This is a genomic window from Corynebacterium sp. EPI-003-04-2554_SCH2473622 (assembly GCF_001665955.1).
Lineage (GTDB): Bacteria > Actinomycetota > Actinomycetes > Mycobacteriales > Mycobacteriaceae > Corynebacterium > Corynebacterium pseudodiphtheriticum.
This window is the reverse complement of sequence record NZ_LZMN01000035.1, coordinates 115,343-163,788: the sequence shown is the minus strand read 5'-3', so window position 1 is coordinate 163,788 and position 48,446 is coordinate 115,343. Positions and strand designations below refer to the sequence as shown.

46 protein-coding genes and 2 pseudogenes are annotated in these 48,446 nt (G+C 52.6%); 6 read left to right on the top strand and 42 right to left on the bottom strand.

Annotated elements, in window-relative coordinates; all coding sequences use genetic code 11:
• The 3 genes and pseudogenes from A5774_RS03395 to pgl all read left to right on the top strand — a co-directional run.
• A pseudogene (locus A5774_RS03395) lies at positions 1-676 on the top strand (glucose-6-phosphate dehydrogenase); the annotation flags it as partial.
• Positions 677-718: 42 nt separating this feature from the next.
• The gene (locus A5774_RS03390; RefSeq protein WP_064833329.1) at positions 719-1,666 is read left to right on the top strand and encodes a glucose-6-phosphate dehydrogenase assembly protein OpcA; all 948 of its coding nucleotides are present in this window, start codon (positions 719-721) and stop codon (positions 1,664-1,666) included.
• A 4-nt stretch (positions 1,667-1,670) separates the two neighbouring features.
• Entirely contained in the window at positions 1,671-2,393 is a 723-nt protein-coding gene (pgl, locus tag A5774_RS03385) for a 6-phosphogluconolactonase (protein ID WP_064833328.1), read from the top strand.
• A 158-nt stretch (positions 2,394-2,551) separates the two neighbouring features.
• Here pgl and secG read toward each other — a convergent pair whose 3' ends face one another.
• From secG to pyrR, 30 genes are all read right to left on the bottom strand, one after another.
• A complete protein-coding gene (secG, locus tag A5774_RS03380; protein WP_021353958.1) occupies positions 2,552-2,788 on the bottom strand; it encodes a preprotein translocase subunit SecG in 237 nt (78 codons plus the stop codon).
• Between the two features lie 199 nt (positions 2,789-2,987).
• Complete coding sequence (gene tpiA, locus A5774_RS03375) at positions 2,988-3,767, bottom strand: triose-phosphate isomerase (protein WP_021353959.1); 780 nt, start codon at positions 3,765-3,767, stop codon at positions 2,988-2,990.
• Positions 3,768-3,809: 42 nt separating this feature from the next.
• Positions 3,810-5,024 (bottom strand): phosphoglycerate kinase, encoded by a 1,215-nt coding sequence (gene pgk / locus A5774_RS03370; RefSeq protein ID WP_027017941.1) that lies wholly within the window; start codon positions 5,022-5,024, stop codon positions 3,810-3,812.
• Positions 5,025-5,088: 64 nt separating this feature from the next.
• On the bottom strand, positions 5,089-6,135 hold the full coding sequence (gap, locus tag A5774_RS03365; RefSeq protein ID WP_064833325.1) for a type I glyceraldehyde-3-phosphate dehydrogenase: 1,047 nt from the start codon (positions 6,133-6,135) through the stop codon (positions 5,089-5,091).
• A gap of 39 nt (positions 6,136-6,174) precedes the next feature.
• Entirely contained in the window at positions 6,175-7,197 is a 1,023-nt protein-coding gene (gene whiA / locus A5774_RS03360; RefSeq protein WP_064833323.1) for a DNA-binding protein WhiA, read from the bottom strand.
• A gap of 4 nt (positions 7,198-7,201) precedes the next feature.
• Positions 7,202-8,317: a uridine diphosphate-N-acetylglucosamine-binding protein YvcK gene (gene yvcK, locus A5774_RS03355; protein ID WP_023019435.1), complete on the bottom strand. Its 1,116-nt coding sequence runs from the start codon at positions 8,315-8,317 to the stop codon at positions 7,202-7,204.
• A gap of 108 nt (positions 8,318-8,425) precedes the next feature.
• Positions 8,426-9,310, bottom strand: coding sequence for an RNase adapter RapZ (gene rapZ / locus A5774_RS03350; RefSeq protein ID WP_021353964.1), 885 nt, complete (start codon positions 9,308-9,310; stop codon positions 8,426-8,428).
• Between the two features lie 33 nt (positions 9,311-9,343).
• Entirely contained in the window at positions 9,344-11,377 is a 2,034-nt protein-coding gene (gene uvrC, locus A5774_RS03345; protein ID WP_064833321.1) for an excinuclease ABC subunit UvrC, read from the bottom strand.
• Between the two features lie 17 nt (positions 11,378-11,394).
• On the bottom strand, positions 11,395-11,955 hold the full coding sequence (locus A5774_RS03340) for a PH domain-containing protein (protein WP_064833319.1): 561 nt from the start codon (positions 11,953-11,955) through the stop codon (positions 11,395-11,397).
• On the bottom strand, positions 11,952-12,464 hold the full coding sequence (gene ribH, locus A5774_RS03335; protein ID WP_023019433.1) for a 6,7-dimethyl-8-ribityllumazine synthase: 513 nt from the start codon (positions 12,462-12,464) through the stop codon (positions 11,952-11,954). The genes A5774_RS03340 and ribH overlap by 4 nt, the downstream gene beginning before the upstream one ends.
• Positions 12,465-12,514: 50 nt before the next feature.
• On the bottom strand, positions 12,515-13,792 hold the full coding sequence (locus A5774_RS03330) for a bifunctional 3,4-dihydroxy-2-butanone-4-phosphate synthase/GTP cyclohydrolase II (protein WP_023019432.1): 1,278 nt from the start codon (positions 13,790-13,792) through the stop codon (positions 12,515-12,517).
• 11 nt (positions 13,793-13,803) lie between these two features.
• Entirely contained in the window at positions 13,804-14,544 is a 741-nt protein-coding gene (locus A5774_RS03325; protein WP_064833317.1) for a riboflavin synthase, read from the bottom strand.
• Positions 14,545-14,568: 24 nt separating this feature from the next.
• On the bottom strand, positions 14,569-15,639 hold the full coding sequence (ribD, locus tag A5774_RS03320) for a bifunctional diaminohydroxyphosphoribosylaminopyrimidine deaminase/5-amino-6-(5-phosphoribosylamino)uracil reductase RibD (RefSeq protein WP_064833315.1): 1,071 nt from the start codon (positions 15,637-15,639) through the stop codon (positions 14,569-14,571).
• On the bottom strand, positions 15,640-16,389 hold the full coding sequence (rpe, locus tag A5774_RS03315; protein ID WP_081820590.1) for a ribulose-phosphate 3-epimerase: 750 nt from the start codon (positions 16,387-16,389) through the stop codon (positions 15,640-15,642).
• Positions 16,390-16,434: 45 nt separating this feature from the next.
• On the bottom strand, positions 16,435-18,027 hold the full coding sequence (locus A5774_RS03310) for an RsmB/NOP family class I SAM-dependent RNA methyltransferase (protein WP_064833313.1): 1,593 nt from the start codon (positions 18,025-18,027) through the stop codon (positions 16,435-16,437).
• Complete coding sequence (gene fmt, locus A5774_RS03305) at positions 18,024-18,983, bottom strand: methionyl-tRNA formyltransferase (protein ID WP_064833312.1); 960 nt, start codon at positions 18,981-18,983, stop codon at positions 18,024-18,026. Before fmt ends, A5774_RS03310 begins: the two co-directional genes overlap by 4 nt.
• Before the next feature lie 54 nt (positions 18,984-19,037).
• The gene (locus tag A5774_RS03300) at positions 19,038-21,113 is read right to left on the bottom strand and encodes a primosomal protein N' (protein WP_064833311.1); all 2,076 of its coding nucleotides are present in this window, start codon (positions 21,111-21,113) and stop codon (positions 19,038-19,040) included.
• Between the two features lie 17 nt (positions 21,114-21,130).
• Positions 21,131-22,366, bottom strand: a complete 1,236-nt coding sequence (gene metK, locus A5774_RS03295; protein ID WP_064833309.1) for a methionine adenosyltransferase — start codon at positions 22,364-22,366, stop codon at positions 21,131-21,133.
• Between the two features lie 138 nt (positions 22,367-22,504).
• Positions 22,505-23,755, bottom strand: a complete 1,251-nt coding sequence (gene coaBC / locus A5774_RS03290; RefSeq protein ID WP_064833307.1) for a bifunctional phosphopantothenoylcysteine decarboxylase/phosphopantothenate--cysteine ligase CoaBC — start codon at positions 23,753-23,755, stop codon at positions 22,505-22,507.
• Between the two features lie 26 nt (positions 23,756-23,781).
• Complete coding sequence (locus tag A5774_RS03285; protein WP_021353979.1) at positions 23,782-25,401, bottom strand: sodium:solute symporter; 1,620 nt, start codon at positions 25,399-25,401, stop codon at positions 23,782-23,784.
• Positions 25,401-25,538, bottom strand: a complete 138-nt coding sequence (locus A5774_RS11185; protein ID WP_021353980.1) for a hypothetical protein — start codon at positions 25,536-25,538, stop codon at positions 25,401-25,403. Before A5774_RS11185 ends, A5774_RS03285 begins: the two co-directional genes overlap by 1 nt.
• A gap of 291 nt (positions 25,539-25,829) precedes the next feature.
• The gene (gene rpoZ, locus A5774_RS03280; protein ID WP_023019425.1) at positions 25,830-26,111 is read right to left on the bottom strand and encodes a DNA-directed RNA polymerase subunit omega; all 282 of its coding nucleotides are present in this window, start codon (positions 26,109-26,111) and stop codon (positions 25,830-25,832) included.
• Between the two features lie 66 nt (positions 26,112-26,177).
• Positions 26,178-26,747, bottom strand: coding sequence for a guanylate kinase (gene gmk, locus A5774_RS03275; RefSeq protein ID WP_021352520.1), 570 nt, complete (start codon positions 26,745-26,747; stop codon positions 26,178-26,180).
• A gap of 5 nt (positions 26,748-26,752) precedes the next feature.
• Positions 26,753-27,076 (bottom strand): integration host factor, actinobacterial type, encoded by a 324-nt coding sequence (gene mihF, locus A5774_RS03270; protein WP_021352521.1) that lies wholly within the window; start codon positions 27,074-27,076, stop codon positions 26,753-26,755.
• Between the two features lie 296 nt (positions 27,077-27,372).
• Positions 27,373-28,212 carry an orotidine-5'-phosphate decarboxylase gene (gene pyrF, locus A5774_RS03265; RefSeq protein WP_021352522.1) on the bottom strand — a complete coding sequence of 280 codons (840 nt, stop codon included), beginning with the start codon at positions 28,210-28,212 and terminating at the stop codon, positions 27,373-27,375.
• A complete protein-coding gene (gene carB / locus A5774_RS03260) occupies positions 28,202-31,537 on the bottom strand; it encodes a carbamoyl-phosphate synthase large subunit (protein WP_064833305.1) in 3,336 nt (1,111 codons plus the stop codon). The genes pyrF and carB overlap by 11 nt, the downstream gene beginning before the upstream one ends.
• 2 nt (positions 31,538-31,539) lie before the next feature.
• Positions 31,540-32,748: a glutamine-hydrolyzing carbamoyl-phosphate synthase small subunit gene (carA, locus tag A5774_RS03255; RefSeq protein ID WP_064833304.1), complete on the bottom strand. Its 1,209-nt coding sequence runs from the start codon at positions 32,746-32,748 to the stop codon at positions 31,540-31,542.
• Between the two features lie 66 nt (positions 32,749-32,814).
• On the bottom strand, positions 32,815-34,206 hold the full coding sequence (locus A5774_RS03250; protein ID WP_051137387.1) for a dihydroorotase: 1,392 nt from the start codon (positions 34,204-34,206) through the stop codon (positions 32,815-32,817).
• A gap of 80 nt (positions 34,207-34,286) precedes the next feature.
• Positions 34,287-35,222 (bottom strand): aspartate carbamoyltransferase catalytic subunit, encoded by a 936-nt coding sequence (locus A5774_RS03245; RefSeq protein WP_021352527.1) that lies wholly within the window; start codon positions 35,220-35,222, stop codon positions 34,287-34,289.
• The gene (pyrR, locus tag A5774_RS03240; RefSeq protein ID WP_023019421.1) at positions 35,222-35,857 is read right to left on the bottom strand and encodes a bifunctional pyr operon transcriptional regulator/uracil phosphoribosyltransferase PyrR; all 636 of its coding nucleotides are present in this window, start codon (positions 35,855-35,857) and stop codon (positions 35,222-35,224) included. The genes A5774_RS03245 and pyrR overlap by 1 nt, the downstream gene beginning before the upstream one ends.
• A gap of 641 nt (positions 35,858-36,498) precedes the next feature.
• On the opposite strand from pyrR, the pseudogene A5774_RS11905 reads away from it, so the two are divergent.
• The 3 genes and pseudogenes from A5774_RS11905 to A5774_RS03225 all read left to right on the top strand — a co-directional run.
• Positions 36,499-37,350: pseudogene (locus A5774_RS11905) on the top strand (TIGR01777 family oxidoreductase); the annotation flags it as partial.
• A gap of 172 nt (positions 37,351-37,522) precedes the next feature.
• Positions 37,523-38,041 (top strand): YbjN domain-containing protein, encoded by a 519-nt coding sequence (locus A5774_RS03230; RefSeq protein ID WP_023019419.1) that lies wholly within the window; start codon positions 37,523-37,525, stop codon positions 38,039-38,041.
• Positions 38,042-38,057: 16 nt separating this feature from the next.
• Positions 38,058-38,510, top strand: coding sequence for a YbjN domain-containing protein (locus tag A5774_RS03225; RefSeq protein ID WP_021352532.1), 453 nt, complete (start codon positions 38,058-38,060; stop codon positions 38,508-38,510).
• 2 nt (positions 38,511-38,512) lie between these two features.
• On the opposite strand, the gene A5774_RS03220 is transcribed toward A5774_RS03225, so the two are convergent.
• The 12 genes from A5774_RS03220 to ruvX form a co-directional block, all read right to left on the bottom strand.
• The gene (locus A5774_RS03220; protein ID WP_064833300.1) at positions 38,513-39,400 is read right to left on the bottom strand and encodes a PPK2 family polyphosphate kinase; all 888 of its coding nucleotides are present in this window, start codon (positions 39,398-39,400) and stop codon (positions 38,513-38,515) included.
• Between the two features lie 6 nt (positions 39,401-39,406).
• Entirely contained in the window at positions 39,407-39,955 is a 549-nt protein-coding gene (nusB, locus tag A5774_RS03215) for a transcription antitermination factor NusB (RefSeq protein ID WP_023019417.1), read from the bottom strand.
• Positions 39,956-39,965: 10 nt separating this feature from the next.
• Positions 39,966-40,529 carry an elongation factor P gene (gene efp / locus A5774_RS03210; protein WP_021352535.1) on the bottom strand — a complete coding sequence of 188 codons (564 nt, stop codon included), beginning with the start codon at positions 40,527-40,529 and terminating at the stop codon, positions 39,966-39,968.
• Between the two features lie 114 nt (positions 40,530-40,643).
• Positions 40,644-41,735 carry an aminopeptidase P family protein gene (locus tag A5774_RS03205; protein ID WP_021352536.1) on the bottom strand — a complete coding sequence of 364 codons (1,092 nt, stop codon included), beginning with the start codon at positions 41,733-41,735 and terminating at the stop codon, positions 40,644-40,646.
• 109 nt (positions 41,736-41,844) lie between these two features.
• A complete protein-coding gene (gene aroQ, locus A5774_RS03200) occupies positions 41,845-42,300 on the bottom strand; it encodes a type II 3-dehydroquinate dehydratase (protein ID WP_064833298.1) in 456 nt (151 codons plus the stop codon).
• 32 nt (positions 42,301-42,332) lie between these two features.
• Positions 42,333-43,448, bottom strand: a complete 1,116-nt coding sequence (gene aroB, locus A5774_RS03195) for a 3-dehydroquinate synthase (RefSeq protein ID WP_064833348.1) — start codon at positions 43,446-43,448, stop codon at positions 42,333-42,335.
• Between the two features lie 35 nt (positions 43,449-43,483).
• Entirely contained in the window at positions 43,484-44,017 is a 534-nt protein-coding gene (locus A5774_RS03190; protein ID WP_021352539.1) for a shikimate kinase, read from the bottom strand.
• Positions 44,014-45,273, bottom strand: a complete 1,260-nt coding sequence (gene aroC / locus A5774_RS03185) for a chorismate synthase (protein ID WP_064833346.1) — start codon at positions 45,271-45,273, stop codon at positions 44,014-44,016. The genes A5774_RS03190 and aroC overlap by 4 nt, the downstream gene beginning before the upstream one ends.
• Positions 45,274-45,281: 8 nt before the next feature.
• A complete protein-coding gene (locus tag A5774_RS03180) occupies positions 45,282-45,740 on the bottom strand; it encodes an A24 family peptidase (protein ID WP_064833296.1) in 459 nt (152 codons plus the stop codon).
• 50 nt (positions 45,741-45,790) lie between these two features.
• Entirely contained in the window at positions 45,791-46,636 is an 846-nt protein-coding gene (locus A5774_RS03175) for a shikimate dehydrogenase (RefSeq protein ID WP_023019412.1), read from the bottom strand.
• Positions 46,629-47,825, bottom strand: coding sequence for an endolytic transglycosylase MltG (mltG, locus tag A5774_RS03170; protein WP_023019411.1), 1,197 nt, complete (start codon positions 47,823-47,825; stop codon positions 46,629-46,631). Before mltG ends, A5774_RS03175 begins: the two co-directional genes overlap by 8 nt.
• Positions 47,826-47,840: 15 nt before the next feature.
• The gene (gene ruvX, locus A5774_RS03165) at positions 47,841-48,371 is read right to left on the bottom strand and encodes a Holliday junction resolvase RuvX (protein ID WP_021352544.1); all 531 of its coding nucleotides are present in this window, start codon (positions 48,369-48,371) and stop codon (positions 47,841-47,843) included.
• Positions 48,372-48,446 lie beyond the last annotated feature (75 nt).

The following is a 48,446-nucleotide window of genomic DNA, read 5'->3' as shown; positions in this document are numbered from 1 at the left end:
GCGCGCGGAAAAGGTCAAGATTTTGCAAGCTACCTCGCTAGCTACGCCACTCGAGCACAGCACAGCCCGGGGACAATATTCTGCAGGTTGGCAGGGCTCGCAAAAGGTACAAGGTTTGCGAGAAGAAGACGGTTTTGACCCAGAGTCAACAACTGAGACCTACGCAGCTTGCACCTTGGAGATTAACTCGCGTCGTTGGGCTGGTGTGCCGTTTTATTTGCGCACCGGCAAGCGTTTAGGGCGTCGCGTCACAGAAATTGCTTTAGTATTTAAGCACGCTCCACATCAACCGTTTGCGAAAAATGGTGCACAGCACGGACAAAACACCGTAGTCATCCGCGTCCAGCCTGACGAGGGCGTGTTGATGCGATTTGGCTCCAAAGTCCCAGGTTCGGGCATGGAAGTTCGAGACGTCAACATGGACTTTTCTTATGCTGAAGCTTTTACCGAAGAATCTCCAGCTGCCTACGAACGTCTTATCCTCGATGCGCTCTTGGACGAATCCAGCTTGTTCCCTACCAACAAGGAAGTGGAGTTGAGCTGGTCGATCCTTGATCCGATGCTGGAATATTGGCAGCACGCTGAACAGCCAGAAAGCTACCCGGCAGGCAGCTGGGGGCCGGCAAGCGGTGATGCCATGCTGGCACGCCGTGGCCATGCTTGGCGCCGACCATAATCTGTGTCCGTGATTGACCTGTACAAGGAGTAATTAACAACCATGATTCATTTCCTCACGGATACCACCACCACAGACATTGCCCGCGAACTAAATCTCGCCCAAGAACACTACACGCTAACTACTGGACGGGTGCTAACTCTGATCATCGTGGCCTCTGCCAGTGATGACGTAGAAGCAATCCTGCGTGCCAGCCGTGATGCTTCGCACGAGCACCCAGCACGTGTACTGATCTTGTTGACGGGCGACTCCATGGATGAGACCTACCTTGATGCAGAGCTTCGCGTTGGCGGTGAGGCCGGCGCTTCTGAGATCGTCGTCATGACGCTTAACGGCGCGATGGCTCACCACCCTTCGTCCATCGTGACCCCATTATTGCTCCCAGATACTCCGATCGTGGCCTGGTGGCCCAACGTTCATCCGGAGAGCCCAGCAGAAGATCCAATCGGCAATATTGCGCAACGCCGCATTACCAGTGCACAGGATTTCTCGCAGTTATCTCGCAACTATTCCCCCGGTGACTCAGATACGGCATGGTCTGCGATTACCGCTTGGCGTGGCATCGTTGCATCTGCTTTGGACCGTTACCCACATCACGAGGTACGGTCTATCAACATCAGCGGCAACCAAGGTCCAGAACACGCGATTGCTGCAGGTTGGTTGGCCGATGCCCTAGGCGTTCCGGTCACTAGAACCACTGCCATGCCCGATAGCAGTTCAGCCGCCGACGCTAACCACCAAGGCGAAGAACAGTTTGCTGTCGAAAGCCTGACACTGGTGATGGACGATGGAGAAGCAATTAGCATCACCCGCGCCGATAGCCACACCGTTGGTGTCCAGGTGCCCGGAGCCGCGCGTAATCTCGTTGCCCTCAACGTTCGCAGTTGGGCAGAACGTCTATCTGAAGAGCTACGGCATTTGGAACCAGACGAAACCTATGCGCGGGCATTACGGGCCATCTACTTCGATAACTCACACGCCGAAGGATAAAACTATGACCACGATTTTCCCTGCTAGAGATAAACACGACCTAGTTTCCAAGGTTGCGCACCGCTTCGTAGAATTGGTTTCTGAAATCCAAAATATTGGGGGTGGCTCGCATGATGACGGCATCGTTCGCGTAGTTCTCACAGGAGGAACTTCCGGGATTGCAGTGTTAGAGGCGTTGGCTACGACGGATTCCGATATCGAATGGTCTGGTGTCCACTTTTTCTTTGGCGATGAACGAAACCTAGCTATTTCCGACAAAGAATCAAACGAAGGACAAGCGCGGCGAGCGTTCCTCGATCAACTGGATATACCCGAAACCAATATCCACGGCTATGGATTAACCGGTGCAGATGATCTGGCAGAACGTGCACAGGAATACACCGCGATGCTCGAAAAATTCGCGCCCGCTGGTTTTGACATCCACCTGGCAGGCGTCGGCGATGATGGGCATATCAATTCCTTGTTCCCGCACCATGCAGGGTTAAAAGACAATTCCGCTGTCATTAGCGTGACTGATTCCCCGAAACCTCCCGCGCAGCGTTTGAGCTTAGGTTTAAAGAAGGTTGCCCAATCTGACCGAATTTGGCTGTTGGCAGCAGGTCAAAATAAATCTGAGGCGATCGCTCGCTTAGTTTCCACCACTTCTCCAGATGCTTCATGCCCTGCCACACTCGTACACGGCCGCATTGAAACGCTTCTCTTTAGCGATGTAATCCCGGCGCACTAACTGCTCTGCTTGCGCGCATTCTAAAGCGCGCAACAAATCAAAACATTAGGCGTGTGGGTTGCTCGCGATCACGAGCCCCACACAAAAGAATATCCACCGGTGGGAGTTAACCTCCACCGGTGGATATTTTATGCAGGAATTTGCTCGGAAGCCTCCACCTATAAATTATAAGCCTGCAACAAGTTCAAGGCGACGATCGCGGCAATCCAAATTAACGCCAAAACAATCGTATAACGCGTCAGGTTTTTCTCGACGACAGTAGAACCTGACAAATTCGACTGCACCCCGCCACCAAACAAACTCGACAGACCGCCGCCTTTGCCCTTATGGAGCAGAACGAAAATGGTCATCAAAATAGCTGTCACCAGCAGGATGATCTGCAGCGTTAATTGCATTCAGGTGTTCCTTCACGAAAGTGCGAGTTGTATGGGCTTGCCGTGCGTTAAGTATACCCATTTTAGCCACGCAATGCGTGACTGTTCTAGAGGATTGTGCACAACCTTACAGCATCGTAACTTGCAACGCTGTAAAGCTCAGCCAGACGAGCATGATTACAGGAAATAATTCAATCTACGTACAAGCTTCGCTTACAAGCTAGAGTTGCGCGACGGACGCAGCGGCCAATTTGGCAAATTCTTCTCCATCTAGCGACGCTCCGCCGACCAAGCCACCATCGATATCAGGCTGTGCGACGATATCAGCGATCGAATCAGTCTGCACGGAACCGCCGTACAGGATCCTAATAGCATCAGCTGTTTCGTCGTCTGAAAGTCTCCGAACTAAGGTTCGCAATGCTTGGCAAACTTCTTGTGCATCTTTCGGCGACGCTGCCTTACCGGTACCAATTGCCCAAACCGGCTCGTATGCCAGGACTGTGTTTTTCAGCTGCTGAGCTTCCAAACCATCCAGCGAATTGCGGGCTTGCTCGACGATATAATCGAGATAGCTGCCAGATTCACGGATATCCAAGGACTCTCCTACGCACACTATCGGTTTAATTCCGTGCTTGTGTGCGACTTGTGCCTTTTGCGACACCAAATCTGAAGTTTCATGATGGTGTTGACGGCGTTCGGAGTGCCCCAGGATAACCCATTCGCAGCCGAGTTTTGCCAACATCGGGGCAGAAATATCTCCTGTATATGCTCCTTTTTCTTGTGGAGCTAGGTTTTGGGCGCCGTAACTGATCTTCATTTTCTCCCCGTTCACTACGGTTTGAATTGAGCGCAGATCAGTGAATGGTGCTAATACCGCGATATCTACCTGCTCGTAATATTCTTTCGGCAAAGCGAAAGTCAGCTTCTGGATGTTTTTAATCGCTTCAAGGTGATCAAGATTCATCTTCCAGTTGCCGGCGATCAATGGAGTTCGTGGCATGTGCTTCTCCTTCTTGTGATTTACGCGGATTTCCAGAAATTATTAACCAGCCAGGACGGCAACGCCCGGTAGTGCTTTCCCTTCTAAGAACTCCAGAGATGCTCCACCACCTGTCGAAATGTGGCTAAATCCGCTCTCATCAAGCCCCAAAGCCCGCACGGCTGATGCAGAGTCCCCACCGCCAACGACAGTGAATGCACCGTTGCTGGTAGCTGCAATGATGGCCTTTGCCACGCCTTCTGTGCCTCGCGCAAATGGTTCTTTTTCGAAAACCCCCATTGGACCATTCCAGAAAACAGTCTTCGACGAAGTAATTAGTTCTGCGAATTTTTGTACGGATTTTGGCCCGATATCTGGCGAGAGCCATCCCTCTGGAATCGCAGCCAATTCTACGATTTTTGTGTTTGCGTCGGCTGAAAATTCATCCGCAGCGAGCAAATCGACTGGCAAGCAGATTTTATCGCCAAAGCGGTCTAACAGCTGCTTGCAGGTATCGATCATGTCTTCCTGCAGCAAGGAATTCTGCACGTTATAGCCTTGTGCCGCGAGGAAAGTATAGCACATTCCACCACCGATAATGATGTTTTGGGCTTTTCCAGCCAATGCTTCAATAACGCCCAGCTTGTCGGATACTTTCGATCCACCCAACACCACGGTGTAATCTTGCTCTGGATTATCGGCTACAGCGGACAACTTTTCCAACTCGGCTTCCACCAAGTATCCGGCGTAGGCATCAAGTTTGTTCGCGACGTCGTAAACCGATGCCTGTGCACGGTGGACGACACCGAATCCATCCGAGACAAACACACCGTCATCAGCTGCCAAGGCAGCCAGTTCCGCGGCGAATTCTGCGCGTTCCGAAGCGTCTTTGGAAGTTTCACGTGCGTCGAACCTCACATTTTCCAACAACAAAACGTCGCCGTCGTTCAGCCCATTGGCGCGTTCGTGTGCGTCTTCTCCAGTAACATCCTGAGCCAATGCCACCCACTGACCTAGTTCATCTGAAAGCGCTTCTGCAACCGGGGCCAGCGAATATTTCTGGTTAAACTGCCCCTTTGGACGTCCCAGGTGAGCAGCAATAACGACTTTGGCGCCGGCAGCAACAAGTGCCTGGATCGTTGGCAAAGCTGCGGTAATGCGACCCGGATCAGCGATTTCTCCCTCATCTGTCAGCGGTACATTTAAATCTGCCCGCAACAAAACATGCCGGGACTCGAGGTCCTGCTCCAACAATTGCGCTAGCTTTCGAAATGCCAATGTATTTTCCTTTACGCGATCAGGTTTTCGTGTGCGAGTGTACAAGCAAAAGCTTGTAACAAGGCTAGAGTTGGGCCCCGACGTGTTTGCACAGTCGCAGCAATTGGCTGCTGTATCCCCACTCGTTGTCGTACCACGCCACTACCTTAACTAGATTGTCACCAATCACTTTGGTTAAGGGGGCATCAAAAATCGCCCCGTGTCCGTTGCCCACGATATCGCTAGACACCAACGGATCGTCTGAGTATTGGACGATTCCAGATAAGTAACCGTCCGCCGCTTTCTGCACGGCGGCGTTAATCTCCTCCACTGAGACAGTTCGCTCAGCTTGGAACGTCAATTCCATCGCAGATCCGGTCAGAGTTGGGACTCGTAGCGCATACCCATCGAGTTTTCCGGCAAGCTCCGGGATCACCAAACCAACTGCTTTCGCTGCACCGGTAGAGGTAGGAACGATATTCTGTGCAGCAGCGCGAGCCCGGCGTAGATCTTTATGCAGCCCATCGACAAGCTGCTGATCACCGGTGTAAGCGTGGATAGTCGTCATTAAACCATTTGCGATCCCAAATTCTTGGTTTAGGATTTGCGCAATTGGCGCCAAGCAATTTGTAGTACACGAGGCCGCGGAAATGACATTCTGCTGCGCAGGGTCATAATTATCGGAATTGATGCCGTAAACGAATGTGCCGTCGACGTCTTTGCCCGGTGCGGACAAGATGACCTTTTTCGCACCTGAGTCCAGATGTGGATGAGCCTGTTCATTAGAACGGAACTTACCAGTGGCTTCAACGACAATATCTACATTGAAGGTTTTCCAAAGTAATTGTGAGGGATCTTTGATGTTAGTTAACGCGATACGGTGTCCATCAACCAGCAATTCTGCTGCCAAGTGGGCGTCATTAGCAGCCGAGCCTTCTTTGCTAGGAGCCTCGATCGAGACATCTGCCGCTAGAATCCCGAGCCCGGTGTCGAATTTCAACAAATGAGCTAAGGTTTCTGGTTCTGCCACGTCATTAATGGCAACGATCTCAATATCGCCCGGTGATTCTAGGACGGCGCGCAGAAAGCTGCGCCCAATGCGGCCAAAGCCGTTAATTGCTACGCGAGTCATGCTTATATTTTACCCGGTATTTTAGGACTTCGTCGGCTCTTAACTATCTCCCTCGCCGGTGAAGTGCTCAGCGCCTCCCAAATCATCGTCGAAGAGGTCTTCATCAATGCCTTCTGAGGTATCCGGAATCCCAAGTTCTTCTGCGCGTTTATCAGCCATTGACAGCAATCTGCGGATACGTCCGGCTACCGCATCTTTCGTCATTTGCGGATCCCCGAGGCGACCGAGTTCTTCTAAGGAAGCCTGCCTGTATTTCACTCGCAGATTACCTGCCTCAGCCAAGTGCTCGGGCACGTCATCTCCCAAAATTTCCATTGCGCGGTGTACCCGGGCAGCTGCAGTAACTGCCGCACGTGCAGAGCGACGCAAATTAGCATCATCGAAATTGGCCAAACGGTTTTGTGAGGCACGCGCTTCCCGACGCAGGCGCTTTTCGTCCCACTCTAAACGCGTCATTTGCGCCCCCATGCGTGTCAACAATGCGCCAATTGCTTCCCCGTCGCGGATAACCACGCGATCAGTCCCACGTGATTCCTTCGTCTTTGCGGATATGCCAAGCCTGCGCGCACAACCTACCAACGCCAACGCGGCCTCTTGGCACGGACAAGCAACTTCCAGCGAAGAAGAACGACCAGGTTCGGTCAACAATCCTTGCGCCAAAAAAGCCCCACGCCAAGCTGCTTCATTATCAGCGATAGTCCCGGAAATCACCTGCGGTGGTAACCCGACCACGGGGTGCCCGGATTTCGTGACCAAACCGAGTCGCCGGGCAATGGTTTTCGCATTCCGGCTAATTCGCAACTGGTACCGAGGAGTCTTGTGCGTACCTGCTAGGCCCGTGGGAGTGGGGCGAATCACGATATTAAACAATTCTTCTATGTCTTTGGCCAAACGTTCCGCAACCGCCCGTGAATTGAGTTCTACTTCAAAGGTGAGTGCATCACCTACGACTTCCATGGTGGATGCAAGACGTAGGATAGCGGCGACTTCCGCGCTTCGAGCAGATTGTTTCGTCGGAACCACCCTGGTGAGTTCTTCTTGGACCTGTTCTGTCAGTCCCATCGCGTCACCCCTGTTTCTCTTCGGTTGGTTCAATTTCGGCCGGCTCCTGGTCATGGGTGTATCTAACGTAAACATCGCTCAGAACCTGGGCCAGTTTTAGTTCATCATGTCGCGAACTTGCTCTGCCAGCTTCGTCGATTTCTCGAACATCAGCAAAAACCATCGAGGCCTGCAGAATGCGCGCTGCTTTCTGCAAATACTCGCGCTCAGATTCCGAGGTTACCGATGCCGAATCACAAATGACTACGTCGACATGCAAGCCCGGCGCATGTTGCGCTAAGACGTGGATATGACGCTCATAGGAAAATCCCTGCGTTTCGCCAGGCTCACCATTGAGGTTGAGCACCAAGATTCTTAAAGCATCGGACTCATTAATTGCACGCACTACCTGTGGAAGCACAAGATGCGGGATCACACTAGAAAACCATGAGCCGGGGCCTAGCGTGACCAGATCAGCTCCACGGATAGCCTCGAGTGCTGCGGGGTTAATTTCAGGGTTTTCTGGAATAACACTGACTCGCCGTACCTGCCCTGGTGTCGATGCGACAGCTACCTGACCACGAACTGAACGCATTACCCTTGGGTCGTCATCTAGACCAGACACGTCCGCTTGAATATCCAACGGCTCTGTACACACCGGCAGTACCCGGCCCTGAGCACCGGTGAGTCGCATGACCGCATCGAGAGCGGCCTGTTCCTGACCAAGAATTTCTTTCAAACCGGTAATCAATAAATTACCTAAGGCATGACCAGCCAGCGCGCCACTACCACCAAACCGATGTTGAAGGGTCTGTTCCCAAAACTTACCTTCCGCATCATCGCGCACTGACAAGGCGACTAACGCCATGCGGAGGTCACCAGGCGGAATCATATCGAATTCCTTACGCAATCGCCCAGAACTACCACCGTCATCAGCGACAGTGACGATTGCCGAAATATCCTCTGGAGCAAGCCGTCGCGCAGCTTTCAGCGTTTGAAACAGCCCATGGCCGCCCCCTAATGAGGCAATACGTAAGGGGCCTGGCTGTTTCTGACCTTGCTGGACTTCTAAGACACGCGAAGACACCGCGTTCGATGGGGTTGATTCGGGCTGTTCGGACTGTTCTGACTCTGCAGCCATAGCGCAGTATTATTCCTTCGTAGGTTGTATTACATATACGGAGTGCGGGTACTAAGGAGCAGTACCTAGGGTCTCTAGCAACAATTCTGTCTTCGACCCCTAAGGCAGCTAAGAGCGCTCAAAATCACGATGCATGATAGTAACCTCGAGTTCATCACGGATCCGCAGCCTCCGAGCAAGCTCCTCCGAAATGGCAACTGATCGATGATGACCACCAGTACAACCTATTGCCACCGTGATGAAATTTTTACCTTCGTGCCGATAACCATCAAGCATGGAATCAAGCATCTTCTCGAAATTCGCGATAAAACTATGAGCAGCCGGGCTAGCCAAGACATAGTCGGCTACTGGCCCATCGGTGCCGCGGTATTCTCGCAATTCCGGAACCCAATACGGATTAGGCAAAAATCGCACATCGAGGACCAAATCCGCATCCCGCGGTGCCCCATGTTTAAACCCAAATGACTCGACAGTGACATGCTGCTTATCCAGACCTGTGGAACCGAAACTGGCTTCCATTGCACGACGTAAATCATGCACAGACAGATTTGAAGAATCGATAATGACGTCAGCTCGTTCTTTGAGTGCAGAAATTGCTGCCCGTTCTCGTTCAATACCGATTTGCAAGGTATCTTTTTCTTGCAACGGGTGGGTTCTGCGCACCGAATCAAAACGCCGAATCAAAACATCGTCACGGGCATCCATAAACAAAACTGTGACCGGCATATTCCGATTCTTTAGCTCATCCATAGCAGACAAGATCGAGCCACCAAACATACGCGAGCGAACATCCGCTACGACTGCCACTTTGTCAACCGGGGAATTGTCGTCTGCACACAAATCAAACAACTGCACCATAAGCTCCGGTGGCAAATTATGAGCGACATAGAACCCTTTGTCTTCCAGTACACGAGCAGCTGTAGACAGGCCGGCTCCAGACATTCCGGTAAGCAAAATTGGCGACGTGGCGAATGCGGTCATGCTGTAAAGCATAGTCGCTGGATCACACCAGTGCGATTCGCTTCCTTACTTATGGAGCGCAGCATAAATACTTTCTGCTAACGCAGGACCAAACCCCTTCACCTCAGTAATTTCCTTCACGCTGGCTTGCTTTAACTTTTTGACCGAACCAAAATGCTTCACCAAATCTGCGCGCCGGGCTGGGCCCAAGCCAGGTACCGCGTCTAACGCTGAGCTGCGCATGCGCTTGGAACGCTGCTGACGGTGATAGCTAATTGCAAAGCGATGTGCTTCGTCGCGAATGTGCTGCAGCAAATAAAGTGCTTCACTGCCGCGTGGAAGGATAATCGGCTCTTCTTCACCGGGAACCCAGATTTCTTCGAGCCGTTTAGCCAAACCAATCAATGCTACATCGTTAACGCCAAGATCATCGAAAACTTTCTGTGCTGCATTAACCTGCGGTAAGCCACCATCGACGACGAATAATTGCGGTGGGTAGGCAAAACGATTCCCATCCGCGGATTCTTCTGTGACGTCCTCGTCTGCAAACGTGCTCGCTTCAAGTTCTTCATCAGGCACATGCAATTTATCATCCTGGTGACGCTTGAACCGTCGCCGCGTGACCTCAGCGATGGAAGCAACGTCATCTGAATGCCCACCACCTGCAGCTTCCTTTATTCGGTAACGACGATAACTTGCTTTGCGTGGAAGACCGTCCTCAAAAACGACTAATGACGCGACCACGTCTGTGCCCTGAATATGCGAAATATCGATGCACTCAATACGTAGCGGGGCGCTATCCAAGAACAGAGAAGTCTGCAGATCTTGCAGGGCCGCCGACCGCGCGGTGAGATCACCGACGCGTTTTAGCTTGTGCTGTTTCAGCGCATCTAGGGCATTCCGATACACGGTGTCCATGAGGGCTTTTTTCTCGCCTCGTTGTGGTACCCGAACTTCCACTGACCCACCACGTAGATCAGATAATACTGTCGATACCTGTTTAACATCTTGTGGTTCGGTATGCACCATGATCTGGCGTGGAATCACATCGCGCGTGGTAGTCCGCGCTGCTTCGTCGTGTTCTTGGATTTCTAGCCTGGATTCTTGATCTACCCCGCGCCTGTCAATGAGTTTAGCGTCTTCCGCTGCTTCCATTTCTTCACGCTCAGCAGCATCGGAATAGAACTGGACCAAAAAATTTTCTATCAGTTCTGGAAGCTCCGTCAATTTTTCTACTACCCAGCCGCGCTGACCACGGATACGTCCATCGCGCACATGGAAAATCTGCACTGCAGCTTCCAATTCATCATCTGCGAAAGCGATAAGGTCTGCTGCCGTACCATCCCCCAGCACCACCGTCTGCTGCTCCATCAGCTTGTCGATCGCCCCTAGGTCATCACGCAAGCGTGCCGCTTTCTCAAATTCGAGTTCCTCTGACGCTTTTTCCATGTCTGCAGTCAGACGCTTAACGACGTCGTTAGTTCGTCCACGCATGAAACCAACCAACCCGTTCACGGTTTCCCGATGTTCATCGGCACTGACCCGTCCAATACACGGCGCATCGCATTTGCCGATATAACCTAGCAAGCATGGCCTGCCCAACCGTTCGTGTCGGCGATATACACCTGATGAACAGCTACGCATTGGGAAAACTCGCAACAACAAATCCATGGTTTCTCGCACCGCCCAAGCATGTGCGTATGGACCGAAATACCGGACTCCACGTTTTCTTGGCCCCCGGTAGAAAAACACTCGAGGAACCTGTTCTCCCACTGACACCGCGAGCATCGGATATGTCTTGTCATCGCGGTACATGACATTAAATCGGGGGTCGAATCTCTTGATCCAGGTGTACTCCAGCTGAAGTGCTTCGACCTCGCTAGCGACGACTGTCCATTCCACAGAATCTGCGGTCTGCACCATTTGCCGTGTCCTGGGGTGCAGTTGCGTGATGTCCTGGAAATAATTCGATAAACGTGCCCGGAGGTTCTTCGCCTTACCGACGTAAACTACCCGACGATTCTCATCACGAAATTTGTAGACGCCGGGTTCCGTGGGGATAGTTCCGGGCGCCGGCCGGTACGTTGCTGGATCACTCATCGCTAAGAAAAATTTCGCTATTCTTCGGGCATGTATTGGGCTTCAAGCTCGCGGAATTTTCGTACCGCCTGGATGGTGTCCGCACCATCAGAAACTTGAATCGCCCACAACGGCATATACTCGAATTCAGGAAGTTCGAGACGTGCCATACGAGCACCTTCGGGAACGGATAGTCCGTAAATGAGTTGCCAATAATAAAACCGAGTTCCGATAATATTACGGACTTCTACGCCATCACTATTGACCCGCACACGAGGACGCGAAAGCGCGAGCCAAACTAAAACAGAAATAATCACGCCGACGCCGGGAAATGCAATGAAATCGACGCCAGTGACCGATGCCCCAGTAAATTCGAGGCTAAGTTGCCACGCCATGAAAATGTGAACAGCCATGATGATCGGGATCAAGAACATGGCGTAGACGCGCAGTTTACGAGAAGTAATGGTTAACTCCCACGGTTTATTGCTCGTCACCGAAAATGGATCCAACGCGGTATACGCTGCTAATTTCTTTTCGTCGAGCTGCTGTTCTTTGTGAAACTGTTGGTGGGAATTCGTCTCATCAGATTGGGACGTCATGCTTGTTCCTCGCAAATGTCTGTCTCACGGTGGTGCGCAGTGGCACGCAGCTCACGAAGGGTAGCCAATGTGTCAAGCGCTGCAGCCATGGCCTCACCACCCTTATCCTCAATCGAATCCGGAAACCCAGCTCTGGCACGTGCCTGCTCTTGGGAATTCACGGTCAACACCCCGTTGGTAACCGGGGTCGATTCATCCAGACTCACCCGGGTCAACCCCTGGGTCACAGAATCACAGACATAATCAAAGTGCGGGGTTCCGCCCCGAATCACGCAACCCAAAGCAACCACGGCGTCGAATTGCCGTGCCGCTTGCTGGACAACAACTGGCAGCTCAATCGCACCCATGACACGTGCTTCCGAAACCGTGGCCCCTGCTTCAGCAGCCACGGCTAGCGCCCGGGAGCGCATCTGCTCACAGACTTCCTGGTTCCAGCGAGTGCTCACTACGCATACTCGCACCCCTTTAGCGCTGCCTAGGGGGATCTGCGGTGCTCCACCGTGTGCCATGTCAGCTCCTTGCTGTAAATAGATATATGATGACGCAAATTTGCCGCGGATTATTGTGGACGTTGCACATCCCAGTCCGCAACCGTTGGCAAGTCATGCCCCATGCGGTCACGTTTCGTACGTAGATACGCGATGTTATCTTCGTTCGCTTCGGTAAGCAGTGCAGTGCGTTTAGATACTTCGACGCCAAACCCTTCCAAGGCTTCAGCCTTGAACGGGTTATTGGTCAACAAATTCGCGCTCGCGATTCCCAGATCAGCCAAAATCTGACCAGCCACGGAAAATTCGCGTGCGTCCGCAGGCAGCCCTTGTTCCAAATTCGCGTCTACGGTATCGGCACCACTTTCCTGCAGACGATAAGCTTTAAGCTTGGCGAGAAGCCCGATGCCCCGGCCCTCGTGTCCGCGAATATAGATCACTACGCCGCTACCAGCTCTTTGGATATAGTCAATCGCTTGATCCAGCTGCTGTCCACAGTCACAGCGACGCGAGTGGAAAACATCACCAGTGAGACATTCCGAATGCACGCGTACTGGGACGTCTGTGGCATTGTGCAACTCGTCCACCGAGCCCGCGATCAGTGCCACATGCTCCGTCCCATCCACCTGGTGGCGGTACCCGAGCGCAGTCATCGGTCCAGCATCCGTCGGCAAGCTGGTTGCTACCTCACGGACCACCTGCATTTCATTACGACGTCGCCACTGAATCATTTGCTCTATTGAGATCAAAGCCAGGTCATGGGTATCGGCAAATTCCCGTAGTTCCGGAAGACGTGCCATATCGGTCGGGTCTTTTTCCGACACAATTTCACAGATCACACCGGCCGGGCGCAAACCTGCCAAGCGTGCCAAATCAACAGAAGCTTCGGTGTGTCCGTTGCGGTCCAACACACCATTAGGGCGAGCGCTCAGGGGTACGACGTGGCCCGGGCGGGTGAACTGCTCCCGATGCGCATCCGCGGACGCCAATGCACGCAAGGTCTTGGCACGACTAGCCGCAGAAATACCAGTGGTGCCGTCATTGAAATCAACAGTCACGGTATAAGCCGTACCGCGCACGTCCTCGTTAACCGCCGCCATAGGCGGCAAGCCCAGCTGATTGAGGTCGTCTGGAAGCATCGGCGCGCAGATATAACCAGAGGTGTACCGGACCATAAAAGCCACTAATTCTGGAGTAGCTTTTTCTGCGGCAAAAATTAGATCGCCTTCGTTTTCGCGGTCTTCATCATCTACGACCACTACAGCTTTGCCTGCCCGAATATCGGCTATTGCACGTTCGACGCTATCAAGCTTGATTGCTTTGCCATCCTGGGTGACCTCGATGCTCATATGTCTCCACTTTAGTGTGTGTCTGACGGAAAGCTATAACCGGTCGGTGTTCCCGCGGCCAACAGCTTTTCGACGTATTTGCCGATGATGTCGACCTCTAGATTAACCCTCTCGCCCACTGCCAAGGTGCCTAAGGTGGTTTCGGACAATGTCGTAGGGATCAAGGAGACTTCAAACCAGTCGCCACTGTCAGCATTAGGGATAGGAGTCGTTCTAGGAATCGCTTCAAATTCTGGACCAGAGGGCACAGTCGATGTCGCGGCCGTGGCCGCAGCTGATGGTCTAGGAGTCTCAGAAATAGCAGACACAGTCAAAGACACACCGCTGATAGCAATAGACCCTTTTTCTACGACGTATTTTGCCAGTTGCGCTGGTAATTCGAAGCGCAAAACTTCCCAGTTCTCTGAGGGAGTGCGAGAAACCAGTCGCGCTGTACCATCAACATGCCCTTGCATGATGTGCCCACCAAGTCGCGCGTCGGCACGGAGCGCACGTTCGAGGTTCACTATGCTGCCAGGGCGCAAGTCGCCCAGCACTGAACGATTTAGTGATTCCTGCATGACATCAGCGCCAAAAACTCCGGATTCAACATCCAACTCCGCAACCGTCAAGCAGACGCCGTTGACTGCTATGGAATCCCCCAGGCTGGCATCGTGCATGATTCTCCCACCTTGGATGCTCACACGAACCGCATCACCGACGTTGTCGACCGTTACGACCTCACCAGTGTTTTCTACCAATCCACTAAACATTTATTGCCTTTCTCCGTAGCTTATCTACTTCGCTCCCGACACCATGGTCAACAACACATCATTGCCAAGTCTTTCGACACGATTGATCTCTAAACGCATGCCATCTGCCAGATTCACACCAACAGCAGAAGCAAGCACACTACGCCCGTCTCCTAGCAATAACGGTGCCACATATGCTTGCACTGCATCGACGTAACCACTCCCGACAAATGAACTCAGGAGTTTCGGACCGCCCTCGACTAGCACATCTCGACAGCCCTGTTCCCATAAGGCAGTCAGAGCAGTAGGAATATCGGGGTATTGTGCAAAGCCGAGACGCTGCAAATTACTGCATGCGGACAAATCTGACTTGCCGATTACCACACGACGTGGCTGCTGCTTATACGACAAGGTTTCTCCGGTTTCGGAGATATAGCGAGCGGTCAACGATGGATTATCGGCTAACGCTGTCCCCGTGCCAATAATGATCGCATCACGTTTACTACGATCGAGATGCACCCTCTCTCTTGCCTTAGAACCAGTGATCCACTTGCTTGATCCGTCAGATGCAGCACTAAACCCATCGACCGATTGTGCGAACTTTGCCGTGACGTGCACTCGTCCCATGGCTGTAGCCTGCAGCCATGGCTCCAGCTCGTCGCCTAAAATCGCGGTGGAATCCCGCTGCAAAAGACCAGAGGCCCCAAGATGATGAACCGCAATTCCCGCCGCGCGTAGTTTTTCTGCACCACCGGCTGCAATCACATTGGGGTCAGCATGTAAATAATGCACTGAAGCCACACCTGCATCGATGAGAGCTTGCGAGCACGGGCCGGTCCTGCCTTGATGGTTGCACGGTTCGAGGGTGACCACTACATGCGCACCCTTCGAAGACCTACCCGCCTGGTCCAACGCAACAATTTCTGCATGTCGCCCACCTGGCGGTTCAGTGGCGCCGACTCCACAAATATCTCCATTCTCAGTCAGAATTACTGCCCCTACGGGCGGATTCGGGCTTGTGCTACCACGGACCTCCAGGGCTGCTCGGTGAGCTGCCGAGAGCGCAACGTTGAGAATACGAGCGTCTAAGGCGCTCGCAGAAAATTCAGAAGTCATTTAGTGTTGTGTCGCCCCAGTCGCTAACGCGCGAAGATGATTCACCGCTGCTGCCGGATCTGTTTTCTTGAAGACCGCGGAGCCTGCAACGAAGGCGTCACAACCAGCTTCAGCGGATTTCTCGATTGTATGTTCTGAAATTCCGCCGTCAATCTCGATGAGACAATCAAGATTCCGCTCATCAATGGCCTGGCGCAGTGCGCGAACTTTGTCTAATTGGTCAGGCATGAACGATTGTCCACCAAATCCGGGCTCGACACTCATTACCAAGGCCAAGTCGAAATGTTCAAGATCCGCAAGATACGGCTCAATCGGGGTAGCTGGTTTCAGCGAGAAGCCAGCACGAACGCCTTTTTCCCGGATCTTTTTGGCTAAAGCAACATGGTCATCAGTCGCTTCTACATGGAAGATGATGCAATCAGCACCGGCAGCAATATAGGTATCGACCCAGTGCTCCGGATTTTCGATCATCAAATGCACATCTAAATACTGCTCAGTGATCTTATCGACGGTTGCGGTCACATCCGGACCAAACGACAAGTTTGGGACAAAATGTCCGTCCATGATGTCCACGTGAATCCAGTCAGCGTTGTCAACGCTACGGACTTGATCGCCAAGACTGGAAAAATCCGCGGCTAAAATAGACGGCGCGATCAAGGCCCGCCGCTTGATTAACGGATCAGAAATAGAAGACGACGCATCAAGGGGCGAGACTCCCGGAGAGGAATTTGCTGAATCACGAACAGACATACTGGCCATTCTACGGTTATTCGGGCTAACGTCTAGTCCACTGGTTTAGGTAATCTTCCGGCGGAGCACAGCAAAAAACATAGCGTCAGTGCCGTGCCTATGTGGCCACATCTGTGCCGAAAGGAAATTCCCAGTGCCGATTCCTGGAATGTCCGGAAGAGTTGCCAACGCTGATAATTCTTCTACCGCCGGGCCGTCAGTATCCCCCAAAATTGTGTCGACGATTGACCGCGTTTCACGCAGGTCTGGCGAGCACGTGGAATAAACCACCACCCCACCTGGTCGCACCAACTGCAGCGCTGAGCGTAATAACTCCACTTGCAGTGTATTCAAATCCAGAATATCGCGATCGTCTTTTTTCCAGCGTGCTTCCGGACGTCGACGTAACGCTCCCAGCCCTGAGCATGGGGCGTCGACAAGCACCCGGTCAAAACCAGCTGCTAACCCCGGACTTCTACCGTCAGCCACGTGCACTGTGACCGGCAAATCAGCCACCGTTGAGCGAATCAATTCCGCACGGTGAGGCGAGACTTCCACCGCGTCTACCGAGGCACCATCGATGGCGGCTAAAGCACCTAACAGAGCAGCTTTTCCACCAGGCCCAGCACAAAGGTCGAGCCAGCGCCCAGAGTCTTCTCCCAGCACCTCGGCTTCCACGACCGCACGCGCAATCAACTGCGAACCTTCATCTTGCACTGCCGCCATTGACTGCTGCACTGGTTCCAGTGCCCCCGGGTTGCCACCAGACTCCAAGTACACCGCATATGGGCTATACCTGCCGGTTTCTCCCCCAATCATCAACGCGAGTTCTTCAGCACTAATCTCTCCTGGACGCGCGACCAAATGCACCAATGGGCGCTCTGAATCGGCCGCAAGCGCAGCGGCAAGTTCTGGATGAATCCCGTCAGAATGCGGGCTTTCCACACCTAAGCTGGCATCTTGGTTTTCCGCTAACAACGCCTCATTGAACGACCGTGCAATCCACTCAGGGTGCGCATGTTCAAATGCCAAACCAGCGAGTTCACCTTCTGGTCGCAGCTGTGCGATCCATTGCTCTCGGGGGGTTCGGCCGACCGTGCGCAAAATGCCGTTAACAAAACCTTTAGCCTTACCATGCTCAGCCGATTCGACTAGCCGTACTGAAGTATCCACAGCAGCATGATCATCAACGCGCGTAAACAACAATTGGTAAGTTCCCAAGCGAAGGGCATTCAGGACCGGCGTGGCGAGCGAGTCCAACTCGCGTGACGAGCACGCGTCAATCACAGTATCGAGAACGCCAAGCGACCGGAGACAGCCATAGGTGATTTCTGTTGCAAACGCAGCATCACGCCCTTTAACACGCTCTTCCCGCAAACATTTCGGCAAAATCAAATTCGCATAGGCATCATCGTCGCTAACCCGATTCAAGACCGCAAAGGCAAGCAGGCGAGGCTTGTCGACGCCCGCTGTCTCGCGGTGTGTTCGCTTCTGTCGCTTCTGCTGCTTGTAGCTGTGTGGACGCCGCTTGTCATGCTGTTGCGACTTAGCTCCTCGAGCATCCGTCTTTTTTCCAGTCTGGTTGCCTGCTTTATCCGCTAAACGTGGGGATTCGCCGGAACGCGACCGAGATCGAAATCCGCCAGCTGCTGCACTCATGACAAAATTCCTTCCGGTTGATTTCCGCGCGCCCAAGCTGCGGCATCCATTCTCTTCTTTCCTGGTGCTTGGACCATTCCCAAGCGCACTGGTGTAGTAGCGGTGCCAACAAACACATCGTTTTTCGCAACATACAATTCGCCAGCAGACAAAGATTTCTTCGCAAACAGGGCCGCAGCGTCACTCCCCGCTGTAACCAGCGTCACCGGTGCAATCTTTAAACGTTGCTCACCGAGCATCGTCCACGCGCCAGGACCGGGTGTATAAGCCCGAATGTGCCGATCGATCGCAAAATCTGGTTGTGACCAATCGATGTGCGCCTGCTCAGCAGAAATTTTCGGGGCGTAGGTGGCCTCACCAGATTGCGGCTGCGCCTCTAAGCGTTCGTCGGCAAGCCCATCCATGGTAGCAACCAACAAATCCGCGCCGGAATAAGCCAGACGCGTCAACAGATCATCCGCCGTATCGTCGTCACGAATAACCTCCGTCACCGTGCCAAATACGTCCCCGGTATCAAGTCCTTCTTCGATCCGGAATGTGCTGGCACCAGTAATGTCATCGCCATGCGCAATCGCAGCTTGCACCGGAGCCGCTCCGCGCCACTGTGGAAGTAGAGAAAAATGCAGATTAATCCAGCCATGCCGGGCAACGTCCAACAAATCCGTACTAATCAATTTACCGTAGGCCACCACAGCGATTGCCTCCGGAGCTAATTCCTGCAACCAGGCGCGAACCTGAGAACCATCCTCGGTGTTCGCACGCAAAGTCTCGGGAGTAAGCACCTCAATCCCACGTTCCCGAGCCAAAGCTGCAACCGGCGACGACGCCAAACTACGACCGCGCCCTTTCCGTGCATCTGGACGGGTAAGCACACCGACGACCTCGTGCTCAGATTCCAAGAGTGCTTCCAAAGCCACAACAGCCGGCTCCGGTGTACCAGCAAACACAATCCGCATTGTTCTTCCTACTCCTTTAATGGTCCATAACTATTCAGACTAACCGATTCTGATTTAACCAATATGGGGCGGATCGACCTGAATCCGTAAAGGAAGCTCGTCTTTACGCAAACTACGAGCCACCGCAGCGGTCCGCAACGCCACACCTAGTTCCGCCCGGGGCCCCAACGGGGTCCGCACCAAAATTCTCTGTGGGAGGCCAAAGCGCTGTTCATCATAGTCCCCGGGCAACCTGGTGGAATAAGGCAGGTCAACTGGGCCCAGTACCTCCGCGTGCGCTGGAAGTTCAACTAAGTCAAGAAACATGTCCAGGCTCGCATCCGCGCCATCAATAGCAGCCATATGCACGGCGGGGGGAAATTTGGTCTCCCTACGCCCTGCCAATTCAGCTGTTGCAGCGCCTACGGGGTCCCAACGAATCAAATACTGCACGGACGGCAAGCTAGCTTCAGCCACAACGATGACCATGCCACCTGAAGCACGACTTTCCACTAAAGCGGCAGCGCGCATCCACGTCGCCAGAGTATCTTCCGCGGCACGTAAATCCTGCCTGCCAAGCAAAGCCCAAGTATCTAATAACAACGCGGCCCCGTAATGGCCACCATCCACCAGGGGTTCCGCACCTGGGGTCGCAACCACCAACGCGGGTGAATCTGGAACCGAATCCAATACCCGCGAACCACCAGAGGTAATCACACGTGTGGACGGAAACGCTCTCCCCAATTCTTCCGCGGTGCGTTGCGCACCAAGTACCACTGCCCGGAGACGTTGTGAGCCACATTCGCCGCACCGAAACGATGAGTGAATCGCTCCACACCATCGACATGTGGGCACTTCCGCTCGTGATTCGGTTGATGTCGCAACTCGTGACTGTGACTGTATCGCGCTTGTCGTGGATGCTGCCACAGCAGCCGCAGGATCCTGCCCAGGTAATCCTACCGGCCCATTACAGATACGACATCGCGCTGGATGTCGGCACTGTGCGCAAGACAGCGTCGGGATATAGCCCTTCCGTGGAACTTGCACCAATACTGGCTTTCCTGCAGAAAGCGCCCGACGAGCTGCATCAAACGCGAGCCCTGGTACACGAGCCTGCGCGGCTACCGGGTCTTTTTCCAGTTCAAAATCCGTATCGGCTGCCGCTCGTATAAGTGGGGACGATTCGCGTACTCGATCGCGTGAAGCAAGCAAACCGTGCATCCAGCCGGCTTCCACCAATAGCTGTGTCTCCGCGGTGCGGGCAAGCCCGCCAATGAGCAACGAGCAGCCCTCCAGCCCAGCACGCGTGGTCAGCACTTCCCGAGCGTGAGCATAAGGAGCTCGCTGTTCGATGAGGTTTTCGTCTCCATCATCGATAATGACAGCTAAACTTAGGTTTTTCAGTGGCGCATACGCCGCGCTGCGCGTACCAATTACTACCCGTGCTTGTCCATGTAAGACGGATAAAAATCTACGGTAGCGTCCCTGCGCCCCCAACTGAGCGTTAAGCACCGTGATTTGCTTCGGCCCCAAATGCTCGCGAAGGGCAGTTTCCACGCGGTCAAGATCCCTTTGATCAGGAACCACAGCCAGTGCTCCGCCCCCATCAATGGCCACTTTCGCTAGCAACGACGCCACGATGCCTGCCCAGTCATCGCCTGGTGTGATCTGCCATGCAGCGCGTGCGGAACGGCGAGCCAGTACTGAATCAACAAAAGACTGCCCGTGCCGATAATTCGACCAACCAGAAAGGTCCGGCTCAATAGCTTCGCCGAGTTTGTCCCAGGCAGTAACAAAATCGGAGGATTCCGCTTGGGCATGACGCGGAGGTATCGCGGTTCTAATGAGGTCCGCACGGGTGCCGCCATAGCGCTGCGCCAGGGATTCCACAAGCCGTGCGGTCTGCTGCGGATAGACAACGTGCTCGGAATAAACCCGCTCTAGATAACGCAATCGCCCTAAATGCTCTGAGTGCGCACGACGTTCCAACACAATCCCGTCGACGAGTCGGCCGTGAAATCGAATGCGCACACGAGTACCTGCCTGGGCTACTTTGTCGTCTTTGTCTGCGACTAAGTAATCAAACCCACGGTCCAGATGTGCTAACCCCAAAAGAGGCAACACATGCGCAACCGGATGAGCTAGCTCCATAAACTCTCCATGAAGAGCTAGGATACCCCCGCGGCAGCCCGTAATTGCTCAACACGGTTCGTCTGTTCCCATGGCAGATTCAAATCTGTGCGACCGAAATGGCCGTAAGCAGCGGTAGGACGGTAAATCGGACGCAATAGATCTAACTCACGAATAATAACCGCAGGGCGAAGGTCAAAAGTCTTCGCGACGGCAGCTTGAATTGATTCATCGTCCAACCCATGGTGCGCAGTGCCAAAGGTTTCGACATAGAGTCCCACAGGATTCGCCCGCCCGATAGCATATGCGACCTGTACTTCTGCACGGTCAGCCAGACCCGCAGCCACAATATTTTTAGCGACCCAACGCATCGCGTAGGCTGCGGAACGATCTACCTTCGACGGATCTTTCCCGGAAAAGGCTCCTCCACCGTGACGCGCCATGCCACCATAAGTGTCAACGATAATCTTGCGTCCGGTCAGGCCTGCATCGCCCATAGGACCGCCCAGGATGAAGGAACCGGAGGGATTAATAAGCAGCGTAACATCGTCGGTATAGAAATTCTGCAGTCCAGCTTCAGAAATAACGTATTCGATGACGTGCGTGCGGAGCTGCTCTTCCAACCATTCCTGCGTAACTTCCGGATCGTGTTGCGTAGAAATCACGATAGTGTCAATGTGCGATGGACGATCACCGGAATACGCAAACGTCGCCTGAGTTTTACCGTCCGGGCGCAAGTGCGGAACAATTCCTTGCTTCCGCACCTCCGTGAGTCGACGAGACAACCGGTGCGCGAGTGCGATTGGCAACGGCATAAACTCTGCAGTCTCATTCGTTGCATAGCCGAACATGAGCCCTTGGTCACCGGCACCAGCGAGATCATCGTCGTCAAGCTGCAATCCCGAACGCGCTTCATGCGAGCGATCGACTCCATCCCCAATTTCCTGAGACTGCTCGCCAATGGCAATATTCACGCCACAAGTACGACCATCAAAACCAACATCTGAACTGGTAAAACCAATATCGACAAGGGTTTTCCGAACTAATTGCGGGATCTCTACGTAACTCTTGGTACGCACTTCACCAGCGACATGAACTTGCCCGGTAGTCACTAGTGTTTCCACTGCCACGCGTGCATGTTGATCCTTAGCCAGGAGAGCGTCCAATATGCTGTCCGATATTGCATCGCAAATCTTGTCGGGGTGACCTTCTGTCACAGATTCTGAAGTAAACAGACGCAGGCCCGAGGCGCTTGCGCGAACTGGTGCAGCCACAAAAAATCCTTAATGAGCAGAGAAAACGACGTACATTGCTTATTCATGCTGTCCAAAACAGCTTGTGTGGCGCAGATAACTACTTCAGAAAACCACGCCTGAATACCACTTAGTATAGATTACTATAGACAAAGCTGTCTACAGGCGCAATGCCAATTTATCCAAAATCTGGGCAGCCACCATATGCTTCGTCGCCGCAGCGATCTCACTAATCCCGCCGTCCTTATCCAGGAGGTAGCCCTGGTTAGTGGATTGCCCGAAAACTTTGCCAACACCGACTTCATTGCACATCAGCATGTCGCAGCCCTTACGTTCGAGCTTTTCTTGGGCATATGTCAGAATCGATTGGGTATCGTCGCCCGTTTCAGCAGCAAAACCCATGATGACAGTCTCTGGAGCCAACGTGCGGTTTGCCCGCGCTTTAACCAGGCTAGCTAACACGTCCGGATTTTCCGTCATCTCAATTCTGTTCAGACTGGGACTGTCCGTCTCATTCGATTTCTTCATTTTGAATTCTGCTGGATTCGCCGGACGAAAATCCGACACCGCTGCAGCCATGATGATTAAGTCAGCCTCCGGTGCCTGATTGTGCAGCTCTTGCTGCAGTTCTCGGGTTGTTTCCACCGGAATAACGGTGGCCCCGGGAGGAGCTTGCAAGGCGGCACAATTCGCAGCGACCACAGTGACCGTAGCTCCCCGCTGTACTGCGATTTCTGCCAAGGCAAAGCCTTGTTTTCCAGAAGAGCGGTTACCGATAAAACGAACCGGATCAATAATTTCTTGCGTTCCACCTGCGCTAATAAGTACGTTAACCCCCGCAAGCGTCTGTTTCATGCTGGCACCGGAAAAAACAGTTCGCGCAATATCAGCGATATGGCTGGGTTCCGGCAATCGCCCCGGCCCGGAGTCTTTGCCAGTCAGACGACCGGTGGCAGGATTTACCACGACGATCCCCCGTTCACGCAGCGTTGCAACGTTAGCTTGCGTGGCCGGATTCTCCCACATTTCTGTGTGCATAGCCGGTGCAATAATCACTGGACAAGCCGCCACCAACACGGTAGCCGCCAATAAATCATCAGCACGCCCATGAGCCACACGAGCCAAAAAATCTGCGGTAGCGGGAGCAATAATGATGCCATCCGCTTCCTGACCTAGCCGGACATGGGCGACTTCATCAACTTCAGAGAACACCGTGGTAGAAACAGGGTTACCGGACAACGCCTCAAAGGTCGCGCTACCCACAAACCGCAAGGCAGATTCGGTGGGAATAACACGAACCTGGTCACCTGCTTCGGTGAAGTCTCGAATCAACTGACAAGACTTATAAGCAGCAATCCCACCACATACCCCGATGACGAGGTTGCGTGGCTGGCTTTGATCTCCAGGCATCGTACGTTGGCCTCCTGCTGGTTGGGCTAGCTCATAATGGGGACGTAGAAAAATCCTACCGCGCTAAACAAAATGGCAATAAAGCCGATCGCTACGTAAATGTATCGATTAGTCACCTTGACTTCCGCGACAGTCACGTCCGACTCTACGCGCTGCTTTAACTCCGAAATGTACTGCCACGAGTTTTTCTCGACTGGTCGAAGCATTGATCCAATGATGACCGCGATCAAACTTGCCGCAAGTCCGAACAACACCGGGTGGAATGCCATCGGCCAGTCCACACCCCCGAAGGTCTTGATGCTCTCCAGGATCAAGGTAATCACGCCACCCAACAACATTCCCCAAAACGCGCCAGTTTCGGAAATCCGCTTTGACTGTGTAGAGGCGAAGGCCACAATTCCCCAGGAAGCAGCAAAAAACGATGCAGCCATATAACCAATATCGAGCACGCTCGGGGTAGCAATATAGGCCAACAGCAACGCGATGGCCCCCACGATCAACATTGCCCAACGAGCACTGCGCACATTATCAGTCTTTGTATCTCCACCATCGAGACCTTCACCACGGCGGAACATCGGCCCCACGTCGTGTGCTGCACTGAAGCCGACTAACGACAAGAACGTCGATGCTGAAGATAAACCAGCAGCGACGATACCCGTGACAAGAATAACACCAATTGCAGTCGGCATGATGTTGTATGCAGCCCAAATGAATACCTGGGAGTTCGGTTCAATGTCCGGGTTAATCAAATTCACGGCATACGCCGCGAACATGACGAAAAGATAGAAAGATGGGATTATCAGCAGGGTAACAATACCCGCCCGTATAGCAGTGTGACTGGATTTTGCCATCATGTAACGCGAAGCCTGCCACGGGCTCACAGCCGTGACAAAGGCCCACACCAGACCAAAGGTGAATATATAGATGAGGGCTTCCCCTATCGAGTTCAGACGCTCACCTGGTCCTTCAACCTGACCATGCCACAACAAGCCTTCGCGCAGCGTAGGGTCAGCTGCCAGTTTGTTGAAGGTTTCTTTTACGCCACCGGCCTCCCGGAAAATCGCTACCGACCCCAGCACGCCTCCGATGATAAAGAAAAAGAACATCATCGTATCGGTAATAATTACGCCCTTGGATCCAGACAACACCGTAAAAATCGTAAATGCCACCCAGGTTATGAACACCGCCCAAAAACCATCGATCCCCAGAATTGCTTCGATAACGACCGCTAGGCCACGAGTAACGGTAACCAGATAGAGCCCCATACCCACTAACACTGAAGCCCCAGCTAGAGCCCGTAACCGAGACGAGTTAAACCGCTTGCCAAAAAATTCCGGGATGGTCAATGCGTCAGAATCGCGGAGATAACGACCAAACAGTACGACCCCGGCCAGGTAGCCCATTTTGGACATGACACCGAGCAATAGGATTGGCCAAGGGAAACCGTCGTAGGCCATACCCGCCTCACCCATGAGCGCCACCGTCGACAGAAAGGAAGCCACGAGCGTACCGACGATGAACAAAACGCCGACGTTGCGACCCGCAACAAAGTAGTCGTTTTTATTATTAATTCCCCGACTAACCCAAATTCCGACTACCAAAAACCCGATAAACGAGAGGATTACAGTGATCGTGAATGTATCCACTATTTCTCAACCTCCCCGTTCTGCTCGGCGGGGTGCTGGGCGTTTTTCAATTCAGAATTCAGCTTCCAAAAGGCCAAACCAAGTCCGACACTAAACACCACAATATGCAATATGCTGGGAAACAGCAGTTCGAGCATTCATCACTCCATTCAACAACTCATCAGAACCAGGGTTCTCAAACAGTGGAATCCTAGCGTACTTTATAGTTATTGTCAGGTTTCTCACACGCCCCACAGCTTGCGCCAACGCCAGAGTTCCCTGTTACGTGCGCGAACAACTTGAATTCAGAGGGGTGTTGCACACGGAAAACCCACCGCCCCGTTCTCGGGGACAGTGGGTTATAGAATAAGCAATGAAGCAGAGACTCGATACCAGCTAAGCGTCGAAGCCTACACAACACTAAAAGTTATTCATTGCAGCGGAGCGAATTAGCGAGCTTCTTCGTGATCTAACAAGCCTTCTTCGATTTCACGCAAAGACAAAGAGAGAGGTTTTTCGCCTGGCTCTGGGGTGACCAGCGGACCGACGAATTCGAATACGCCCTCGTCTTGCTCCTGGTAATAACTATTAATCTGGCGTGCGCGCTTCGCAGCAAAGATCACCAGAGCATACTTCGACGAGACTTTATTCAGTAGTTCGTCGATCGGTGGATCAGTGATGCCTTCGGGTGTGTCGAAGACGCTGTCAGATTTCGTGGACTCAGTAGCCACTACGAGACCAACCCCTTTTCGCGTTGAGTGTATGAAAATATATTAGCCGTCCAGGTGAAACAAGAGCTAACTGCGCAAGAATTCACTAATGGACTCTACGGCCTGTTTTAGATCATCGTTAACCACAACGTGATCGAATTCGCCCTGTGCATCCAACTCTATACGAGCTGTGTCTAAGCGACGACGGACAACATCGTCTGGTTCGGTACCCCGGTTGCTCAAGCGCTCGCACAGCACCTCCCAAGACGGTGGCGCCAAAAATATCGTGGTTGCTTCCGGCATCTTTGCCTTCACATTTCTTGCACCTTCCAGGTCCACCTCTACAAGCACAGGGCGGCCTTGTTCCAAGGCCTCGGTTACTGGCTGAGCAGGTGTACCTGAACGCTGCAAGCCGGAGTGTACCTCTGCCCATTCAAGCATTTTCCCGCTGTCAATGGTCTCCTGGAAACGCTCGGGGCTAACGAAATAATAGTCGACTCCATCAGCCTCTCCAGGACGCGGTGCCCTGGTGGTCATAGAAACTGAAAAATAGAGATCTGGAACGGTAGTGCGCAGTTGTTTCACGACCGTCGATTTTCCAACGGCCGTCGGCCCAGCTAACACGACCAAACGGCCCCGTGGTATCACGCCGGTCATTAGCTTTAGTTTTCGGAGTATCCGAAACGATCCAGCAATGCACGACGCTGGCGCTCACCCAAGCCGCGAAGGCGACGAGTCTGAGCAATCTCCAGGTCCTCCATGATTTCGCGTGCCTTGACCTTACCAACCTTAGGCAAAGCTTCCAGCAAAGCCGCAACCTTGGTCTTGCCGATGATCTCATCGGTTTCAGCCTTGTCCAGAACTTCTTTTAGATTGGTTCCGCCACGCTTCAGTTCGGCTTTGAGCTCAGCGCGTGCTTTACGTGCCTCAGCAGCCTTTGCCAGGGCTTCTTTACGCTGCTCATCAGTCAACTTTGGAAGGGCCACGTGGATTCCTCCGATTCAATGTGGGTTTATGGTTCTTATCTTCGGCAACTGTATCAGTTGCCTCCCGACTAGGAATTATAGAGCCGAGATCTATAGAGCCGAGACGCGGTCAATTGACGTGAACTAGCCACTTGTGCCACTCACGTTTCTGACAACGTCAGCTTTTCGCATATCTTAACACCGCAACCAGGCAATCCGCGATATTGCACCAGGCACAACGGCATAATTCTGTCATGCCACAGCTTCATCCACGATATTTTCTCGCAGAATATTCAAATGGTACAAACGACTGAATATTAACGCCCAGGAAAATTATTAGCCTCCTTCAGAACCGCTTTCCGCAGGTCAGAAACATCGGGGCCTGCGGAAAGTACACTCCGAGAGACATTAGGAAATGACCATTCTGTCGCATCTGCTGTAATCCGTGCGATGTCAGCCACAGTGCCGCCTTGCGCCCCAACTCCGGGCATGAGTATTGGACCATTGAATCCGCCCAGATCGAGCGGGCTAGACACTGTAGCTCCCACGACAATTCCCAGCACTGCTGCATTACGGTTTTGGTTAAAATCCCGGCAATAGTCCACTACGTGCTGCGCTAAACTGACGCCTGCTTGTTGAAAGCTTTGCAGTTCTACCGCTTCCGGGTTCGAAGTTGCCGCTAGCACGAAAACGCCGGCGCCATTTTGCTCCGCAGCTGCAATTGCTGGTTTTAGTGCCCCCAAACCGAGATATGGAGCCACTGTGACAGCATCAGCGTGTAACGGCGAATCCGGATCGAGCCAAGCAGACGCATATCCTTCCATGGTGGAACCGATATCGCCGCGTTTGGCATCCGCAATTACCAGCGCACCTGCGTCTCGTAGCGCGTCGAGCGTTTCTTCCAGCACCGCATAACCTGCAGCACCGAAGCGTTCATAAAACGCGACCTGCGGCTTGACGACGCATGCAGTATCCGCAAAGGCGTCGACACAACGCCGGGAGAATTCTCGCAACCCAGCAATATCGTTGGCAAGCCCCCAATCCTGTAATAGACCTGCATGCGGATCAATACCGACGCATAGCCGCCCGCGCTCGGCGGCACGCTCGCGAAGACGTTCGCCAAAACTAACAGAATTGTCTCGCGTACTAGTCGCCATGGTTAAGTTCCTGCAAGCTACGGACGGTCAACTCATCTCCGCGGAGAGCTTCGATTCCCTGCACCGCTGCGGTGATTCCTTGGACGGTGGTAACGGCAGGAATTCCTACTGAAATTGCTGCAGTACGAATGTCATAGCCATCATGGCGGGCACCAGCAGAGCCAGCCGGGGTATTCAGGATCAGATCGATATCGCCTTCAGTGATCTGATCAACGATGGATTTTCCTTCGACTTTGCCGGCACGGATTTCCGACGCCTTATGCGCAATCTCACAATCAATGCCGTTACGACGAAGCATCTGTGCAGTGCCTGCGGTCGCTACGAGGTTAAATCCAAGCGAAGCGAGACGCTGAATAGGAACGATCAAAGTACGCTTGTCCCGGTTTGCCACGGAAACAAACACCGTTCCCTGGCGGGGCGGACAGCCAAAAGCTGCGGTTTCCGCTTTGGCATAAGCAGCGCCGAAGTTATCTGCCAAGCCCATTACTTCACCGGTAGATTTCATTTCCGGTGACAGCAAGGTATCTAATGGAGTACCATCCGGACGCCGGAAGCGCTTGAACGGCATCACGGCTTCCTTCACTGCGATTGGGTGATCCAATGGGAGTGACCCGCCATCATAAGTCGTTGGAATCATTCGTTCAGCACGTAAGTCTTGCAACGTCGCACCAAGCATAATCCGCGCTGCAGCCTTGGCCAGTGGTACACCGGTAGCTTTCGAAACAAACGGAACTGTGCGAGAAGCGCGCGGGTTCGCTTCAATGACGTAGAGAATGTCATCTTTGAGCGCAAACTGTACGTTTATCAAGCCTTTTACACCGATGCCGTGCGCCAATGCTTTGGTCGATTCACGTACTTTGTCGATATCTTCCGGCCCCAATGTCATCGGCGGCAATGCACACGACGAATCACCGGAGTGAATGCCCGCTTCCTCAATGTGTTCCATCACGCCAGCAAGATAGACTTCTTCCCCGTCGCACAGAGCGTCAACATCAATTTCAATCGCCGAATCTAAGAAGCGATCCACTAGGACCGGGTGGTCTTCACTAAGCTCCGTAGCGCGTTCAATATAGCTTTCCAGGCTGGCCTCGTCATAGACGATTTCCATGCCGCGTCCACCAAGCACGTAGGAAGGGCGCACAAGCACTGGGTAGCCGACCTGCGCAGCGACTTCGCGCGCTTCAGCATACGTGGTCGCAGTACCAAAATCTGGTGCTGGCAGTTTAGCTTGCGCCAACACTTTACCGAAGACCCCACGATCTTCAGCATTATTAATAGCCTCTGGACTGGTTCCCACCACTGGTACCCCGGCAGCCGCGAGACGTTCAGCCAGGCCGAGTGGTGTTTGTCCGCCGAGCTGCACGATCACGCCAGCGACGTTTCCGGACTGAGATTCAGCGTAGTAGACCTCCATGACATCTTCGAAAGTCAGAGGTTCAAAATATAGGCGGTCAGCCGTGTCATAGTCCGTGGAGACTGTCTCAGGGTTGCAGTTAACCATTACGGTTTCGTAGCCAATACGCGACAGTTCCAACGCGGCATGCACACATGAATAGTCGAACTCGATTCCCTGACCGATGCGGTTTGGCCCAGAGCCCAAGATTATGACTTTGTCCTTGTCAGGCTGCTCAGAAACCTCTGATTCTGCGTTTGGATCATATTCATAGGCCGAATAATGATACGGCGTATGGGCTTCAAATTCTCCAGCGCAGGTATCAACAGTCTTGTAGACAGGGCGGATGCCCAGGCTCCAGCGCAATGAACGCACGCCGTCTTCGCCAGCAAACTCTGGTCGAAGCGCAGCGATCTGTGCATCTGACAGGCCCATAACTTTCGCCTGCCGGAGTAGTTGCTCGTCTAAGACCGGTGCGGTGCGCAGAAAATTACCAAATTCCACGAGGTGCGCTAATTCGGCAAGGAACCAGGGATCAATTTCGGAAGCTTCGTGCACTGCATCAATGCTGGCACCCCAACGAATAGCCAATTCAGCATCGTACATACGCCCTGCGGTTGGGCGCCGCAAGCGATCAAGAATCTCAGAAACCTCAGTTGCCTCGCCAGCGATGACCTCATCTGGCACAGTCCAAAGGCCAAACGGTTTGGCTTCCAGCGAGCGCATAACTTTGTTCAAGCCTTGGATATAGTTACGACCAATTCCCATGGCCTCGCCCACCGATTTCATAGTGGTCGTCAGAGTGTCATCTGCACCCGGGAATTTTTCAAAGGCAAAACGGGGTGCTTTTACGATGACATAGTCCAAAGTCGGCTCAAAGGCTGCCGGAGTAGTCCCCGTGATGTCATTGCTAACCTCATCCAAGGAATATCCGATCGCGAGCTTGGCTGCCAGCTTTGCAATCGGAAATCCAGTGGCCTTGGATGCCAGAGCTGACGAGCGCGACACTCGCGGGTTCATCTCAATAACAATGATGCGCCCGTCGTCCGGGTTGATCGCAAACTGGATATTACATCCGCCGGTATCCACTCCCACTTCGCGAATAATGTCGATACCCAGATCACGCATTCTCTGGAATTCACGGTCGGTTAGCGTCAGGGCAGGCGCTACCGTTACCGAATCACCCGTGTGCACGCCGAGGGCATCGACATTTTCGATGGAGGCAATGACCACGACGTTATCATCGCCGTCGCGCATCAACTCCAACTCGAATTCTTTCCAACCTAATATGGATTCTTCAATGAGAACATTCGCATCTGGAGATGCAGCGATACCTCCACCGGCAATTCTTTCCAAATCCTCGTAGGTGTAAGCAAGCCCCGAACCAAGGCCGCCCATGGTAAACGATGGACGCACTACGACCGGAAGCCCTAACCGCTCGACGCACGCATGGACTTCGTCCATCGTGTAGCACACCTCGGAACGTGCTGATTCACCACCGACTTTCTCGACGATATCTTTAAACTTCTGACGATCTTCGCCACGTTCGATCGCATCGATATCAGCACCGATAAGCTCAATGCCGTGTTTATCCAGAACACCAGCACGGTCTAATTGGATCGCAGCATTCAACGCAGTTTGTCCGCCAAGTGTCGCAAGCACAGCGTCAATCGGATGGCCACCGGCGCGTTCTTTTTCGATGATTTTCTCTATGTACTCAGTCTCGATCGGTTCAACGTAAGTTGCGTCAGCAAACTCCGGATCGGTCATGATCGTAGCTGGATTTGAATTCACCAAGGTTACCCGTAGGCCCTCAGCCTTCAGAACCCGGCATGCCTGTGTACCCGAATAATCGAACTCACAAGCTTGGCCAATAACAATTGGTCCAGATCCAATGACCAGGACGTGTTGAATATCAGGGCGCTTTGGCATAATTAAGCTTTCCTTTCCTGGTCGTGCTGATCAAGCAGAGCGAGAAATTGATCGAAAAGTGGGTGGGCATCGTGTGGCCCCGCAGCTGACTCTGGGTGGTATTGAACCGAATAAGCCAAACCACTACGAAGTGCCACGCCTTCAACAGTGCCATCGTTAAGACAAGTATGAGTGATTAACGCCGGTCCGAAATCAGTGGAAAACGCTCGATCAGTTTCTGGGCTGTCAGCAGTCAAAGTCTTGGTATTACCAGGCGCGGCCAAGGCAAAACCGTGGTTTTGCGAGGTGATGTCGATCTTCCCTGACTCATGGTGCACCACTGGAACATTGATTCCACGGTGCCCAAACTTCATTTTGTACGTCTCTAAGCCCAACGCTCGCCCAAGCAGCTGATTACCGAAACAGATACCGAAAAACGGAATTTTTGCAGCCAAAATTTCGCGTAGCGTAGACACCATCTCATCCGCTGTGGCCGGATCTCCCGGGCCATTAGAGATAAATACTCCATCAGGCTGCAGCTCTTGCACTTCCGCAAAACTAGTACCCGCCGGAACCACCACAGTTTCAATTCCACGACGCGCAAAATTGCGCGGCGTCGCAGTCTTGATACCCATGTCGAAGGCAACTACGCGGTGACGGGTCTGCCCTTCTGCAGGCACCGTGTAGGCTTTATCTACCGACACCTCACTGGCCAAATCCGCACCGGCCATGTCGTTCTGTCCCTGAACTTCTGCAATCAGCTCAGCATGCGGACGTTGTGCTTGCGCACCAGAAAATATTCCGGCCTTCACGGAGCCATGATTACGGAGACGCCGAACTAACGTGCGCGTATCGATACCCGAAATTCCTATGATTCCCTGCTTTTGCATAACTTCGGGTAACGAGCTCGTCGCACGCCAATTGGACACGCGATGAGCCAGGTCACGAATAACGAGCCCTGCGACCCAGATTCGCCCATCATGTGACTCATCATCTTCCTCATTCCAGCCGGTATTACCAATGTGCGGAGCCGCGGCCACCACAATCTGACGATGGTACGACGGATCCGTCATCGTCTCTTGGTAACCAGTCATCGCAGTTGTAAATACAGCCTCTCCGAGGTTTTTTCCGGTTGCGCCGAATCCAAACCCCGGATATACACTGCCGTCTCCGAGGACAAGGACTGCAGGTATTGCCTCCGGTGGATAGCTTCTGGCTGCAGGATTATTCACGGTCGTTGCCTTTCGCTTGCTGTGTTCGTGTTCTCGAGTACTCAATGCAATTATTCCCTGTGGGGACTACTTTTTGTTCGCCGGTTGTGCAGACTTGGCAAGCTCAAAACTCAAGCCACCACGCAAGATAGTGTGAGTGACTTTCGCCCCAAATTCGAGACCCTCATATGGGTTATTCCGAGATTTAGAGGCAAATTCCTCGGCTTTCGACGTCCAGGGATGAGCCGGATCTACCACCGTAAGGTTGGCGGGTTCTCCCACTGCGATCGGTCGGCCGTGATCCGGCAGATGAGTAATTTGCGCAGGGCGTTCGGACATGACCCGCGCGACAAATCTCCAGTCAGCCATTCCTGATTCAACAAAAATCTGCGCTATGACAGCCAGAGATGATTCTAATCCGAGCATTCCGGGTTTCGCGTGTTCAAATTCCACGCATTTGTCTTCGCTACCATGCGGTGCGTGATCGGTTGCCACACAGTCAATTACGCCATCAATCAAAGCTTGGCGCAAAGCCATCGTGTCTGATTCCTCGCGTAGCGGAGGATTCACACGAAAAATTCCATCATACGTGCGCAGCTTCTCATCATGGAGCAATAAATGATGTGGCGTGACTTCCGCGGTGATAGGGATATTATTCTGCTTCGACCAGCGGATAAGCTCAACGGTTCCGGCAGTAGAAGCGTGGCAAATATGCACGCGGTTTCCGTAATCCCGTGCTAATAGCGCATCCCGGACGACGATCGATTCTTCTGCGACCCTCGGCCAGCCCGATAATCCAAGCTGCGCGGCAGTCGCCCCCTCGTGAGCAACCGCTGTTTGGGTCATACGATGGTCTTCTGCGTGTTGCGCGATCAATACGTTCAAGCCTTTGGCATATTCCAGGGCACGGCGCATCAATTGTGGATCGTTGACGCATTTACCGTCGTCAGAGAACATTCGCACTTTCGCGGCGCTGCGTGCAAGCATGCCAAACTCTGTGAGGTTTTTCCCCTCCAGCCCCTGGGAAATCGACCCCACGGGATGCACATCGCAAACCCCATATTGCTGACCCTTGTACCAGACGGACTCTGCGATCACCGGCTGATCAGTAACTGGCTGTGTGTTAGCCATGGTGAAGACTGCAGTAAAACCGCCGCGTGCCGCCGCCTCGGATCCCGTGACGATAGTTTCTGTGTCTTCCCTGCCCGGTTCACGCAAATGCACATGCATGTCTACCAGCCCAGGTAATAAGATATTTCCACCCAAATCCCGCTGGTCATCTGCATTAAGCTTCGCAGCGGCTGGTGAATCGGTAGGCTCTATCGCCTGAATGCGACCGTCGGCAAGTAGTACATCGACTGGGCTGCCCTCTCCGTACGGGCGCACGTTGCGCAACAACAGCGATTGCGGTGCTGCTGGACGCAACTCCCCGGTGGCTGGATATTCTCCGTGAGTCGGGGCATGGTGTGCGTGAGACATGTTCGTCGCTTCCCCTGTGTTATGTGGTTTGTGTGCTGTCATTTTTTGTTCTTTATATATGTTGTCTAACCTGTCTCGCATTACGCCACCCCGGACCCGGCCAACAACGTGAATAACACCGCCATCCGCATATGCACACCGTTATTTACCTGCCCCAATACGACGGTATTGGGGTAATCGGCGACATCATAGTTGATTTCCATGCCACGCAACATGGGGCCTGGGTGCATGATTATAGCTTCATCGCGTAACAGCGCCGCACGATCTTTCGAGAGTCCGTAATAGGTAGCGTACTCACGGTGCGATGGGAAAAACCCACCGTTCATACGTTCTTTTTGTACGCGCAGCATCATGACAGCATCCGCTTCAACTAATTCGGCATCAAAATCATGGCTGGTGCGTACCGGCCAGTTTTCCACACCATGCGGCAACAAAGTCTGTGGAGCCACTAACACTACGTCCGCGCCCATCGTGGCTAGCAAATCAACGTTCGAACGCACAACTCTGGAATGCAAACAGTCTCCAACGATTACCACCCGGCGGCCGGCAATTTCGCCGAGGTGTTGGCGCAGGGTCATCGCATCCAACAAAGCTTGGGTAGGATGCTGATGCGCTCCATCACCAGCGTTAATCACTGACGGGCCTGCCCCATCAGTATCCACCCAGTTAGCAAGTAGTTGGGCTGCTCCAGACGATGGGTGCCTGGTAATAATCGCATCTGCGCCAATTGCTGCCAATGTCAATCCTGTATCACGCAGCGATTCCCCTTTGGACACTGATGACGAGGATGCAGACAGATTAATCACATCGGCGCTCATCCACTTCCCCGCAGTTTCGAACGAAGAACGAGTACGCGTCGAGTTTTCATAAAACAAGGTATAAATCGTCCGACCACGCAAGGTGGGAAGTTTCTTCACATCTCGATCGAGCAAGGCTTCCGAAAACCGTTCAGCTTCGTCCAGCAAAGCCGTAATTTCATCCGCGCTCAAGTCCGAGATCGACAACAAATGTTTCACTACTGTTCTCCTTGGCTAGTCTGCTCGCCGACAGATGTCACTAGCGCCTGTGTGGCACGCGAACCGCGCGACAAAATCACTGCGTCTCGACCGTCAATATCTGCGTTTAAAACCGAAATACCCTCAGAACGGGCAGTTGGCAGATTTTTACCGACGAAATCTGCGCGGATCGGAAGTTCACGGTGGCCACGATCAACTAAAACGGCTAACTGAATCGCGCGCGGGCGACCGATATCCGACATCGCATCAAGCGCCGCGCGAATCGTGCGACCAGAAAACAATACGTCGTCGACAAGCACCACAATGGCATCATCGATGCCACCACGCGGAATAGAAGTTGGTTTCAGTGCACGATGTGGCTTCGAACGAAGATCGTCACGGTACAGGGTAATATCCAACGCACCAGTGGCAACAGATTGTCCGGAAAATTCGTCAATTTTTTCCGCTATACGTTCTGCTAAAGGTAGGCCGCCTGATGGGATGCCCAATAAAAGCACCGGCGCTGATTCCGGTGAACCAATAGCATTTTTCTCAATGATCTGGTGCGCGATGCGTGCGATCGTGCGCGAAATTGCAGCTGCACTCAACAACTCAGTTGTCTCTGCTACTCCCGCGGACGGTTCTTCCACTGTCATCGTGCCCTCCTTCCCCGCCTCTCTGTGCGGACTTTAAAGGATGCCGACTGCATTTCTGTTTGAGTCTATGATGGAGACACCGCTTCAGTCTAGCACTAAGGATTACGCGCGTGAGCTTCTCCTCCCAGCACCTCGTTCCGGCCCCACGCCCCCAAGTGTGGGACTGGCATACCCGACCTGGGGCAATCAGTCGTCTCACCCCGCCTTTTATGCCAATGACCCCCCATTCTGAGGCCGAAAATCTTGCCACCGGAACCACAGTTTTCCGCCTGCCTGCCGGCCTGAAATGGGTCTCGCGCCACGATCTGACTCGTTACCAACCAGAAATATCCTTTTCCGATATATGTTTAAATTCGCCGGTGCGGCAACTTGCGCAATGGCGTCACGACCACCATTTCGCTGACGGTACGCAGCCAAACACCACACTAATCACCGACACCGTTCATACCCGTGCACCAGCGAATTTGTTACGCTCAGTATTTGCCTACCGGCAACAACAACTCATCTCGGATTTGTCTTTCTTAACATCCCTCCGGCTCGTTGACGGTTCGGCGACTACTAAGCCCACGAAATCACTTACTATTGCGATTACCGGTGCGCATGGTTCTGTAGGTCGTAATCTCAAGGCTCAACTAACTACAGCTGGGCATACGGTCATCGAGTTAGTTCGCGGTACTACCACAACCGGTCAGCGCCACTGGAATACCGATTATCCATCAGTACACTTGCTTGCAGGCGTTGACGTGCTCGTGCACTTGGCAGGAGAACCCATTTTTGGTCGTTTCAACGAAGCACATAAAAAAGAGATTCGTGATTCACGAGTAAACCCTACCTACAAGCTAGCGCGGTTAGTCGCTGAATCTGCGAGCGTCACCACAATGGTATGCGCTTCTGCAATAGGCATTTACGGGCCAGATCGTAGTGCAGAAAAACTCACGGAAAGTTCTGATCGCGGCGATGGTTTCCTCGCCGACGTCGTCACTGACTGGGAGCACGCATGCCATCCAGCTGCAGACGCTGGAAAACGTGTGGTCAATATTCGTACCGGAGTGGCGCTTTCCGGAAATTCTGGTCTGCTGCCGCTTCTCAAAACATTGTTTTCCACCGGTTTGGGAGGGAGTTTCGGCGATGGCAATTTCTGGTTTAGTTGGATCGCAATGGACGATCTAACCGATATCTATACCCGCGCGATCGTCGACCATCGAATTAGTGGTGCAGTTAATGCCACTGCCCCAGAGCCTGTGCTCAATAAGGACATGGCGAAAGCACTCGGAACTGAACTCAATCGCCCAACCCTGCTGCCTATCCCTACCTTTGGCCCAAAACTTTTACTCGGCAAAGAAGGTGCTCATGAATTAGCTCTAGCTGACCAACGAGTATCAAGTGCGAAAATACGTCAACTGGGCCATAATTTCCGTTTTTCGACCATCGAGGCAGCGCTGGCGCACGAACTAGGAGGTGAACAACTACAGGATAGCAGCGCTTATCTTTAATACAGCCGGAGTAGTGCAAAAATGCATTCGCCGAACCAAGCCGAGGGTCGAAAATACCGACTTCGCCAATGTCTTTGCGTTAACGCAGGCGAGACAACAATGATTTTCGGGAGCATTTCCCGGTACGGTGGCAGTAGTTAGATCAAGTCGAACCCCAGAATGGAAACAACCCATGAGCCAACAGTCCGTACCGAATGAGCAAGAACGTTCGCCAGAAACCGTCGGTGACATCGCAGAAGTAACCTTTGAGCGGATCGGCGAAATCCTCGAAGCGGAAAACCTCATTTACCGTCATGAAGAACAAAACATCCCTGATGGCAGCACGTTGCAGGTGGTACGAACCGGGTTTAGCAACGCAGCAATCGCGATAAGCGTACGACAAAATACTCTCATCGTCGATTCCCTCTGGCGTGGACAGTTGAGCACCAGCCAAGCCGTGGATGTGCTTGCGGTCGTAAACTCTTGGAACCAAGCGCAATTTGCGCCGACGCTGCGTTTTTTCGAACAGGGCGAAGAATTACTCGCAATCTCGGCTGTACGTGAGGCAGATGTCAGCACCGGAATGACGCGTAACCAATTGGGCGCGTTCCTTCTCAGCACGCTGGATGCAGTACTTGAATCCTTCCAGTCACTCGAGAAACAATTCCCGGATTCAGTCACCTGGGAAAACAATCACGCACACGACAAATAAAAATAGGAGTCCGAGGATGAATCAAGCAACGCAGCTTGCACCTGCCAGCATCGATCGCGTCATTGCAACAATGCGGGAATTCAACGTAGAACTAACAAAAGTGCAAGACAAAGAAATAGCCACGGCCAATCTGAATGACACGTTATGCACATTTGCTGTGCTCGGTTCTGCCATGGTCGTCCGGTCAGAGGTAGCAACAGACACAAAATATGACAGTGCTGACGCGGGCCTGTTTCTAGCCGCTAACCAAATTAACTCCACCTCGATTGGGGCGCGAGCCGTAATCGCAGAGCACGAAGGAAAACTAATCGTTCGTACCGAACGCGACATCGTCGTAGCGGCGGGGATCTCTGATGAACAGCTTCAGGCGACTCTTAAAACGGCCGTGGACGGCGTAGTCCGTGCTCAAGATGCCATGGTCGCGGCCGCAGAAGAAATGCGCAAACTTAACGAGCATCGTGATCAGTAAAGCTACTGGCTTAGGCGCCGCTGCTGCACAGCGACGTCATAGCCAGGATCAGGCCAGTTAAGCCCCATCGCCCGTAACCGGCGAAGTAATAAAAACTTCACGGCTGTGCGGGCATAAAGTTTGTTATCACTCGGGACGATGTACCACGGTGCGTGATCGCTATCGGTACGATCAATCGCAATCTCATAAGCGCGCTGATAATCATCCCATTTAGCGCGGTTCTCAATGTCAGACGGATCGAATTTCCAGCGTTTATCCACCCTGCGCAAACGGCGAAGCAAATTTTTCTTCTGGAAATCAGGAGAGATGTGGAGCATGACTTTTATTATAGTAACGCCTTGCGCAGCCAATTCTGATTCAAAATCGACGATGGCCCCATAGCGTCGCTCGATTTCTTCCGGCGTTGCCATGCTCTCTACTCGTTGAATCAGTACGTCCTCATAGTGAGAACGATCGAAGACAACAATTTCCCCCGGCTGCGGGGCGTGCTTTCGTATCCGCCAGAGAAAGTCGTGGGAAAGTTCCTCTGCATTCGGTGCACCGAAACTGATCGGTTTTAAGCCCTGTGGATCGAAAACTGATAAAGCATTGCGAATCATCCCGCCTTTGCCTGATGTATCCATCCCCTGCAGGATAAGTAGTATTGCTCCAGCTCTATTCGTACCTCTCCCACCCGAGGCAGAATCGTCGGTGCTAGCGCTAATCCGTGCATGGGCGAAGAGCTGCTCCTGTAGAGTCCGCAATTCTTCATCAAACTTATGGAATCGGCGACGCAGTCGTTTTCCGCTAACCTTGCCTACATATCCCGGGGTGGACAGAGGATTAATTGAGGCGAGATCGACAGGAAGGTCTGCCCGCAGTTGCTCTGCATCTTTGGGCTTGAATCGCATTTTGCCTTAATCGCTTCCCGCCGATGATTCATCACTGGCTTCTGCAGTCGCCTCATCCCCCATCGGGTTATCTGCCGATTGGGTCTGCGCAATATCATCAAGGACTGCATGAATGTATGGGGCGGCCGAATCAGTGGAATACTCGCTGGCTAATTCAACGCCTTCCACCACCGCTACAGCAGCGGGGACCTCCTTATTGAAGAGAATCTCCCACGCGGAGACTCGCATGATTGCGCGATCCACCGCCGGCAAACGCCTCAGTTCCCATTCTTGAGACAAGAAGCGCGCGATCAATTCATCAATTTCATCAAGCTTCTCAGCGGCACCAGCAACAATTTCTTTGGTATAATCCGCCACTGGTGGAACAGGAGGTTGTTCCCAACTAGCTAACTCCACCCGTTCTTTGACGATTGCCACGGGGTCAAGGTCTCTAGTTTCAGCTTCATAGAGAATATCTGCAGCACGGCGGCGGGCTCGATACCGTTTAGTGTGTAGACGTTGGTCTAGCCTGGTAAATCGAGCACCCGCACTAGGCTGATTCTTCTTTACTGACATACCCTGCGCGTTAATTGTTGCTACGGGACAGGTAGTCGCCGGTACGGGTATCAATCTTCACCACGTTGCCGGTCTCAATAAACAATGGCACCTGAACTTCCGCACCTGTTTCGAGCGTTGCGGGCTTGGTTCCGCCATTGGAACGATCTCCCTGCAAACCTGGTTCGGTGTGCTCTACTTTGAGGTCGACGTTGATGGGAAGTTCAGCGAACAGTGGCTCGTTGTCGTGGAAAGAAACCTGAATCCGCATATTTTCCAACAAGAAGTCAACAGCACGACCAAATTTCTCGGCGTCTAACTCCACCTGGTCAAAGGTCTTATCATCCATAACAACGTAGTTAGTGCCGTCATTGTAAAGATACGTCATATCCCGACGGTCAACCGTCGCGAGTTCTGCCTTTGCACCGGCATTCCAGGTCTTATCGGTCACCTTGCCAGTCATGACATCTTTCAGCTTGGTACGCACAAAGGCAGGACCTTTGCCAGGCTTCACGTGCTGGAATTCGACAATTTGCTGCAGCTTGTTGTCAATTTTCAGGACGACGCCGTTTTTAAACGAAGTAGTATCAGCCACGAATCAACTCTCCAATGTGTCTAGTTAGCGGCAGTACGCTGTTTTCCGGCACTGCTTAGTTCAGATTAGCTTGCGCCAGTATAACCCTAACGCTTCTGCACAAACTCCGCTGGTTTACAGTTCACGTAATTGCTTTGTAGGCGTTGACAGATTCTTGGGCTTACCGTCGGTAATCACCAATGTGTCTTCAATGCGAACGCCAAGCTTACCTGGAATATAAATACCAGGTTCAATCGTCAGTGTCATCCCAGCCTCAAGGCTACCTTGACCAGTCTTCGCAGCCGCCGGAGCTTCATGTACATCCAAGCCGATTCCGTGGCCAGTAGAGTGGACAAAATACTCGTCATAGCCTGCTTCTCGGATAATTTCACGACACGCCTCATCGACGTCAGAAAGAGATGTGCCCGGAGTAGCTGCTCGAACCCCTGCTTCCTGTGCTTTGAGCACAAGGTCATAAATTTCCCGGGCAAAATCATCAACGGGACCGATAGCCACGGTGCGGGTCATATCCGAGTTAAACCCGCGCAAATGCGCACCATAGTCGATAGTGACTAGATCCCCTTTTTGCAGCTCTCGATCGTCCGCCCCATGGTGTGGTTTCGCACCGTTCGGGCCACTTGCAACAATAGTGTCAAAACTAGGCCGTTCGGCCCCCAACAGCCTCATACGATATTCCAAATCGGCCGCCACCTGCCGCTCGGTACGGCCTGCTGCAATTTCGCCAGCAGCAATCATGTCTTCCAGTGCTTGCGACGCTAATTCTGCTACCCCAGTCAAACGCTCAATTTCGACGTTATCTTTTACCAGGCGGATCTTCTCAATCATCCCGGAAATAGGTACTAAGGTGACTTCATCCGGGCACTGTTTTTCGAGCTGCTTAAACTGCTCAATGCTCACGAAATCGGATTCAACCCCGACGCGACGCGGTCCTTCCAGTTTCTGCAACAGCTCTTTCGTGATAGCGCTCGTGATCACCGCGTCGATATCCGGTACTTCCTCAGCGATCTGTGTTGCATAGCGACCATCAGTGCTAATAGCAGCTGATTGGTCTTTCGACAGCAGGACTGCACCGTTAGATCCAGAAAATCCAGAAAGGTAGCGCACGTGTATTAAGTGAGTAACCAAAAAGTCATCGAGTCGTTCTTCCGCCATTGCAGTCGCCAACTTACGACGGCGGTTACTGAAACGAGTATCTGCCAGTGCCATTTTTCTCCTCATCGTAAACTAAATCTTATGATCGAATTAAAATCTGCGGTGATTCGCGATTGTTTGCTCTCTTGCTCATAATCTAGAAAAAGAATTACAAATCACGATGTTACGCCAAATTCTTCGCCCAATAATCTACTGCTGCGTAATAACCGGAAACGCCTAACCCGCAAATCACTCCTCGAGCGATAGGAGAAAGGTAGGAATGCGCACGAAACGGTTCGCGGGCATGGATATTGGAGATGTGTACCTCAATGAACCCCTTCCGTTCGGCAACTTCTGCTAGCGCATCACGCAATACTACCGACGTGTGTGTCAGTCCACCCGGATTAATGATCACAGGCCACTGCTTATCCGCAGCTTCATGCACGTATTCCACTAATTCGTGCTCTGCGTTCGACTGTCGACATACTACCTGCAGGCCTCGTGCATGACCTGCGTTAACCAGCTGTTTTTCCAGTTCCGGCAAGGTTACAGCGCCGTAAACATCTGGTTGCCGCTTCCCTAAACGATTCAGGTTTGGACCATTAAGCACCAAAATCGTCGGATGCTTATCACTGGACATTAATTCCTCCTTAACGTTGCACATCTACAGTATTAGCTACTGATCGCTGTGTACGCTGCGCGTAATTCCTCATCTGAGGCATCTGAAATGCGAGTGCACTCACCGATTCTTGTCAGGGCGACAAAGCGCAGATTTCCATCACGATTTTTCTTATCTCGACTCATACCGTCGCGCAGTACAGAAAAATGTCCAGCTTCATACGAAACCGGAAGACCGACAGACTGCAAGATGCTTCGATGACGTCGCAAAAGATCTTCGTCAATCAGTTTGCGGTTGTGCGCGAGATGCGCAACATACATCATGCCGACAGCCACAGCATCGCCGTGGCGCCACTGGAATTCTTCTCGCAATTCCACTGCGTGTGCGAAGGTGTGTCCATAGTTCAAAGTCTCACGTAATCCAGACTCACGAAGATCCATCCCGACGACGTTCGCCTTTACTGCAATCGAACGCGCAATTAATTCTGGAAGATAACCATCTGGGTCTAGGCAGTTCTGTGGGTCTGCCTCGTAACGATCGATGATAATGCTGTCACTGATAAATCCAGTCTTAATAATTTCAGCTGATCCCGCAATGATTTCGTTTTGCGGAAGCGTCGTAAGCCGGTCCAGATCGACAAATACGCTATCGGGCTCATGGAACGCTCCCACCAGGTTTTTACCGTGACCAGTATTAATTCCTGTTTTTCCACCAACAGCTGCATCCACCATTGCCAAAAGCGTGGTAGGTACTTGAATGACTTTGATACCGCGCATCCAGGTGGCAGCAACAAACCCGGCGAGGTCTGTGACCGCACCACCACCAAATCCAATGACCACGTCACGGCGAGAAAAATTATGCTGTGCGAGCTTATCCCATAATTCGCCGACAACCTCTAGGCTCTTCGCGGCTTCTGCATCGGGTACTGGAAACAAATGCACTCGTAAGCCACGGTCTTCGATGGCAGATGCTAGCTGACGCGCCGGGGCTGCCATCGTCGGTTGGTGAATAATACCCACGGTTTGTGCGCCAGTCTGTTTACTCCGCTCTGCTATCGCATCAGTCAAGCCACGGTCGACAATAACTTGGTATGGATTAGGGCCGTTAACCTCAATAACCTCCGTGGTACCGCGGGTAAATTGCCGATTATCCGGCGATGGTGAAAACATGTTGAAGTTCATCGTCGTGTACTGCCTTCCAAGCGCTATAAGGTTTCCAAGAATCCCAAAATATCGGCAACAACCTGCTGCGGGCTGCGTTGCTCTGTCCGCGCACGATAATCAGCGACTTCTCGGTACAACGGTCGCCGTTGCGCCATTAATTTTCGGTACCGTTCGTTGGCGTCAGCCCCAGCTAGTAACGGGCGCTGGTCTCTGTTGTGCGGTCGAGTAGTCCGCTCGATACCGGTTTCATCACTGACGTCTACAAAGACTACGGTTTGTTCTCCAAGCAACCCACGAGTGCCTTCGTGTATAACTGCGCCACCGCCGAGTGCAAGAACCCCGGGCTCATGTAATGCTTCAGCAATTATTTCGGCTTCCAGCTCACGGAATGCATCTTCTCCGCTATCAGCGAAAATCTCGGCGCAGGTTTTCCCAGCACGTTGTTCAATTACGGAATCAGAATCGACAAAAGTTTGGTTCAGTACCCGCGCCAAGCGACGCCCAATAGTGGTTTTTCCAGCTCCGGGAGGACCAACGAGTACGACAGAAGGGCGTGGTTGTTCTGCAGAAGTCATTGGTCCCCTTCTTCTACTGGTCCCGTACTTGCCCCTCCTGCCGACTGAGTTCCGAAAAACGAAAACCGCTTGTCGACGCTTTCTTGATAAGCCTGAAAATTGCGACGCGTTTCCGCAACGCTATCGCCACCAAATTTTTCGAGCACCGCCTGTGCAAGTACCAAGGCAACCATAGCTTCTGCGACAACTCCGGCAGCAGGCACCGCGCAGACGTCCGAACGCTGGTGAATAGCAGTCGAAGACTTGCCGGTATTCATGTCGAAGGAGCGTAAAGCTCTGGGGACAGTAGAAATTGGTTTCATAGCAGCGCGTAACCGTAGCTGTTCACCATTGGTAGTCCCTCCTTCCAAACCACCTGCGCGATTCGTCGCGCGGGTTAAACCAGATGCTGCATGCATAAATTCGTCGTGTGCTGCTGAGCCTCGTGAACGAGCCTGAGTGAAACCATCACCAATTTCCACGCCTTTAATGGCTTGAATACTCATCAAGGCTGCCGCCAGCTGTGCATCCAGTCGAGTCTGACCCGAAACATGAGAACCTAAGCCGATAGGAAGACCATCGACAACGACTTCGACGATGCCGCCAAGCGTGTCACCAGCTTTCTTCGCCGCTTCTATTTCAGAGACCATCGATTCTTCTGCATCTTTGCCAAAAGCACGCACTGGAGAAGCATCGATGCGGTCAATATCATCCGGCGTTGGTGCAGGGCCATCATAGGGTTGCGATGGCCCAATGGAGATTACATGGGAAAGAACTTCCACGCCGAGAACTTGCCGTAAGAAATTACGCGCAACCGTCGCACAGGCTACTCGCGCAGCAGTCTCACGTGCAGACGAACGCTCAAGAATATTACGAGCATCACTATGCTCATATTTCACCATGCCTGAGAAATCTGCATGCCCTGGACGAGGTCTCGTCAACTGCGCACCACGCCCCGAACTCATTGCTTTAGCAATCTCGGGGTCATCTACATCAACCGGATTCGCAGCCATGATAGTTTCCCACTTCGGCCACTCTGTGTTACCAATCATGATCGCGATTGGACTGCCCAGTGTCTTACCATGCCGTATCCCTGCAAGCAGACTTAACTCGTCTGCTTCAAATTTCATGCGTGCCCCGCGCCCATAGCCCAGGCGACGGCGTGCGAGTTGGTGCGCAATATCATCTGAAGTGAGTTCAACGTGTGCAGGCATATTCTCTACGACAGCCACAAGTGCTTGGCCGTGTGATTCCCCAGCGGTTGTCCAACGAAGCATAGACACCATTATTCCACAAACACTATTGAAACCATCACAGTGGCCAATATCATAGATGGCCCATGTGCAACGTAGCTGCGCCGCAATAGTGTTGCAGTGCACAAACTCAGTATTGCTGCAGTCATCGATGCAAGTAAAACAGCAAAAACATTGCCGACAGCGGCTGCGGCAACCCCCAAGGGAACGGCGAGTTTGATGTCACCGCCACCAACTCCGCGATTACATCCGTCCCGCCCATTGCAGAAAAAACTTACAACAAGTTGTGCAATATACAAGGCCGGCCAGGTTACTGCAGACCAGAGGATCTGACCTGTGTTCTGCATAAAAAGAGCCCAAACCACCGACACCAATGCAGCAGGCACGGTAAGTAAATTTGGCAACCGGTGAAAGCGCAAGTCGTAGTAGATCAGAGCGCTAGCCCACACGATTGCAAGAACAACTAATGCATGTAGTGATAATCCCCCCATGCTTATTCACGCTACCGCAAGTCCTTAAAGCAACCGGTTATAAGCCACAATTATGCGATGCGAGACGCCAGTACCCCTTCCAATGCTTCCCACATACTTGATTCGGGAGCGGACTTTCCGGTAAAGGCTGTGAACTGGCCAAAAGCCTGATAGGCCAACATAACGTGTCCGCCTACGCTGCGGTGCCCATTAGAAGCAGCTTGGGTGGTCAATGCTGTCGGCCACGGATCATAAATCACATCGAGAACCGGTGCATGAGCAACACGTCGTTCATGACCAAGCAAAGCTGCGGAAGGAACAGTCGATATCACAGCATCACTATCCGGAACTTTGTCTTCCCAACTAATTGTCCGCCAATTAAGTCCGACCGCTTCTGCTAGCGGAGCCCATTCATTACTACGATCCCTTCGGTTTACGACGGTGACAGTAGAAACACCGAGCGTACCCAACGCCCACAAGACAGGCCGGGAAGTTCCCCCAGATCCCAACACCACGACATGCTCCAATTGTTTACTGGTCTGTGGAAACAGCTCTTTTAATGCACCAAGCACTCCATCTCCATCAGTATTATCGGCAAACCAGCCGTTTTCGCGGCGAACCAGGGTGTTCGCCGCACCAATCATTTGGGCACGCCCACTGACGGAATCGGCGACTTGGAGTGCTTCAAATTTTCCCGGCATGGTGACTGAAAACCCCTGAAATGAGGGATCAGCATTAGCCACAAACGATGCTAACTGTCCCTTAGGAACATCGAAGGATAGATAGTGCCACTGGTCAAGCCCCAATGCAGCGTAACCAGCATTATGTAATACCGGTGAGAGCGAATGAGAGACCGGCGACCCCAGCACGGCTGCACGGTGCACGATTTCCGAGCTACTCGCAACGGAACTACTCATGGTGATCCAAGATTCCGGATTCGAGCGCCCGATCTACATCTTCTAAGTGTTTTTCGAAGGTGTCGTTGAATACTGTGGTGCCTTTGTTGTCAATCGTCACGAAAAACAGCCAATTCCCCTCGGCAGGATGTTCCATAGCATGTAATGCATCATCTGAAGGCGCAGCAATCGGGGTTGCCGGCAAGCCATCCATCGCATAAGTATTCCACGGAGTTTGGCGTGCTCGATCTTCATCCGAGGTTGCGAGTTCTACATCATCCAACCCGTAATTTACCGTCGAATCAAATTCTAGACGCATTGGTTCGTCTAAACGATTCAGAATCACACGCGCGACTTTGTCAAAGTCGCCCGCTGGTGCTTCCCTCTCTACCAATGAAGCCGCAATCAATAGCTCATATGGTTCCAAGCCCACTGCTCGCGCACGTTCGACAATTTTTGAATCGTTGTACCGCTTGGTTGTTCGCGTTACCAGATCTGTTAAGATTTCTTCTGCATCCATATTCGGGTCAATGACGTATTGACCTGGAGCAATTAATCCTTCCAGACGTTTTGGATCAGAGCCTTGCGCGCGGACAGGATCCAGCGCCCACTCAGGCGCGCCGAGATCCGCAGGGTCTTTATTAGCGGCTACAGATGCTAGTTCCTCAGCGCTAACACACTGATCCTCTTCATTATCTGCGCAGCTGACATCGGAAATCTGGCTATATATCCCAAGCCGAACATTACCACCTTTGACGTTGACATCCTGCAAAGTAGCGCCGCCGTGAACGTCAAGCAGGTCGACCTGCTTAGCTGGATCCAGCAACGCTGCGACTGCAGCTTGAGCACTCATCTCTTCTTCCAGGCGATAAAATCCAGGCTGTACATTTCCAGCGTCTGGATTACTAGCAGCAGCAGTCTGGAATACGGAATCAGATGCTACAATGCCACGTTCTTCTAGCTCCGGGCCTAATGACGAAATAGAATCGCCCTCTTTAATCTGCACCATGGCAACGACGCCATTGCCGTTCCCGTCGTAGTCATCCACAGATGCACCTCCACGAGCAAAAACGACATTGAACGCAATATAGGCGCTCACACCGATTATCAAGATAAATGACGCAATGAGGACAGCAAGACCCCGCTGCCGACGTTTGACATACTTCGGGTCCATGCTGCGCTTTACGCGCACTCGAGTTTGATTGCTCATCTCTATAATCTCTTCTTAGTTCGGCGAGTCGTTTTCACGCTGGCGGGCGAGTGCAAGGGAATCCAACCACGATTGCAAAATTTCCACAGCTGCGGCTTGATCAATCACCGCTCGCCCGGCTTTTTCAGATACACCCGATGCTCGCAATGCTTGGGATGCGGCCACGGTAGTTAATCGTTCATCAGCGAACACTACGGGGGTTTCGACACCAGCATTACGCAGACGACGTCGGATGCGAAAGGCAATTTCTTTCGCGTGTTTTACACTTTTTGAGCCATGACCTTGTAGATCCCTAGGCAGTCCGACGATAATTTCCACAGCCTCGTACTGTTCGATCAGGCTGAGTAAACGATCGATATCGCTTTGGTCGCGATCTTTGAACCCAGTTTTGCGCTGGACAGTTTCCACAGGAAATGCCATTGTCGCTTCACGGTTCGAAGCAGCAACACCAATACGAACGGTACCGACATCGAGACCGATTCGACGCCCAGCGATTGAAGCATAGTCGCTAGGAGAATCAACGCTTGGCGCGTCTGGCTCGGGCATACTCACGTATACGTTCTACCTTTCTGGTGCCGACAGGTCCGTTGTATTAGGCTTCGTAGGTATTCTATAACTAAA

Excerpts from the sequence above, each read along its gene's own strand:
- A5774_RS03390 (WP_064833329.1), top strand. The coding sequence starts at position 719 with ATGATTCATTTCCTCACGGATACCACCACCACAGACATTGCCCGCGAA.
- pgl (WP_064833328.1), top strand. The coding sequence starts at position 1,671 with ATGACCACGATTTTCCCTGCTAGAGATAAACACGACCTAGTTTCCAAG.
- secG (WP_021353958.1), bottom strand. The coding sequence starts at position 2,788 with ATGCAATTAACGCTGCAGATCATCCTGCTGGTGACAGCTATTTTGATG.
- tpiA (WP_021353959.1), bottom strand. The coding sequence starts at position 3,767 with ATGCCACGAACTCCATTGATCGCCGGCAACTGGAAGATGAATCTTGAT.
- gap (WP_064833325.1), bottom strand. The coding sequence starts at position 6,135 with ATGACTCGCGTAGCAATTAACGGCTTTGGCCGCATTGGGCGCAGCTTT.
- whiA (WP_064833323.1), bottom strand. The coding sequence starts at position 7,197 with ATGGGACTGACAGAACAGGTCCAAGAAGAACTCACCAGGGTGGTTCCG.
- yvcK (WP_023019435.1), bottom strand. The coding sequence starts at position 8,317 with ATGGCTGCAGAGTCAGAACAGTCCGAACAGCCCGAATCAACCCCATCG.
- rapZ (WP_021353964.1), bottom strand. The coding sequence starts at position 9,310 with ATGCTTTACAGCATGACCGCATTCGCCACGTCGCCAATTTTGCTTACC.
- uvrC (WP_064833321.1), bottom strand. The coding sequence starts at position 11,377 with ATGAGTGATCCAGCAACGTACCGGCCGGCGCCCGGAACTATCCCCACG.
- A5774_RS03340 (WP_064833319.1), bottom strand. The coding sequence starts at position 11,955 with ATGACGTCCCAATCTGATGAGACGAATTCCCACCAACAGTTTCACAAA.
- ribH (WP_023019433.1), bottom strand. The coding sequence starts at position 12,464 with ATGGCACACGGTGGAGCACCGCAGATCCCCCTAGGCAGCGCTAAAGGG.
- A5774_RS03330 (WP_023019432.1), bottom strand. The coding sequence starts at position 13,792 with ATGAGCATCGAGGTCACCCAGGATGGCAAAGCAATCAAGCTTGATAGC.
- A5774_RS03325 (WP_064833317.1), bottom strand. The coding sequence starts at position 14,544 with ATGTTTAGTGGATTGGTAGAAAACACTGGTGAGGTCGTAACGGTCGAC.
- ribD (WP_064833315.1), bottom strand. The coding sequence starts at position 15,639 with ATGACTTCTGAATTTTCTGCGAGCGCCTTAGACGCTCGTATTCTCAAC.
- rpe (WP_081820590.1), bottom strand. The coding sequence starts at position 16,389 with ATGTCTGTTCGTGATTCAGCAAATTCCTCTCCGGGAGTCTCGCCCCTT.
- A5774_RS03310 (WP_064833313.1), bottom strand. The coding sequence starts at position 18,027 with ATGAGTGCAGCAGCTGGCGGATTTCGATCTCGGTCGCGTTCCGGCGAA.
- fmt (WP_064833312.1), bottom strand. The coding sequence starts at position 18,983 with ATGCGGATTGTGTTTGCTGGTACACCGGAGCCGGCTGTTGTGGCTTTG.
- A5774_RS03300 (WP_064833311.1), bottom strand. The coding sequence starts at position 21,113 with ATGGAGCTAGCTCATCCGGTTGCGCATGTGTTGCCTCTTTTGGGGTTA.
- coaBC (WP_064833307.1), bottom strand. The coding sequence starts at position 23,755 with ATGCCTGGAGATCAAAGCCAGCCACGCAACCTCGTCATCGGGGTATGT.
- A5774_RS11185 (WP_021353980.1), bottom strand. The coding sequence starts at position 25,538 with ATGCTCGAACTGCTGTTTCCCAGCATATTGCATATTGTGGTGTTTAGT.
- gmk (WP_021352520.1), bottom strand. The coding sequence starts at position 26,747 with ATGACCGGCGTGATACCACGGGGCCGTTTGGTCGTGTTAGCTGGGCCG.
- pyrF (WP_021352522.1), bottom strand. The coding sequence starts at position 28,212 with ATGGCGACTAGTACGCGAGACAATTCTGTTAGTTTTGGCGAACGTCTT.
- carB (WP_064833305.1), bottom strand. The coding sequence starts at position 31,537 with ATGCCAAAGCGCCCTGATATTCAACACGTCCTGGTCATTGGATCTGGA.
- A5774_RS03250 (WP_051137387.1), bottom strand. The coding sequence starts at position 34,206 with ATGTCTCACGCACACCATGCCCCGACTCACGGAGAATATCCAGCCACC.
- pyrR (WP_023019421.1), bottom strand. The coding sequence starts at position 35,857 with ATGACAGTGGAAGAACCGTCCGCGGGAGTAGCAGAGACAACTGAGTTG.
- A5774_RS03230 (WP_023019419.1), top strand. The coding sequence starts at position 37,523 with ATGAGCCAACAGTCCGTACCGAATGAGCAAGAACGTTCGCCAGAAACC.
- A5774_RS03225 (WP_021352532.1), top strand. The coding sequence starts at position 38,058 with ATGAATCAAGCAACGCAGCTTGCACCTGCCAGCATCGATCGCGTCATT.
- A5774_RS03220 (WP_064833300.1), bottom strand. The coding sequence starts at position 39,400 with ATGCGATTCAAGCCCAAAGATGCAGAGCAACTGCGGGCAGACCTTCCT.
- nusB (WP_023019417.1), bottom strand. The coding sequence starts at position 39,955 with ATGTCAGTAAAGAAGAATCAGCCTAGTGCGGGTGCTCGATTTACCAGG.
- A5774_RS03205 (WP_021352536.1), bottom strand. The coding sequence starts at position 41,735 with ATGGCACTGGCAGATACTCGTTTCAGTAACCGCCGTCGTAAGTTGGCG.
- aroQ (WP_064833298.1), bottom strand. The coding sequence starts at position 42,300 with ATGTCCAGTGATAAGCATCCGACGATTTTGGTGCTTAATGGTCCAAAC.
- aroB (WP_064833348.1), bottom strand. The coding sequence starts at position 43,448 with ATGTTTTCACCATCGCCGGATAATCGGCAATTTACCCGCGGTACCACG.
- A5774_RS03190 (WP_021352539.1), bottom strand. The coding sequence starts at position 44,017 with ATGACTTCTGCAGAACAACCACGCCCTTCTGTCGTACTCGTTGGTCCT.
- aroC (WP_064833346.1), bottom strand. The coding sequence starts at position 45,273 with ATGCTTCGTTGGACAACCGCTGGGGAATCACACGGCCAAGCACTTGTG.
- A5774_RS03180 (WP_064833296.1), bottom strand. The coding sequence starts at position 45,740 with ATGGGGGGATTATCACTACATGCATTAGTTGTTCTTGCAATCGTGTGG.
- A5774_RS03175 (WP_023019412.1), bottom strand. The coding sequence starts at position 46,636 with ATGAGTAGTTCCGTTGCGAGTAGCTCGGAAATCGTGCACCGTGCAGCC.
- mltG (WP_023019411.1), bottom strand. The coding sequence starts at position 47,825 with ATGAGCAATCAAACTCGAGTGCGCGTAAAGCGCAGCATGGACCCGAAG.
- ruvX (WP_021352544.1), bottom strand. The coding sequence starts at position 48,371 with ATGCCCGAGCCAGACGCGCCAAGCGTTGATTCTCCTAGCGACTATGCT.